The 57,671-nt window shown below is 52.6% G+C and carries 54 protein-coding genes and 1 riboswitch (1 of these 55 running past the window's edge); of the genes, 53 read left to right on the top strand and 1 reads right to left on the bottom strand.

Annotation, left to right across the window (positions count from 1 at the left end):
* The 24 genes from AC3G2T_RS32005 to AC3G2T_RS31890 all read left to right on the top strand — a co-directional run.
* Window positions 1-992, top strand: the 3' portion of a protein-coding gene (locus AC3G2T_RS32005) for a Ger(x)C family spore germination protein (protein WP_474686743.1). It extends 136 nt beyond the left edge of the window; 992 of the gene's 1,128 nt are visible here — the last part of the coding sequence; the start codon falls outside the window, past its left edge; the stop codon is at window positions 990-992.
* A gap of 52 nt (window positions 993-1,044) precedes the next feature.
* Window positions 1,045-2,178, top strand: a complete 1,134-nt coding sequence (locus AC3G2T_RS32000; protein WP_474686744.1) for a GerAB/ArcD/ProY family transporter — start codon at window positions 1,045-1,047, stop codon at window positions 2,176-2,178.
* A 442-nt stretch (window positions 2,179-2,620) separates the two neighbouring features.
* Window positions 2,621-3,721 carry a redox-regulated ATPase YchF gene (ychF, locus tag AC3G2T_RS31995; RefSeq protein ID WP_488438041.1) on the top strand — a complete coding sequence of 367 codons (1,101 nt, stop codon included), beginning with the start codon at window positions 2,621-2,623 and terminating at the stop codon, window positions 3,719-3,721.
* A gap of 35 nt (window positions 3,722-3,756) precedes the next feature.
* Window positions 3,757-4,833, top strand: a complete 1,077-nt coding sequence (gene prfA, locus AC3G2T_RS31990) for a peptide chain release factor 1 (protein WP_488438040.1) — start codon at window positions 3,757-3,759, stop codon at window positions 4,831-4,833.
* On the top strand, window positions 4,833-5,720 hold the full coding sequence (prmC, locus tag AC3G2T_RS31985) for a peptide chain release factor N(5)-glutamine methyltransferase (RefSeq protein ID WP_488438039.1): 888 nt from the start codon (window positions 4,833-4,835) through the stop codon (window positions 5,718-5,720). Before prfA ends, prmC begins: the two co-directional genes overlap by 1 nt.
* A 127-nt stretch (window positions 5,721-5,847) precedes the next feature.
* Complete coding sequence (spoIIR, locus tag AC3G2T_RS31980; RefSeq protein WP_488438038.1) at window positions 5,848-6,600, top strand: stage II sporulation protein R; 753 nt, start codon at window positions 5,848-5,850, stop codon at window positions 6,598-6,600.
* 90 nt (window positions 6,601-6,690) lie between these two features.
* Entirely contained in the window at window positions 6,691-7,776 is a 1,086-nt protein-coding gene (locus tag AC3G2T_RS31975) for an L-threonylcarbamoyladenylate synthase (RefSeq protein ID WP_488438037.1), read from the top strand.
* Window positions 7,777-7,840: 64 nt separating this feature from the next.
* Complete coding sequence (locus tag AC3G2T_RS31970; RefSeq protein WP_474686751.1) at window positions 7,841-8,401, top strand: manganese efflux pump MntP; 561 nt, start codon at window positions 7,841-7,843, stop codon at window positions 8,399-8,401.
* Between the two features lie 27 nt (window positions 8,402-8,428).
* The gene (locus AC3G2T_RS31965; RefSeq protein WP_488438036.1) at window positions 8,429-9,034 is read left to right on the top strand and encodes a low molecular weight protein arginine phosphatase; all 606 of its coding nucleotides are present in this window, start codon (window positions 8,429-8,431) and stop codon (window positions 9,032-9,034) included.
* 128 nt (window positions 9,035-9,162) lie between these two features.
* A riboswitch (ZMP/ZTP riboswitch) is annotated at window positions 9,163-9,243 on the top strand.
* 100 nt (window positions 9,244-9,343) lie between these two features.
* Window positions 9,344-9,802: a ribose 5-phosphate isomerase B gene (rpiB, locus tag AC3G2T_RS31960; protein ID WP_488438035.1), complete on the top strand. Its 459-nt coding sequence runs from the start codon at window positions 9,344-9,346 to the stop codon at window positions 9,800-9,802.
* 18 nt (window positions 9,803-9,820) lie between these two features.
* The gene (locus AC3G2T_RS31955; protein ID WP_488438034.1) at window positions 9,821-10,426 is read left to right on the top strand and encodes a TIGR01440 family protein; all 606 of its coding nucleotides are present in this window, start codon (window positions 9,821-9,823) and stop codon (window positions 10,424-10,426) included.
* 53 nt (window positions 10,427-10,479) lie between these two features.
* Window positions 10,480-11,733, top strand: a complete 1,254-nt coding sequence (gene glyA / locus AC3G2T_RS31950; RefSeq protein WP_474686755.1) for a serine hydroxymethyltransferase — start codon at window positions 10,480-10,482, stop codon at window positions 11,731-11,733.
* Between the two features lie 669 nt (window positions 11,734-12,402).
* Window positions 12,403-13,032 (top strand): uracil phosphoribosyltransferase, encoded by a 630-nt coding sequence (gene upp / locus AC3G2T_RS31945; protein WP_474686756.1) that lies wholly within the window; start codon window positions 12,403-12,405, stop codon window positions 13,030-13,032.
* A gap of 21 nt (window positions 13,033-13,053) precedes the next feature.
* Entirely contained in the window at window positions 13,054-14,196 is a 1,143-nt protein-coding gene (gene wecB, locus AC3G2T_RS31940) for a non-hydrolyzing UDP-N-acetylglucosamine 2-epimerase (RefSeq protein WP_474686757.1), read from the top strand.
* 213 nt (window positions 14,197-14,409) lie between these two features.
* Window positions 14,410-14,631, top strand: a complete 222-nt coding sequence (locus AC3G2T_RS31935; protein ID WP_488438033.1) for an AtpZ/AtpI family protein — start codon at window positions 14,410-14,412, stop codon at window positions 14,629-14,631.
* On the top strand, window positions 14,628-15,011 hold the full coding sequence (locus AC3G2T_RS31930; RefSeq protein WP_474686759.1) for an ATP synthase subunit I: 384 nt from the start codon (window positions 14,628-14,630) through the stop codon (window positions 15,009-15,011). The genes AC3G2T_RS31935 and AC3G2T_RS31930 overlap by 4 nt, the downstream gene beginning before the upstream one ends.
* A gap of 33 nt (window positions 15,012-15,044) precedes the next feature.
* Window positions 15,045-15,743, top strand: a complete 699-nt coding sequence (gene atpB, locus AC3G2T_RS31925) for a F0F1 ATP synthase subunit A (protein ID WP_488438032.1) — start codon at window positions 15,045-15,047, stop codon at window positions 15,741-15,743.
* A 74-nt stretch (window positions 15,744-15,817) separates the two neighbouring features.
* A complete protein-coding gene (atpE, locus tag AC3G2T_RS31920) occupies window positions 15,818-16,042 on the top strand; it encodes a F0F1 ATP synthase subunit C (RefSeq protein ID WP_474686761.1) in 225 nt (74 codons plus the stop codon).
* A 77-nt stretch (window positions 16,043-16,119) separates the two neighbouring features.
* Window positions 16,120-16,605 (top strand): F0F1 ATP synthase subunit B, encoded by a 486-nt coding sequence (gene atpF / locus AC3G2T_RS31915; protein ID WP_474686762.1) that lies wholly within the window; start codon window positions 16,120-16,122, stop codon window positions 16,603-16,605.
* Complete coding sequence (locus AC3G2T_RS31910) at window positions 16,602-17,135, top strand: F0F1 ATP synthase subunit delta (protein ID WP_474686763.1); 534 nt, start codon at window positions 16,602-16,604, stop codon at window positions 17,133-17,135. The genes atpF and AC3G2T_RS31910 overlap by 4 nt, the downstream gene beginning before the upstream one ends.
* A 47-nt stretch (window positions 17,136-17,182) precedes the next feature.
* Entirely contained in the window at window positions 17,183-18,697 is a 1,515-nt protein-coding gene (gene atpA, locus AC3G2T_RS31905; RefSeq protein ID WP_474686764.1) for a F0F1 ATP synthase subunit alpha, read from the top strand.
* A 132-nt stretch (window positions 18,698-18,829) separates the two neighbouring features.
* Window positions 18,830-19,687, top strand: a complete 858-nt coding sequence (gene atpG, locus AC3G2T_RS31900; protein ID WP_474686765.1) for an ATP synthase F1 subunit gamma — start codon at window positions 18,830-18,832, stop codon at window positions 19,685-19,687.
* A gap of 127 nt (window positions 19,688-19,814) precedes the next feature.
* Complete coding sequence (atpD, locus tag AC3G2T_RS31895) at window positions 19,815-21,212, top strand: F0F1 ATP synthase subunit beta (protein ID WP_474686766.1); 1,398 nt, start codon at window positions 19,815-19,817, stop codon at window positions 21,210-21,212.
* A gap of 49 nt (window positions 21,213-21,261) precedes the next feature.
* The gene (locus AC3G2T_RS31890) at window positions 21,262-21,669 is read left to right on the top strand and encodes a F0F1 ATP synthase subunit epsilon (RefSeq protein WP_474686767.1); all 408 of its coding nucleotides are present in this window, start codon (window positions 21,262-21,264) and stop codon (window positions 21,667-21,669) included.
* A gap of 898 nt (window positions 21,670-22,567) precedes the next feature.
* Here the strand turns inward: AC3G2T_RS31890 and AC3G2T_RS31885 are convergent.
* Window positions 22,568-23,245 carry a stalk domain-containing protein gene (locus AC3G2T_RS31885; RefSeq protein ID WP_474686768.1) on the bottom strand — a complete coding sequence of 226 codons (678 nt, stop codon included), beginning with the start codon at window positions 23,243-23,245 and terminating at the stop codon, window positions 22,568-22,570.
* A 316-nt stretch (window positions 23,246-23,561) separates the two neighbouring features.
* Between AC3G2T_RS31885 and AC3G2T_RS31880 the strand changes: the two genes are divergently transcribed.
* The 29 genes from AC3G2T_RS31880 (at window position 23,562) to AC3G2T_RS31740 (ending at window position 57,384) form a co-directional block, all read left to right on the top strand.
* Complete coding sequence (locus tag AC3G2T_RS31880; RefSeq protein WP_474686771.1) at window positions 23,562-23,927, top strand: NADH-quinone oxidoreductase subunit A; 366 nt, start codon at window positions 23,562-23,564, stop codon at window positions 23,925-23,927.
* Window positions 23,912-24,430 (top strand): NuoB/complex I 20 kDa subunit family protein, encoded by a 519-nt coding sequence (locus AC3G2T_RS31875; RefSeq protein ID WP_474686769.1) that lies wholly within the window; start codon window positions 23,912-23,914, stop codon window positions 24,428-24,430. Before AC3G2T_RS31880 ends, AC3G2T_RS31875 begins: the two co-directional genes overlap by 16 nt.
* Window positions 24,427-25,383, top strand: a complete 957-nt coding sequence (locus tag AC3G2T_RS31870) for an NADH-quinone oxidoreductase subunit C (RefSeq protein WP_488438031.1) — start codon at window positions 24,427-24,429, stop codon at window positions 25,381-25,383. Before AC3G2T_RS31875 ends, AC3G2T_RS31870 begins: the two co-directional genes overlap by 4 nt.
* A 3-nt stretch (window positions 25,384-25,386) precedes the next feature.
* On the top strand, window positions 25,387-26,487 hold the full coding sequence (locus AC3G2T_RS31865; protein WP_474684383.1) for an NADH-quinone oxidoreductase subunit D: 1,101 nt from the start codon (window positions 25,387-25,389) through the stop codon (window positions 26,485-26,487).
* A complete protein-coding gene (gene nuoH / locus AC3G2T_RS31860; protein WP_474684382.1) occupies window positions 26,488-27,492 on the top strand; it encodes an NADH-quinone oxidoreductase subunit NuoH in 1,005 nt (334 codons plus the stop codon).
* Between the two features lie 13 nt (window positions 27,493-27,505).
* Window positions 27,506-27,958, top strand: coding sequence for an NADH-quinone oxidoreductase subunit NuoI (nuoI, locus tag AC3G2T_RS31855; protein WP_474684381.1), 453 nt, complete (start codon window positions 27,506-27,508; stop codon window positions 27,956-27,958).
* Complete coding sequence (locus AC3G2T_RS31850) at window positions 27,951-28,481, top strand: NADH-quinone oxidoreductase subunit J (protein ID WP_474684380.1); 531 nt, start codon at window positions 27,951-27,953, stop codon at window positions 28,479-28,481. Before nuoI ends, AC3G2T_RS31850 begins: the two co-directional genes overlap by 8 nt.
* A 3-nt stretch (window positions 28,482-28,484) precedes the next feature.
* Window positions 28,485-28,796 (top strand): NADH-quinone oxidoreductase subunit NuoK, encoded by a 312-nt coding sequence (nuoK, locus tag AC3G2T_RS31845; protein ID WP_474684379.1) that lies wholly within the window; start codon window positions 28,485-28,487, stop codon window positions 28,794-28,796.
* Window positions 28,797-28,811: 15 nt separating this feature from the next.
* On the top strand, window positions 28,812-30,725 hold the full coding sequence (gene nuoL / locus AC3G2T_RS31840) for an NADH-quinone oxidoreductase subunit L (protein ID WP_488438030.1): 1,914 nt from the start codon (window positions 28,812-28,814) through the stop codon (window positions 30,723-30,725).
* Window positions 30,715-32,337, top strand: coding sequence for a complex I subunit 4 family protein (locus AC3G2T_RS31835; protein WP_474684377.1), 1,623 nt, complete (start codon window positions 30,715-30,717; stop codon window positions 32,335-32,337). The genes nuoL and AC3G2T_RS31835 overlap by 11 nt, the downstream gene beginning before the upstream one ends.
* 4 nt (window positions 32,338-32,341) lie before the next feature.
* Window positions 32,342-33,853: an NADH-quinone oxidoreductase subunit N gene (locus AC3G2T_RS31830; protein WP_488438029.1), complete on the top strand. Its 1,512-nt coding sequence runs from the start codon at window positions 32,342-32,344 to the stop codon at window positions 33,851-33,853.
* A 170-nt stretch (window positions 33,854-34,023) separates the two neighbouring features.
* Window positions 34,024-36,540 (top strand): S8 family peptidase, encoded by a 2,517-nt coding sequence (locus AC3G2T_RS31825; RefSeq protein ID WP_488438028.1) that lies wholly within the window; start codon window positions 34,024-34,026, stop codon window positions 36,538-36,540.
* Window positions 36,541-36,560: 20 nt separating this feature from the next.
* Window positions 36,561-36,812, top strand: a complete 252-nt coding sequence (locus tag AC3G2T_RS31820) for a DUF1146 family protein (RefSeq protein ID WP_474684374.1) — start codon at window positions 36,561-36,563, stop codon at window positions 36,810-36,812.
* 244 nt (window positions 36,813-37,056) lie between these two features.
* Window positions 37,057-38,376, top strand: coding sequence for a UDP-N-acetylglucosamine 1-carboxyvinyltransferase (gene murA / locus AC3G2T_RS31815; RefSeq protein WP_474684390.1), 1,320 nt, complete (start codon window positions 37,057-37,059; stop codon window positions 38,374-38,376).
* A 113-nt stretch (window positions 38,377-38,489) separates the two neighbouring features.
* Window positions 38,490-39,542 (top strand): stage II sporulation protein D, encoded by a 1,053-nt coding sequence (spoIID, locus tag AC3G2T_RS31810; protein ID WP_488438027.1) that lies wholly within the window; start codon window positions 38,490-38,492, stop codon window positions 39,540-39,542.
* Window positions 39,543-39,642: 100 nt separating this feature from the next.
* Complete coding sequence (locus tag AC3G2T_RS31805) at window positions 39,643-40,383, top strand: peptidoglycan DD-metalloendopeptidase family protein (protein WP_488438026.1); 741 nt, start codon at window positions 39,643-39,645, stop codon at window positions 40,381-40,383.
* A gap of 249 nt (window positions 40,384-40,632) precedes the next feature.
* Window positions 40,633-40,923, top strand: coding sequence for a sporulation transcriptional regulator SpoIIID (spoIIID, locus tag AC3G2T_RS31800; RefSeq protein WP_474684371.1), 291 nt, complete (start codon window positions 40,633-40,635; stop codon window positions 40,921-40,923).
* Between the two features lie 180 nt (window positions 40,924-41,103).
* Window positions 41,104-42,102, top strand: a complete 999-nt coding sequence (gene mreB, locus AC3G2T_RS31795; RefSeq protein ID WP_474684370.1) for a rod shape-determining protein — start codon at window positions 41,104-41,106, stop codon at window positions 42,100-42,102.
* 35 nt (window positions 42,103-42,137) lie between these two features.
* Window positions 42,138-43,034: a flagellar hook-basal body protein gene (locus tag AC3G2T_RS31790; RefSeq protein ID WP_474684369.1), complete on the top strand. Its 897-nt coding sequence runs from the start codon at window positions 42,138-42,140 to the stop codon at window positions 43,032-43,034.
* A 55-nt stretch (window positions 43,035-43,089) separates the two neighbouring features.
* Window positions 43,090-43,953 carry a flagellar hook-basal body protein gene (locus tag AC3G2T_RS31785; RefSeq protein WP_488438025.1) on the top strand — a complete coding sequence of 288 codons (864 nt, stop codon included), beginning with the start codon at window positions 43,090-43,092 and terminating at the stop codon, window positions 43,951-43,953.
* A gap of 26 nt (window positions 43,954-43,979) precedes the next feature.
* Window positions 43,980-44,222 (top strand): DNA-directed RNA polymerase subunit beta, encoded by a 243-nt coding sequence (locus AC3G2T_RS31780; protein ID WP_474684367.1) that lies wholly within the window; start codon window positions 43,980-43,982, stop codon window positions 44,220-44,222.
* A 111-nt stretch (window positions 44,223-44,333) separates the two neighbouring features.
* Window positions 44,334-44,855 (top strand): CDP-alcohol phosphatidyltransferase family protein, encoded by a 522-nt coding sequence (locus tag AC3G2T_RS31775; RefSeq protein WP_474684366.1) that lies wholly within the window; start codon window positions 44,334-44,336, stop codon window positions 44,853-44,855.
* A gap of 149 nt (window positions 44,856-45,004) precedes the next feature.
* Complete coding sequence (gene fabZ / locus AC3G2T_RS31770; RefSeq protein ID WP_474684365.1) at window positions 45,005-45,433, top strand: 3-hydroxyacyl-ACP dehydratase FabZ; 429 nt, start codon at window positions 45,005-45,007, stop codon at window positions 45,431-45,433.
* Window positions 45,434-45,463: 30 nt separating this feature from the next.
* The gene (locus tag AC3G2T_RS31765) at window positions 45,464-47,170 is read left to right on the top strand and encodes a phospho-sugar mutase (RefSeq protein WP_474684364.1); all 1,707 of its coding nucleotides are present in this window, start codon (window positions 45,464-45,466) and stop codon (window positions 47,168-47,170) included.
* A gap of 182 nt (window positions 47,171-47,352) precedes the next feature.
* Window positions 47,353-49,404, top strand: a complete 2,052-nt coding sequence (locus AC3G2T_RS31760) for a DUF5693 family protein (RefSeq protein WP_488438024.1) — start codon at window positions 47,353-47,355, stop codon at window positions 49,402-49,404.
* Window positions 49,380-50,516, top strand: coding sequence for a polysaccharide pyruvyl transferase CsaB (csaB, locus tag AC3G2T_RS31755; protein ID WP_488438023.1), 1,137 nt, complete (start codon window positions 49,380-49,382; stop codon window positions 50,514-50,516). The genes AC3G2T_RS31760 and csaB overlap by 25 nt, the downstream gene beginning before the upstream one ends.
* Window positions 50,517-50,575: 59 nt before the next feature.
* Window positions 50,576-51,367: a WecB/TagA/CpsF family glycosyltransferase gene (locus tag AC3G2T_RS31750; protein WP_488438022.1), complete on the top strand. Its 792-nt coding sequence runs from the start codon at window positions 50,576-50,578 to the stop codon at window positions 51,365-51,367.
* A 137-nt stretch (window positions 51,368-51,504) separates the two neighbouring features.
* The gene (locus AC3G2T_RS31745; RefSeq protein ID WP_474684389.1) at window positions 51,505-52,614 is read left to right on the top strand and encodes an MraY family glycosyltransferase; all 1,110 of its coding nucleotides are present in this window, start codon (window positions 51,505-51,507) and stop codon (window positions 52,612-52,614) included.
* 780 nt (window positions 52,615-53,394) lie between these two features.
* The gene (locus AC3G2T_RS31740; protein WP_488438021.1) at window positions 53,395-57,384 is read left to right on the top strand and encodes an S-layer homology domain-containing protein; all 3,990 of its coding nucleotides are present in this window, start codon (window positions 53,395-53,397) and stop codon (window positions 57,382-57,384) included.
* Window positions 57,385-57,671 lie beyond the last annotated feature (287 nt).

Genomic DNA, 57,671 nt, shown 5'->3' with positions numbered 1-57,671 from the left:
ATAATCCTGTCATGTACTCGACTTTTCCGGTGTTCAGCAAAAATGTCAAGAAGAAGAGCCGGGAAACCAAAGCTAAAGCGCCAACGTTTCGCGAGTCGAGAGCCGGGCAGGACGCCCATTCGTCAGGCGTTTTCACAGGCAAGAACTACCAGGTGTTCGTTGTCGGCAAACGCCTTCTGAAGCATGAGGACTGGTTCACGATGACGGACGTCCTTTTTCGCGATTCGAAAAATACGGTAGCCGACAGGGTCCTTTATTTCGACGGACCTCTTTCCGAGATCATTTATTTGAATCCGAAGGATCAGCCGATGCTGCCTTTACTGCTGCGGGGGATGGTCGACACGAAGGACGCCCGTTCGGAAACAGTGAAGACGACAGTGCAAGAGCTGCACCGGCAAATGTTTGAAAAAGGGATAACTCCTAGCATTGCCAAAATCGAATTGAATAAGAATGAAGTTGCGCTTCGCGGAACGGCGCTTCTGAATCATAAGGGCAAATATGTCGCTTCACTGGACGCTTCGGAAACCGTCTTGCTGCGAATATTGCAAAACCGGGCGAAAAAGGCCGTCAGCTTGACGCTGGCGATTCCCGGAGAAACGTCAACGGATGCGTTCGCGACCGACAAGTTAAGTTTTTCCGCCGATAAAGTAAAGACGAAAACAAAGGTTGCCTACCGTCAGGACAAATTTCAATTCAATTTGAACGTCAACATGTTAATCGGAGTAACGGAGAAATTATTTCCTTACGATATTCAGGAGAAAGGAAAAGAGCTGGAACAAATTGTTTCCAAACAGATACAAAAGCAGCTTGAAACCGTTGTAAAGAAATTCCAAAAGTATGCAATCGATCCGATCGGACTTGGACTCTATGCCCGTGCGTATGAGTATCAGCAGTATAAGAAGGTTCAGGATCATTGGGGCGAAGCGCTGGCCCAGGCGGACATTCATGTTTCGGTAAAAGTAACGTTAAGAGCTATGGGACCTGTGAAATAAACGTTTGGCGAACCCCAATCAGCGCTCAAAACCGTCCGGAGGGTGATGGACATTGAAAAAATATGCGTTTAATGAAATCACGCTCATGCAGTTTATTTGCATCAGTTCCGGCGTTCAAGTGGGCGTGGGTTTGTTGAATTTGCCGCAATTGCTGGCTCAGCGGGCAGGTACGGACGGCTGGATCGGCCTTATTATCGGCTGGATATTCTCGACGTCGGCGAGCCTGGTTATGGTCCGGATCATGAAGAAATACCCTGACGGGACCTTGCTCGATCTGTTGACGCGATACATGGGCAAATGGGCGGGCAACGCGGGGAGCATCTTGTTTGCCTTCTATTTCTTTTTTTATGGATATGTAGGGATTACAAGGCTCGTTCTTTATACGAACCAGTGGCTTTTGCCGCAAACTCCGCCCTTTCTCGTCATGCTTTTGCTGCTCATCCCCACTTATGTTGTTGCGCGCAGCGGACTGCGGATTACGGGGAGATATGCGGAGCTTGTTTTTTTTATTTCCTTGTGGATTCCGTTTGCCTACCTGCCTCCGCTCAAGGACGCCCACTGGATCTATCTTCTGCCGGTTCTTAAGGAAGGCTGGAAACCCGTTTTCTCGGCGTTTCGAGCAACATTCATTTCCTTCGGGGGATTTGGCATAACGATGATGATGTACCCGTTTTTGACGAACAAGCAAAGGGCTTATGTCGGTGTTCTTGCATCCAACACATTGACGATGCTCATATTTTTGTCCGTCACGATCATCTGTTTCGTGTACTACAGTCCTTACGAAATGAAAGAGTACAATGAACCGGTGGTCAACATCCTGAAAGCCATCGAGTTTAAGTTTATCGAACGAATCGAAGTGTTGTTTATCTCGTTTTATTTATTCATGTTTTCATTATCATGGATACCTACTTTTTACTTAAGCGTATTTTGTACAAGCTGGCTGTTTGGGAAGCAGGATCACCGCAGTCATTTTCGCCTGCTCTGGCTGCTTGTTGCCGTCGGGACGTGTTTTTTTATGCCGACCTTCAATCAGAGCCACAAGATGGATCAATTTCTCACTTGGGCTATACTTGGCGTCGAATATGCGCTGCCTGTTTGCCTGCTTGGTTACCTTTGGTTCTACGACCGTTTGCACCGCGGCGGCGATCCGGCCGGAGCTCTTGGACCGCAAGAATCGGACAAATAATTGGCATGGGCGCCGTCTCTCCCAGTGTCGGTCGTGGAACTATACAACTGGACAGGAGACAGTTTGGCTGGGAGAAAACCTGCGAAAGTGCAGGTTTTTTTGAGAAATTGGCCTATTTTGGCGAAAAACCTGCAAAAGCGCAGGAATTTCCGCTGAAAGTAAATCTGAGTCCATATGTTAGGTGAAAAGCCTGCACTTTTGCAGGAATTCTTCATAGCTAGCTATCAAGGACGCAAATTCATGTATTTTTGCAGTTTTTTTATCGTACAGACAGGCAGATTGTGGCTATCGCCTCTGACGCGGGGGTTTTTGGGCAGTTTGAGAGTAATTAAGCGGTTTTTTCGCTTGCGGAAGTCTCTTCAGATAAGTGACATTAGGCGTGGACTAATATATAATGATTTAAGAATTTGACAAAATGACTATCAAGGAGTAGTGAATATAAATGGGTCTCTCTTGCGGAGTGGTCGGTCTGCCGAACGTAGGCAAATCGACTTTGTTTAACGCAATTACACAGGCGGGTGCGGAATCTGCGAATTATCCGTTCTGCACGATCGATCCGAATGTCGGAGTCGTGGAAGTGCCGGACGAAAGAATGCAGCGGCTGGTCGAGATCGTAGAGCCGAAGAACATCGTCCCGACCGCCTTCGAATTCGTCGACATTGCGGGTCTGGTCAAGGGCGCGAGCAAAGGCGAGGGTCTGGGAAATAAATTTTTGGCGCATATCCGCGAAGTCGACGCGATCGTGCATGTCGTGCGCTGCTTTGTGGACGAAAATATTACGCACGTATCCGGAAAAGTCGATCCTATCGGCGATATCGAGACGATTAACCTCGAACTGATTTTGGCCGATCTGGATTCGGTGGAAAAACGCATCGAGCGCTCCCGCAAAAACCTGAAGGGCGGCGACAAGAAATATGTCGCGGAAGTGGAATGCCTGGAGCGCATCAAAGAAGCGCTGTATGCAGATAAGCCGGCGCGCAGCCTGGATCTGAGCGATGAGGAGAAGCTGATTGTGCGCGATCTTCATTTGCTGACGATGAAGCCGGTTCTGTACGCGGCTAACGTGAGCGAGGAAGATGTGGCTTCCGCCGACGACAACCCGTACGTGCAAAAGGTGAAGGAATTTGCCGCTCAGGAAAATGCCGAGGTTGTGCCGATCAGCGCGAAGGTGGAATCGGAAATCGCCGAGCTGGAGGACGAGGAGAAGGCGATGTTCCTCGAAGAGCTGGGACTTAAGGAGTCCGGCTTGAATAGATTGATTAAAGCGGCTTACAAGCTGCTCGGTTTATATACGTATTTTACGGCCGGCGTGCAGGAAGTACGGGCATGGACGATCCGCAAGGGGATGAAAGCCCCGCAGGCGGCCGGCGTGATTCACTCGGATTTCGAACGCGGCTTTATCCGCGCGGAAGTAGTCTCCTACGATGATCTTACCGCGGCGGGTTCGATGAACGGAGCGAAGGAAAAAGGCCAGCTTCGTCTGGAAGGCAAAGAGTACGTCGTGCAGGATGGAGATGTTATGCATTTCCGCTTTAACGTTTAAAATAAAAGAAAATCGATAAAAAGGAGTGATCCGAAATGTTAGATCGACTTCAGGCACTGGCGGATCGCTATGAGAAATTAAGCGAGCTGCTGTGCGATCCTGATGTTACCAGCGATACGAAGAAGCTCAGAGAGTACTCCAAGGAGCAATCCGATCTGCAGGAAGCGTACGACGCTTATATTCAATACAAAAGTGTGACGGAACAGCTCGAAGAAGCCAAAATCATGCAGAACGAGAAACTGGACGACGAGATGCGTGAAATGGTCAAAATGGAGATCGATGAACTTACGGAGCAATCCGCGCAGTTGGAGGAACAGCTCAAAATTCTCATGATGCCGAAGGACCCCAACGACGATAAGAACGTGATCGTGGAAATCCGCGGCGCCGCAGGCGGCGACGAAGCGGCTTTGTTCGCTTCGGATTTGTACCGCATGTACACGCGCTACGCCGATGGGCAAGGATGGAAGACCGAAGTGCTCGACGCCAGCTTGAACGATTTGGGCGGCTTTAAGGAGATCATCTTCATGATCACCGGCAAAGGCGCCTACAGCAAGATGAAGTTCGAGAGCGGCGCGCACCGTGTGCAGCGCATTCCTACAACGGAGTCCGGCGGGCGGATTCACACGTCGACTTCGACGGTGGTCGTGATGCCGGAGGCGGAAGAAGTGGAGATCGACATCAGCGACAACGATATCCGCGTCGATACGTTCTGCTCCAGCGGAGCGGGCGGGCAGTCGGTCAACACGACCAAGTCGGCGGTGCGCGTGACGCACATCCCGACGGGGATTGTGGCGACTTGCCAGGACGGCAAATCGCAGAACTCGAACAAGGAAAAGGCGCTGCAAGTGCTGCGCACCCGGATTTACGACAAGATGCGCGAGGAAGAGGAAGCAAAATACGCCGGCGAGCGAAAAAGCAAAGTCGGCACCGGGGACCGCAGCGAGCGCATCCGGACTTACAACTTCCCGCAAAGCCGGATTACGGATCACCGGATCGGCTTGACGCTGCACCGGCTGGATTCCGTGCTCGGCGGCGACATGGACGAAATCGTGTCGGCGCTCACGATCGCATCCCAGTCCGAGCTGCTGGAAAAAGGGGAGCAGGCGATGTGATGCCGACTGCGAAGACGATTAGAGAAGCCTATGCAGAGGCTTCTTCTTTTTTGGCGGCGCAGGGCGTGGCGGAAGCCGCCGCCTGCGCCGAGCTGCTGCTCCAGCACCTGCTGGGCTGGAGCCGGACCGAGCTGCTCCTGGGCTGGCAGGAGCAGCTGCCGCCGGAGCTGGCGGACCGCTGGAGCCAGCTCGTTGCCAGGAAGGCCACGGGCGAGCCGGTGCAGTATATCACCGGCGAGCAGGAGTTTTTCGGCCTTCCTTTTGCCGTTAGCGGCGCGGTGCTGATTCCGCGGCCGGAGACCGAGCTCCTCGTGGAAGCCGTGCTGCATGAGGGCTCGCGGCTGTTCCCGCAAGGCGCGCCGCTCCTTGCGGACGTAGGCACCGGGAGCGGCGCGATCCCGGTGACGGTCGCCCACGCGCGCCCTGCGTGGCGCGTGGCGGCCAGCGACATCTCCGCGGCGGCGCTGGAGATGGCCTGCGCGAACGCGCGGCGGCACGGCGTGGCCGCGCGCGTGGAGTGGCTCGAGGGCGATCTCCTCGAGCCTTATATCGAGCGCCGTCTGGCGCCGGATATACTGGTGTCGAACCCACCGTATATCCCGGACAGCGACCTTCCGGCGCTGATGCCCGAGGTGCGGCTGTATGAGCCGCACACGGCTTTGTTCGGCGGTCCGGACGGGCTGGACCTGTACCGCCGCATGATCGGGCAGCTGCCGCTGCTGCCGCGAATCCCGGCCGTGGTCGGGTTCGAGGTCGGCATCCGGCAGGCGCAGGACGTGGCGTCTATGCTGCGGGAAGCCGCCGATTGGGACGAGATCCGCATAGTGCCGGATCTCGCGGGCATCGATCGCCACGTTCTGGCGATCCGTGCGCCGGAGCGGGATTGAGGGACTATCCCGTTCCTCTCTCTTTCATCCTATTTTTCTATCGAATTTTAAATAGATTGCTAGGTTTAGCCCCTTTTATTTTTGCCCATACTGTCTGGTAGAAGCGAAGGGAAAGGGGCTTTTCCAGATGGTAAAGAGAGTGAATCGTTCTTATAAATTTTTATGGTATACGGCTTTTGCACTTATCGTTTTGCTTGCAAGCTGGGATGGCAATCGCACGAATGCCGCGGTCGTGGCGTCGGAAATCCCGAAAGAGTCGATCCGGCTGCGCATTCTTGCCAATTCCGACTCTGCGCCGGATCAGGCGCTTAAACGCGAAATTCGCGATGCGATCATCGCCCGCATGCAGGAGTGGGTCGTCGGTCCGCATACGCTGGACGAGGCCAGAGCCGTCGTGAGGGCGCATTTGCCGGAATTCGACGCATTGGTCGGCCGGATGATCCGGGAGCGCGGCTACGATTATTCGCATACGGTAGAGCTGGGCATCGTTCCTTTTCCTACAAAATTGTACGGCAATACGGTTTATCCGGCCGGTGATTACGAAGCGCTGCGCGTGACGATCGGGAGCGGATTGGGACAGAATTGGTGGTGCGTGTTGTTTCCTCCGCTGTGCTTCGTCGACTCGGTGTCCGGAGAAGCGGTGGCGACTACGGCCGAGGTTGTGGCCAAGACGGAGCCGGCGGATGCGAAGGCCGCTTCCGGCAAAGAGGCGCCGTCCGCCAAAGCTGCCGATAAAAGCCAGGCCGCCGGCAAACCGGCGGTAAAGGCCGGTGCGGGCGATACACCTGACGGTAAGTCGGCTTCGGCCGGAGAACAGAAACCGGAAGTTAAATTTTTCTTATGGGAAATGCTCAAAAAAGCGGCATCCTGGTTTGGCTGATCAAGTGATCAAGCTGATCCCGGCTGATCGGAAGTTGCGGCGAAATCTTATGCCGATGCCGGAAAATGGGCGGAACAACACGCAGTAAGGATGGAACTTAATGTGACTATATATTGGAAATTGGATGCGGACGGCGGGCCGCGGGAGGAACAGGCCGCGATTGCCGAAGCCGCACGGCTGCTTAGAGACGGCGACACCGTAGCTTTTCCGACGGAAACGGTGTACGGGCTTGGCGCGGATGCTACGAGCTCGGAAGCGGTGGCGCGTATTTTCCAAGCCAAAGGCCGCCCGTCGGATAATCCGTTGATCGTTCATATTGCAGATATCCGGCAGTTGGATAACCTCGTAGCGGATTCAGCTGTCACCTACGGGCACCGGTTGTTGATGGAGGCATTTTGGCCGGGACCGCTAACGATCGTGCTGCCTGTGGAAGCGGGCGGCATTTCGCCGCTTGTGACGGCGGGACTTGCTACGGTGGGCGTGCGGATTCCCGACCATCCCGTCGCGCTGCGTCTGCTCCGGGAAGCCGGGTGCCCTGTTGCGGCTCCTAGCGCAAACAGCTCGGGCAGACCGAGCCCTACCGCCGCATCCCACGTCAAGGAGGATCTGGACGGCCGGATCGGCGGCTTGCTGGATGGCGGGCCTACGGGAGTCGGGGTGGAATCGACGGTTATCGAGATCGTCGATAACGAGATGTACATTCTTCGTCCGGGGGGCGTGACGGCGGAACAGCTGCGGGCGGTTCTGCCGGATGTGCAAGTGCACGAACCGGCGAAGGAAGCATGGAGCGAAGAAGCGGAAGCGCCGCGTTCGCCGGGGATGAAATACACGCATTACGCTCCGAAGGGCCGTATGCAAATTGTTCAAGGGGCCGCACCGGATGATGTGGCGGCCTGGATTCAGCGCGATATCGATGCTGCCCGGGAGCGGGGAGAGTCGACAGGCGTCCTCACCTATGAGGAAAATGCGGGAAAGTATCGCGCCGATCTCGTAATTGCCTGCGGCAGCTTGTCTCGCCCAGAGACGGTCGCCCGGGAGCTTTACGCCGCTTTGCGGCGTTTTGACGAAGAGGGCATTGGTTATATTAATGCCGAGGCTTGTCCGGAGGACGGCATCGGCCAGGCGATTATGAATCGTCTGCGCAAAGCGGCCGGTCATCGGCTTGTTCGAGTATAGCTGGCATGATTCCCGGTTTGTCCGCATATCTTGGGAAAGAAACCGTGGACAGGGGGACTGCAGCATGCTCGCATCATCCTTTGCACTTGGGCAGCTACTTACCATCATCATTATGGCGATTGCATTAGGACTAGATGCTTTTTCCCTGGGGATAGGGATCGGTATGAGGGGCGTCCGCTTGCTCGACATTCTCAAAATCAGCGTCGTTATCGGCATTTTTCATATTATTATGCCTTTAATGGGGATGTTCATGGGGCACTACGTCAGCTCTCTTCTGGGACATGTCGCTACTGCTGCGGGGGGCTGCCTGCTGGCTTTGCTGGGGTGCCATATGATATACAGCTCGCTTCGCGGCGGGGAAGCCGTCTCTTTCGACCACCGTACTTTGTGGGGGCTTATTATTTTCGCGCTCAGCGTAAGTATAGACTCTTTCTCGGTGGGGGTATCGCTGGGAATGTTCGCTACGGATATCGTGCTGACGGTGCTTGTATTCGGCGCCTTCGGAGCGCTGATGTCGATTGGCGGCCTGCTCGTAGGCAGACGCGTCGGACACTGGGTCGGCGAGTACGGCGAGGCATTTGGCGGGTTGATTTTGCTCGCATTTGGGATCAAATTTTTGCTGTGATACAATAAAGGGGAGGAGGAGGGGATCATGTTGCGAATACTTTTTGTCTGTACGGGAAATACGTGCCGCAGTCCATTGGCCGAGGGCTTGCTGCGGGTCAAGGTGCAAAAAGAAGGGCTAGCGGCCGAGGTCCGTTCCGCCGGCGTATCCGCTGTTACGGGAGGGGCCATTTCTCACAACAGCGACGCGATTTTGAAAGAAGCGGGTTTCCGGGACAAGATCAGCTCTCTTTTTATTGGGCAGGCCGAGGTGCAGTGGGCGGATTTGATTTTGACGATGACGGTCGGCCACAAGCGTTCGGTTGTTCAGCGTTTTCCGGATGCCGTGGATAAAATTTATACGCTCAAGGAGTACGTGGAGGATAATCCGGACGTGCTGCGCGCGATGGAGGAGCGGGAACGGCTTGCAGCCGAGATTCAGCTCAAACAAGCGCTGGCTCAGACGGTTTCATCCGAAGAAAGAAGCCGGTATTTGCAGCTGGAAAGAAGCATTCCCGATTACGATATTTCCGACCCGTTCGGCGGTTCCATAGACATTTACCGGGCAACGGCCGAGGAAATCGGACAATGTCTGGATAAGCTGGTGCAAAAGCTGCGCGAGCGGCAGAACGGATCGAATTTGCTGGGCCCTTAGGACTGATTCCTAGAAAAGCGGGTTTGGAGCGGATCCGGCGGAATCGGCTTGCCTTGCCTGCGCGAACCCGCCCCGCGGATATCACCTTTACAGGCACGCCGGAATGCGATAAAATAGACGTATTGATTGAGACTCGATGTAACTGGCGACGAGTGGGGTTAACCACAATGGAGCATCGGGTTATACGGCCGGTCGCCTGGGCAAAAGAGCAACGCGCGTACTTTCGCGTGTCCTGCTCTTTTTTTCGTTTTCCGGTGGGTAATGGGCTATAATAGGAAGGACAAATGAATTTTAAAGGAGCGTTTACCGATGAAAATTGCATTGGGTGCGGATCATGCAGGGTATCGTTTGAAAGATGTCATCATTCCTTTTATCGAATCATTAGGCCACCAGGTTTTGGATCTCGGCTGCAGCTGCGCGGATTCCGTCGATTACCCGGATTATGCGCTGGAAGTATGCGAGAAAGTAGTTGCCGGGGAAGTGGATAAAGGCATCCTGATTTGCGGGACAGGCATCGGCATGTCGATTGCCGCCAACAAAGTTCCCGGAATCCGCTGCGCGCTCGTTCACGATCTGTTCTCCGCCAAAGCGACCCGCGAGCATAACGATACGAACGTATTGGCTATGGGCGAGCGCGTCATCGGGCCTGGCGTTGCCGAAGAAATCGTGAAAATTTGGCTGGAAACGGAATTTTCGCAAGGCGTTCGCCACCAGAACCGCATCGGTAAAGTTCAAAAGATCGAAGAGCGCTTCGCGCTTCATCCGTAAGCCGCGGGAGGGAATCCGATGACTGATTCCATTCTGCCTACGATTGCTGAAGCCGTTGAAGCCAATCTGCGTGAGCTGGTTCGGGCAGGGGGGTTGAAGCCCGGACAGCTACTTGTCATCGGCACCAGCACGAGCGAAATACTCGGGCATCGCATCGGCACATCCGGGACGCTGGACGCGGCGGAGCCGATCTTTCAAGCGGCCGGGCGCGTGTGCCGGGAATTCGGGCTGCACGCGGCATTTCAATGCTGCGAGCATCTGAACCGCGCGCTCGTGCTGGAGGAAGACGTGCTCGCGCTGTATCCCCGTCTGGAGCCGGTGTCCGTCATTCCGGTGCCGAAAGCCGGGGGCGCGATGGCGTCCTATGCGTACCGCCATTTTGCCCGGCCCGTAGTCGTCGAGACGATTGAGGCTCACGCCGGGATCGATATCGGCAGCACGCTCATCGGTATGCACCTTCGCCGTGTCGCGGTGCCGGTTCGTCCGCCGGTGCGGAATATCGGCCACGCCTATGTGACTATGGCTTACACGCGGCCGAAGTTGATCGGCGGCATGCGGGCTGTGTACTCGGAGGAGACAGCCGAACAGCAGTACGCTGCCGCGTCTCCGAAAGCGGATTGTTAGTTTCGCTGCGTTTGTACGTTTAAATACAAAGAAGACCAGGGAGGAAACTGAACATGTCTACTAACTTTTTAAGCAAGCAAGATCCGAAAATCGCAGAAGCGATGAACTTGGAACTGGGCCGTCAACGCGACAAAATCGAGCTTATCGCATCCGAAAACATCGTCAGCGAAGCCGTTATGGAAGCTATGGGTACGGTTCTGACGAACAAATACGCGGAAGGCTATCCGGGCAAAAGATACTACGGCGGCTGTGAATACGTCGATATCGTGGAAGATATCGCGCGCGACCGCGCCAAAGAGCTGTTTGGCGCCGAGCATGCGAACGTACAGCCTCATTCAGGCGCGCAAGCGAACATGGCCGTTTATTTGGCCGCATTGAGTCATGGAGACACTGTTCTCGGCATGAACCTGGCACATGGCGGTCATTTGACGCACGGCAGCCCGGTGAACGCTTCCGGCATTTTGTACAATTTCGTCGCTTACGGCGTCAGCGAAAAAGACGGCCGCATCGATTACGACGAAGTCCGCAAAGCGGCATTCAAGCATAAGCCACGCATGCTCGTTGCCGGCGCGAGCGCATATTCGCGCATTATCGATTTTGAAGCGCTGGCTTCCATCGCGAACGACGTAGGCGCATTGTTCTTCGTAGACATGGCGCACATCGCCGGTCTGATTGCCGCAGGCTTGCATCCGAATCCGGTGCCGCACGCCCATTTCGTAACGACTACGACGCACAAAACGCTTCGCGGTCCCCGCGGCGGCATGATATTGACCCGCAAGTCGTGGGCGGCCGCCATTGACAAAGCCGTATTCCCGGGCACCCAGGGCGGACCTTTGATGCACACGATCGCGGCAAAAGCCGTATCTTTCGGCGAAGCGCTGCAGCCTGAATTCAAAACTTACGCGCAAAACGTCATCAACAACGCGAAAACGCTGGCCGAAGCTCTGCAAGCGGAAGGCATCGAGCTCGTTTCCGGCGGCACCGACAACCATTTGATGCTGATCGATCTGCGCAGCCTGAACATTACCGGTAAAGACGCGGAGCATGTTTTGGACGAAATCGGCATTACGGCGAACAAAAATGCCATTCCTTTCGATCCGACAAGCCCGTTCATCACAAGCGGCATCCGCGTTGGCACGCCTGCGGCGACTTCCCGCGGCATGGGCGAAGAAGCGATGAAAACGATCGCGAAAGTCATCGCGCTTACGCTTAAAAATCCTAAAGACGAAGCGACGCTCGAACAAGCTCGCGGCATCGTGAAGGATTTGACGGCGCAATATCCGCTTTATCCAGGTTTGAGCTATTAATTGATTTTGATCTGCAACGACCGACTCCGGATGATGCCGGGGTCGGTTTTTTTAAGTTTACGGGGGCGGAGTGCTCCGCAAAACCTGCCCAAACCCTCAGGACGCCGTAGAAGTCACCCTAAAGAATGAAAATAATCGGGTCTACTTGCTCTTTGATGATGCCCGGAAACCTGCACGCCAGAGCCGGTCGCACAATCTGCTTGTTAGTATGAGGAAAACCTGCAAAAGTACAGTTTTTTCCCGGTTGAAACGCCGGTGACGAAAAATTCCTGCAATTGTGCAGGCTTTTCGCCGCGAACAGGGGCTCTGGTTCATTTTTATCGAAAATTCCTGCACTTTCGCAGGCTTTTCGCCAAAACGAACCATTTATGCGGAAAAAACCTGCATTTTTGCAGGCATTTTCTCTGCCAAACCGCCTTGTGGCCTCGACGCCAGTGCCGCAACCGGTGGAAGGAGTAACGCGGCCTCCACTCCAGCACCGCAACCTGAACCGGAAGCTCGGCGGGGGACGAATTGCCTGTTTTCTTTTATTAAATTTGTGAAATGTTCCAATGGTTTTTCAGAAGATAAGTTGGATAACATATGATATAATAGACAAGATTTGCGTAATTGTCGATATACGCGCTTACAAAGCAGGTTTTGCCGTGCAAAACGCTTAGGAGGAAACCCATGGGAAAAGTATTCATCTGCGATCATCCGCTTATTCAGCACAAACTTACCTACATTCGTGATGAAAATACGAAAACAAAAGATTTTCGCGAACTCGTTGATGAAGTGGCCACTTTAATGGCTTATGAGATTACTAGAGATATTCCGCTTGAACATATTCAAGTGAAGACGCCTGTTACGACTGCCGATTGCCGCATCATTTCCGGGAGGATGCTCGGTCTTATTCCGATTTTGCGGGCGGGTCTCGGGATGGTGGACGGCATTCTCAAGCTGATTCCTGCGGCGAAAGTCGGACATATCGGACTTTATCGTGATCCGGATACGCTTCAACCTGTCGAATACTATGTGAAGCTTCCGACGGACGTTCAGGAGCGGGAGCTGATCGTGATCGATCCGATGCTGGCTACTGGCGGGTCGGCCAATGCGGCTATCGACGTGTTGAAGCGCAGAGGCTGCACCCAAATCAAGCTGATGTGCCTGATTGCGGCGCCGGAAGGGATTAAAGCCGTGCAAAACGAACATCCGAACGTCGATATTTATGTGGCCGCCGTCGATGATTATTTGAACGATCACGGCTACATCGTGCCTGGCTTGGGAGACGCAGGCGACCGGTTGTTCGGGACCAAATAAGCAAAAGGGAGACAGAGACCGATGAAACGCTTGAAAGTCATTACGATTTTTGGCACCAGACCTGAGGCTATCAAAATGGCTCCGCTCGTTCTGGAGCTGCAAAAACATCCGGAACATATCGAATCACTCGTGTGCGTAACGGCGCAGCACCGCGAGATTCTGGATCAAGTGCTGGATCTTTTCAAAATCAAGCCCGACTACGATTTGAACGTGATGAAAGACCGGCAAACGTTGAACGAGATTACGATCCGCGTTCTGCAAGGGCTGGAGCCTGTTTTCCGGGAGGCGAAGCCGGATTTGATCCTTGTCCATGGCGACACTCTGACTACGTTCCTCGGCAGCTACGCCGCGTTCCTCCAACAAATTCAGGTGGGCCATGTGGAAGCGGGACTGCGGACGTGGAACAAAATGTCGCCGTATCCGGAAGAAATGAACCGGCAGTTGACCGGCGTTCTCTCCGATCTTCATTTTGCCCCGACGGATTTGTCGGCGAGTAGCCTGCGCAAAGAGAACAAGCCCGAAGAGCGCATCTACATAACGGGGAATACCGTAACGGATGTGTTCCAATACACGGTGCAAAAAGATTTTCAGCATCCGATTCTGGAATGGGCGGCCGGCCGCAAGCTGATTCTGATGACGGCGCACCGCAGGGAGTCCCAGGGGGAACCGCATCGTCAAATTTTCCGCGCCGTGCGGCGGATTGCCGACGAGTTCACGGACATCGCCATCGTGTATCCGGTGCATCCGAGTCCGGCCGTGAAGGAGCCCGCCCACGAAATTTTGGGCGACCATCCGAGAATCAAGCTGATCGAGCCTCTTGACGTGTTTGAATTGCACAATTTTTATCCGCATACGCACATGATCCTTACCGACTCGGGAGGGATTCAGGAAGAAGCGCCGTCATTCGGGGTGCCGGCCCTGGTGCTGCGCGAAACGACGGAGCGTCCGGAAGGCATTGACGCAGGCACTTTGGAGCTTGTCGGCACGGACGAGGAGCAGGTTTACGAGCGTGCCAGAGCCCTGCTCACAGACGCCGCTTTGTACAATAAAATGAGCCAGGCGGCCAATCCTTACGGGGATGGAAAAGCGTCCCAGCGCATCGTTCAGGCCATTCTGCACCATTTTGGCCTAGCTTCCGACCGGCCGGCGCCTTTTCAACCGTGACAAAATGATGACAAACGTTACAGCGTACAGTTGAACTGTTCGGTTTGAAAATCGGCAAACCCTAGAGCCGTAAGGCTCTGGGTCGTTCTGGCGAAAGAAACACAAGAAGTTACTTCAATTGACAAACCTTGCATGGCTTCGATACAATATATGAGGATTCAGCCTAGGCTTACGAGGCAAGCTTTCCGAACGGAAAGCTCCCAGGAGGATGCGATGAATAAGCCAGATCCCAAAGATAATCCGTGGCGGGCAGCCGCCTTAACTACTGCAATCGGTGTCGATCTTGTCGTATGTTTATTGGCCGGGTATTGGTTTGGCGAATGGCTGAGTCACATGCTTGGGGGACAGCTCTGGTTGCTTGCCGGATTTTTGCTTGGACTAGCGGCTGGCGTCGTCAGCATTTACTTCATGATAAAGCAGTACGGAGGGCTATGATGGATGAATTTTCAGCCCATCTGAAAACGGTTCAAAATGTGTTTCTCTTCTTCTTATCCTTTTGCTTGGCTGCTTGGGCCCTTCTCGTGGATTACAGAGCCTACATTGCGGGATTGATGCTCGGCTCCTTGGCCAGCATGATCAATGCAAGATACTTGGCCTGGAAAATCCGCAAGCTGACGGAAACTGTAGTTGAAAAGAAGGGGCGCAAAGGGCCTATCGGCTTTTTGACAAGGGCGGCAATAGCAGCTTTGGCTGGAGTTATCGCAATTCGATATCCGGAACATGTCGCATTACCCACGACGGTGGTCGGATACTTTTTCGCACAATTGGCAACAATCGTATTGGGTATTATTTCTATTAAGAGGTCAGGGAAGTAATTTCAATCGTTGAAAGGGGTGAAAATGGAAAACATGGAACATCATGCACCGGGGTTTGAATGGTTGGGCATTCATTTCGATGCGTCTGCGCTGTTGATGATCGGAGTTACGAGCATTATTGTCTTAATTCTTGCGATTGCCGGAGCCAGCAAAGCATCGGTTGAGAATCCATCGAAATTGCAAAACTTTTTGGAATGGGCCATCGAGTTTGTGGAAGGCATCATCGGAAGCACGATCGGTTCCAAGCACGGCAAGCCGTTTATTGCGCTGGGGCTGTCGCTGATCATGTATATCTTTATCGGCAACATGCTGGGGCTTCCGTTCTCGATTGTTACCGAGGATCACGTCTCCTGGTGGAAGTCTCCGACAGCGGACATCGCGGTTACCGGAGCGCTTACCGTTATCGTTATCTTCTTGAGCCATTACTTAGGGATAACCCGCAACACGAAGCATTATTTCGCGCATTACTTTGAGTACAAAGGGGCTATGCTGATCCTTCATTTGATTGAAGTCGTATCCAAGCCGCTTACGCTTGCATTCCGGCTATACGGTAACATTTATGCGGGTGAAATTATGATATCTGTCATCATCGGGGCAGGCTGGTTTGGAATTGCGCCGCTCTTTGTATGGCAGGGCTTCAGTGTGTTCGTAGGCGCGATTCAAGCATTCGTATTTACGATGCTGACGATGGTTTACATCTCGCAAACGCTCGTTCACGAAGAAGAGCATTAACAGCAAGACTTACCTCGGGAAGTCTCGAGTCATTTTATATAAAAAACTACTCAATTTAAGGGAGGATTTTCTCAATGGGAGCTTTAGCATTAGTCGCAGCAGGTATTGTATTTGGTTTAGGGGCACTTGGTGCAGGTATTGGTAACGGTTTGATCGTAGGTCGTGCACTGGAAGGTATTTCCCGTCAACCGGAACTTCGCGGTACGCTTCAAACTACAATGTTCATCGGGGTCGGTCTGGTAGAGGCAATGCCGGTCGTTGCGCTGGTTCTTGCATTTATCTTCATGGGCCGTGCTTAAGAATTCGTTTGGCGGGGATGGCCATTTAGCCTCCACGCCTTCGTTTTGCCCACGTTATCAGAAGGGAGTGACGTTACTTGCATATTGAATGGTCCACATTTTTTATACAGATCATCGCGTTTTTGATTTTGTATTTGCTGCTCTCCAAATTTGCGTTCGGTCCTCTGTTTGGGATGATGGAAAAACGCAGACAACTGGTGAAAGATCAAATTCAAACGGCCGAAAACAGCCGCAAGCAAGCCGAGCAACTGCTAGAGGAGCAAAAACAAGCCCTTCAGCAAACCCGCAAGGAAGCCTACGACATTATCGAGCAAGCGAAACAAACAGGCTCCAAACAAGCGGATGAGATTATCCACGCTGCACAAGCTGAAGCGAGCCGTCTGAAAGACGAAGCGCTGAAAGATATCGAGAACGAGAAAAACAAAGCGGTTGCGGCTCTTCGCAGCCAAGTGGGTGCGATGTCCGTTCTGATCGCTTCCAAAATTATCGAAAAGCAAATCGACGAAAAGTCACAGGAAGAATTGGTTGAGCATTACCTCAAAGAGGTAGGAGGCAACGTATGAGTGACATCGTCGTAGCGAAGCGTTATGCCAAAGCTCTGTTCGAAGTGGCGAAGGAGAAGAACCTGATCTCCCAAGTGGAAGAAGAGCTGAAATCTGTAGTCAATGCGGTTAAGGACAATGCGGATCTGCAGAAGTTCCTCGGCCATCCGAATATCGGAGCTTCCGTGAAAACGGATTTGCTGAAACAGATTTTCGAAGGCAAAGTTTCCGAACCGGTGTGGAACACGCTGCAAGTCTTGATCGATAAAGGCCGGGCGGCGATTTTGTCTGCTTTGGCGGTCGAATATGTGAAGATTGCTAATGAAGCTCTCGGGCAAGCGAACGCAACCGTGTACTCGGCAGCAAGCTTGACGGACGCCCAACAAGTGGAAATTGCGGCTCAATTCAGCAAGATTACCGGTAAAACGATTCGCGTTGCGAATGTCGTGGAGCCTAAGCTCGTCGGCGGCATCCAAGTGAGAATCGGCGACCGTTTATATGATGGAAGCATCGCAGGAAAGCTTGATCGTCTGGCCAAATCGTTAGTTTAATAAAGGTCTTTAAAGCACAAGCACTGTAAGAATAGGGGTGAAGTTCGTTGAGTATCAAACCTGAAGAAATCAGCACATTGATTAAACAACAGATCGAGAATTATAAATCCGATATGCAAGTGGTTGATGTAGGTACAGTCATTCAAGTAGGTGACGGTATCGCTCGTGCTCACGGATTGGAAAACGTAATGGCAGGCGAGCTGCTTGAGTTTCCAAACGGCGTTCTGGGCTACGCGTTCAACCTTGAGGAAAGCAACGTAGGTATCGTTATTCTCGGACCTTACACGGACATCCGCGAAGGCGACCAAGTGAAACGCACGGGCCGCATCATGGAAGTGCCTGTAGGCGAAGAGCTTCTTGGCCGTGTCGTGAACTCGTTGGGTCAACCGGTGGACGGCAAAGGTCCGGTCAACACAACGGAATTCCGTCCTGTAGAGAATATGGCTCCAGGCGTAATGGCGCGTAAATCCGTTCATGAGCCGATGCAAACGGGTATCAAAGCGATCGACGCGATGGTTCCAGTCGGACGCGGACAGCGCGAATTGATCATCGGCGACCGCCAAACCGGTAAAACGGCAATCGCGATCGACGCGATCATCAACCAAAAAGGCAACGGAGTGAAATGTATCTACGTTGCAATCGGGCAAAAACAATCGACAGTCGTAGGCGTTGTTGAAACCCTTCGCGCTGCCGGCGCATTAGACTACACGATCGTTGTTACCGCTTCGGCTTCCGAGCCGTCCCCAATGCTGTGGCTGGCACCTTATTCTGGCTGCGCAATGGGCGAGTACTTCATGTACAAAGGCGATCACGTACTGATCGTTTATGATGACCTTTCCAAACAAGCGGCTGCATACCGCGAGTTGTCCCTCTTGCTCCGCCGTCCTCCGGGCCGGGAAGCTTACCCAGGTGACGTATTCTACCTGCATTCCCGTCTGCTTGAGCGCGCTGCGAAGCTGAACGATGAACTGGGCGGCGGTTCGATTACCGCATTGCCATTCATCGAGACGCAAGCGGGCGATATCTCCGCTTATATTCCTACGAACGTAATTTCGATTACGGACGGACAAATCTTCCTTGAGTCAGACCTGTTCTACTCCGGTCAGCGTCCAGCGGTTAACGTTGGTAACTCCGTATCCCGGGTAGGGGGCTCCGCTCAAACGAAAGCGATGAAAAAAGTTGCCGGTACACTGCGTGTGGACTTGGCTCAATATCGCGAGCTTGCTGCATTCGCAGCGTTCGGCTCCGATTTGGATAGAGCGACTAAAGCTCGTTTGGACCGCGGTGTTCGGACACTTGAAATCTTGAAGCAAGGCGTGCACCAGCCGCTTTCGCTCGAGAAGCAAGTTGCTTCCCTGTACTCGGTCGTTAAAGGGCACCTGGACGACCTTCCGGTACAAGACGTGACCCGTTTTGAAGCGCAATTCCTGGCTTACCTGGATTCCAACCGTCCGGAAATTCTGCAAAGCATCCGCGATACGAAAGATTTAACTGCGGATAACGACAAAGCTTTGGCAGATGCGATTCAGCAATTCAAAAAGAGCTTCGCGGTTTCTGAATAAATCATGCGTACCTGAGCTTTTCTTTCGCGGGAAGCCCAGGTACTCCATGTTAAGCCTGAAATCGGGCCTTGTCGCCTGAGTCGGGTTTTCGAATGAAGGCTTTTCAAAGCCTCAAAAGAGAGGTGAGCAGGTATGGCAAAAGGAATGCGCGAGATTAAGCGCCAGATCAAATCCACTCAAAACACGAAGCAGATCACCAGAGCGATGGAGATGGTGGCTGCAGCGAATTTGAGAAGAGCTCAGCAAGCGGCGGAAGCGGCTCGCCCTTACTCCGACAAGCTGAAGGAAGTGGTCGGGAGCATCGCCGCAGGGACCAAAGGCGTTAAGCACCCGATGCTTCAAGCGCGTGAAGTGAAGAAAACCGGCTATTTGGTAATCACCTCCGACCGCGGTCTGGCAGGCGGTTACAACGCTAACGTGCTGCGGAAGGTTATGTCGGAGATTCGTGAGCGGCACAAGTCCACGTCCGAATATTCGGTTTTTGTAATCGGCCGTAAAGGCAGCAACTTCTTCTCCAAACGGCAGATTCCGATTGTACAAGAAGTGACGGGTCTTCCCGATTCCCCGACTTTTTCGGATATCAAATCGGTAGCCGCTGCGGCGGTAGCCAACTTTGAGAACGGCTCTTACGATCAACTGTTCCTGGTGTATAACCAGTTTAAAAACGCGATTACTCAAATTCCGACCATGGTCCGCCTTCTTCCGATGGAGGATGTGTCCGGAGTGTCCGCAGCAAGCTACGAGTATGAGCCATCACCGGAAGGCGTACTGGAAGTTCTGCTTCCCAAATACGCGGAAACGCTCATCTACAGCGCGGTCTTGGAAGGAAAAGCGAGTGAGTTCGGGTCGAGAATGACAGCCATGAACAGCGCGACGAAAAATGCAACGAAAATGATCAGTTCCTATACGCTCGCTTACAACCGTGCGCGTCAAGCTTCGATTACGCAAGAAATTTCGGAGATTGTCGCCGGGGCCAATGCGAACGCGTAAAAGTTCATAAAGCTCTGCGCAAGCAGAGTTCGGATAAAATGCTTACGAAGTTAGCTTTGCTAAAGCAAAGCTCAGATTATGCTTACGAAGTCAGTTTTCCTAACGGAAGACTCTTAGGAGGGAAACCATGAGCAAAGGGCGCGTTGTGAATATTACAGGGCCTGTCGTCGATATCGAGTTCGAGCGCGGGCAACTCCCTGAAATTCTAAATGCTATCAAAATTAGTAAAACCGAAGGCGGACAACAAAAGACCATGACGGTTGAAGCGGCTGTTCACCTTGGTGACAACCTGGTTCGCTGCGTAGCGATGTCCTCGACGGACGGTCTTGTTCGTGGAGCTGAAGCTACAGATACAGGTGCAGCTATTACTGTACCGGTAGGCGCAGCTACACTTGGCCGTGTATTCAACGTATTGGGCGATCCGATTGACGGTAATGAAACTGTAGACCGTACATTGACAAGCCCGATTCATAAAGCAGCACCTTCATTTGAAAACTTGTCGACCAAAGCTGAGATCCTGGAAACAGGGATCAAAGTAATCGACTTGATGGCTCCTTACGCAAAAGGTGGTAAAATCGGTCTCTTCGGCGGTGCGGGCGTAGGTAAAACCGTAACGATGCAAGAGCTGATTCACAATATCGCGCAAGAACACGGCGGTATTTCCGTATTCGCCGGTGTAGGCGAAAGAACGCGTGAAGGTAACGACTTGTATCACGAGATGAGCGATTCCGGCGTTATCGCCAAAACGGCGATGGTTTTCGGTCAAATGAACGAGCCGCCAGGCGCGCGTCTTCGCGTAGCATTGTCCGGTCTGACCATGGCCGAATATTTCCGTGACGAAGAAGGAAGAGACGTTCTTCTGTTCATCGACAACATTTTCCGCTTTACCCAAGCAGGTTCCGAGGTTTCCGCCTTGCTCGGACGTATGCCGTCCGCGGTAGGTTACCAGCCTACGCTGGCAACTGAGATGGGTCAATTGCAAGAGCGTATTACATCCACGAAAAAAGGTTCCGTAACTTCGATTCAAGCGATTTACGTTCCTGCGGATGACTATACGGACCCGGCGCCGGCAACTGCGTTCGCCCACTTGGACGCAACGACGAACCTGGAGCGCAGCATCGCGGCAGCGGGTATTTTCCCTGCGGTGGATCCGCTTGCTTCTTCTTCCCGTATTTTGACGCCGGAAACTCTCGGCGAAGAACATTACAAAGTAGCTCAAGGCGTTAAGCAAATTTTGCAGCGCTACAAAGAGCTTTTGGATATCATCGCGATCCTGGGTATGGATGAGCTGTCCGACGAAGACAAGCTGATCGTACTCCGCGCCCGCCGTCTCCGTCTGTTCTTGTCCCAACCGCTTCACGTGGCAGAGCCGTTCAACGGATTCCCGGGCATTTACGTGCCGCTTAAAGAGACAATCCGCAGCTTCAAAGAAATTCTTGAAGGCAAGCACGATGACCTTCCTGAACCGGCGTTCCACAACGTTGGCACAATCGAGGACGCTATCGAGAAAGCGAAAACGCTGTAACGCCTAGCTTTATGCTTTCGAAGCAAAACTCGAAGAAGGGGGAGTCCAAGTGAGCACATTCCTGCTGGAAATCGTAACGCCCGAGCGCAAAGTGTATGCTGAACAAGTGAACATGATTGTCGCAAAAGGCGTTCAAGGGGAGCTTGGAATTCTGCCTAATCACATTCCACTTGTAACTCCGTTGAAGATTGCCTACGTTACTGTGAAAAAACAAGGAGCAAAAGACCAGTTTATCGCAGTAAACGGCGGTTTCATGGAAGTGCGCAAGGATAAGGTGGTTATTTTGGCGGAAAGCGCCGAGCTGCCGGAGCAAATCGATGTAGATCGTGCGAAAGCTGCCAAAGAGCGCGCGCAGCAACGTCTTGCCGACACGAAACAGGCACACGTTGATTTCAAACGCGCGGAAGCGGCTTTACAGCGTGCATTGAATCGGATCGACGTATCCGGAAAAAAATAGATTGGATTCGCAAAATCGCCCTCCACACGGCCAAAACGGCTTGGTGAAGGGCGATTTTTATTTTGGGCGAACGATAGAATTATGGCAACAGTTTGTTCTTGAGCAATGCCAGCCGGCTTTGCCTGTAGCCCCCACCTTAGTAATTAATGAAGGAAAGGCTGTCCCAGGTGCAGAGCAATCTGCTTGCGGAACAGCCTTTTTGTATAAATAGGTGATGAACATCGGCGTCCCGATGTCATGAACAATCCCCTACCGCCGTCAAGGATGTTTTTGCACGGCTCGTTCTTTGGCCGTTCAAAGACGGTGGTGCCGAGATGGGCGCAATGGCTTTCCTAATGGGCGCCTTGGTTGACCACCGTCATACGACGCTTACACCGGCTGGGATGGGAGCTGCGCGTGGTGCGAAATCCCCCTGCACGGGTTGCGGCGCTGCTCGGCGGAGGGCATAAGTCGGCTTGGTAGGCCAAGCCCGGGGAGAAAAACCTGCAAAAGTGCAGGAATTTCCGACGAAATGAGCCTGATCCCACGTGCTCGGTGGAAAAGCCTGCACAAATGCAGGAATTTTCCGCTCCCAACCTCTCAACGCGCAAAAAACTGCACTTTTGCAGGCTTTCTGCGCAATGCCAAGCAGTTGCTGCCTCAAGCGTGCGAGTTCCTGCCTTTTGCAGGCTTTCTGCGAATGCCGAGAGCGTAGCTGGCTCAAGCATATGAACTCTTGCTTTTCGCAGGCTTTCTGCGCAATGCCAAGCAGTTGCTGCCTCAAGCAAGCGAGTTCCTGCCTTTTGCAGGCTTTCTGCATGCGGCAAGATAGCTGGGCAGTCGGGCGGTCCGGCTCCAGAGTGTGGGTTTCTCAACAGCCCTGACTTTCCGTTTGCCGCCCTACATGGTGAATTTGTTCTTACTTATAGTAAGAATCGATCAATGGGACGAAGTAGCCGCCGCCATCTTTGACTTGCATGGAGATGGTCACGGTTTTCACGTTGCCGATATTGACTTCGATGTCTTTCAGTCCGTCATTCGGCGAAATGGTTTCTACTTTTTTGAGGAGCGCATTGCCATCAAGGTCTTTGATCTCGAAATCGGTTAAATCTTTATCGATGGCTGCAATTTTCAGGTGCAAGGTTTGGTACTTTTTGTCCGGGGTGATAATGAGTGTTGGTCCGCCGGACCCTTCATGGTAATAGTAAGCTTCTTTATAGTCTTTATTCTTGTATGTCGTTTGCGCCGGGTCTTTTGTGTAGGTGTAGTCGTTAAACTTCTCCGCATTCAAAGGCGTTCCATTCACTTTTTCCCCCAGAATAACTTCCTGGTTCGCAGCGTCGTAATCTACGGCTACATTTAAAGCGTTGGCAACTCCTCTTACCGGCAAATAGGTGTTCCCATTGTATGTAATGGGCAGTACGGCCAGTCCCTGCGCATCGTTCAGCTGAGCGACTTTGCCGTTGACGCGAACTTTCAAATCTCCATTTAGATAAGCTTGGATTTCTTGCAAGTTGGCGCCGGCGTAAACACCGGAGCTAACCCCGACCAGCAAGGAAATTCCGGCTACGGAAGCTACTAATTTTTTGTTCAGCATGTCTCTGCTCCTTTGAAAATTTTTCGGAAAATGTAAGGAATATACTAAAAAATTCTATTTAATTATAGAATTTATTCAACCAAGTATCAATAAGTCTGAATGTTCATTTTGTAGCATAAATCATACCGCCTATTGGACGCGAAGATGGCTCAGGAATAAATAAGGTGTGAATTGGAAAAAGTACACGTTATGAATGTGCGGAAATAGTCATCGACGCCCAAATTCCTTTTTGTTATAATTGTTAAGGTGATTATTACCATTTTTGATAAGTTGAATGAGAAAAGCAAATAGGAATGGAGGCGGTTACATACGGATGATGTACACAAATAATTACGTGATTGTGGCGATTTTCCTGGGACTTTCGATTTTTCTTCCTATTGCCGCGTTAACGATTGGCAAACTGCTGAGACCGAGCAAGCCTGTCGAGGAGAAGTACACGACGTATGAGAGCGGCAACGAGCCGGTCGGAGAAGGGCAAATTCGTTTTAACATTCGTTATTATCTGTTCGCGTTAATGTTTGTCATTTTTGATGTGGAAACCGTGTTCTTGTACCCATGGGCTGTCGCTTACAAGCAGCTTGGATTGTTTGCTTTGGTGGAAATGTGCATTTTTGTAGCCTTGCTTGCCATAGGATTATTATACGCTTGGAAAAAGAAGGTGCTGCAATGGACTTCAGTCTAGAATCGATCTCGCCCGAGGAACGGGAAGAGCTAAACCGCAACGTATTTATGACCACGCTGGAGCAAGTAAAAGCCTGGGCTCGGAGCAATTCGCTTTGGCCGCTCACGTTTGGCCTCGCCTGTTGTGCCATTGAAATGATGGGAACTGGCGGGTCGCACTATGATTTGGACCGTTTCGGAGTCATCTTCCGTACGTCGCCCCGACAATCCGATGTGATGATTGTCGCAGGGACCGTTACGAAGAAAATGGCTCCTTTGCTGCGCCGTCTTTATGAGCAGATGCCGGAGCCGAAATGGGTCATCGCCATGGGCTCCTGCGCTACGGCGGGCGGACCTTACGTAAAGTCGTATGCCGTTGTCAAAGGCGTCGACCAGGTCGTCCCCGTCGATGTCTATATTCCCGGCTGCCCGCCTAATCCGGCGGCGCTCATCTACGGGATCAACAAGCTTCAGGAGAAGATTCGCTATGAAGCGAAGACCGGGAAGCAGGTGATCCATCGATGAGCGACGAGAAGAAGCCGGAAGAGCAGGCTCCCGCGCCGGAAGCGGCGGAGGAGCGCAAGGCTGACGCCGCCGGCGGAAGCGAGCCCGCGGCGCAGCCGGAGCTGGCCGAAGCCGCCGCCGAGGTCGGCCGGCTGACGCCGGAGGCGCGCGCGAGCAAGACGCCGCTCAGCGCGGAGACGCAGGCCGCGGTGGACGCCGCGGCGGAGAAGCAGGCGGCGGACCCCGCCGCGCAGACGACGAGCGAGCCGAGCGACGCTCCGGCTGCGGAGATCGCGGCCGAGCGCGCGGCGGCGAGAGCGGCCCGCCAGGCTGCGCGGGCCGCTGCCGCAGGCGATGCGCCGGCAGCCGACGCTGCAGCCGGCGACGACGAGAAGGCGGCCAAAGCGAAGGCCGCCGCAGAAGCGCGTGCCGCGCGGGCAAGCAGCCGCGCGGCCAAAGACGGGGACGCGGAGCCTGCCGCGCCGAAGGAGCCGTCGCCGAACCAGCCGCTGCTGGACCGGCTGGTGGCGATCTTGAAAGACAGCGCCGGCGAAGACGCTGTCGTCGAAAGCTTTATCAACGAAAGGGACGGCCACCGTCCTTACGTGGTCATCCAGCGCGAGCGCTGGCCGCAGGCGGCCGAAGCGCTCAAAAATCACGAAGAGCTGAAGTGCGACTACCTTCGCAATCTGGCAGGTGTCGATCAGGAGACGCATCTGGAAGTTGTGTACCATCTGCTTTCCATCCCGTATAACCGCGAGTACTGCGTGAAGGTCAAGACGGACCGCGATCAGCCAAGCATTCCGTCCGTGACGCCGGTCTGGCCGACGGCGAACTGGAACGAGCGGGAAGTTTACGATTTGCTGGGCGTCGATTTTCCGGGACACCCCGATTTGCGCCGAATTATGATGCCTGACGATTGGGTCGGATATCCGCTCCGCAAAGATTACGAACCGCTGGACCCGGAGGTGTAGCATTTGTTACGGACAGAAGAACTGCTGTTGAACGTAGGCCCTCAGCATCCCAGTACGCACGGAGTATTCCGTGTAATCGTCAAGCTGGACGGGGAGATCATCCGGGAAGCAATTCCGGTCATGGGCTACCTGCATAGAGGAACCGAGAAATTGGCGGAGAATTTAAGTTATACGCAAATTATTCCATATACGGACCGGATGGATTACGTGTCGGCTATGACCAACAATTACGTGCTCGTCCACGCCGTAGAGAAGCTGATGCAGCTGGAAGTCCCCGAGCGGGCGGAGTTTCTCCGTCTGATCGTTATGGAGCTTCAACGTGTCGCCAGCCATCTGGTGTGGTGGGGAACTTATTTGCTGGACATCGGGGCGATGAGCCCTTTCCTGTACGCGTTCCGCGACCGGGAGATCATTATCAATCTGTTCAATGAGCTGTGCGGCGCCCGGCTTACATACAATTACATGCGGGTAGGTGGCGTGAAATGGGATGCGCCGGAAGGCTGGATCGACAAAGTGCGTGAGTTCGTCCCTTACATGCGGGGCAAGCTGGACGAGTACGATAATCTCGTCAGCGGCAATGAAATTTTCCTGTCCCGGATCAAAGGAATAGGGAAATACGACGCCGAGACGGCTATCGCTTACGGGCTCAGCGGCGCGAATTTGAGATGTACCGGCGTAAATTGGGACATCCGCAAAACGCAGCCTTACAGCTTGTACAACCGCTTTGAATTCGATGTGCCGGTTAGGGACGGCGGCGACTGCTACGACCGCTATGTCATCCGGCTGGAAGAAATTCGCCAATCCTTGCGCATTCTGGAGCAAGCGGTGGAGCAGTTCCCGGCCGAAGGCGAAACGATGGGCAAGGTGCCCAGAGTGCTCCGCCCGGCGGAGGGCGAAGTGTATGCCGCCATCGAGTCGCCGCGCGGCGAAATCGGCTGCTACATCATTTCCCGCGGCAAGCAGGAGCCGTACCGCTTGAAATTCCGCAGGCCTTCCTTTGTGAATCTGCAAATTTTGCCTAAACTGCTCGTAGGCGAAACGATGACGAACCTCATTACCATTCTTGGCGGAATTGACATTGTCGTCGGGGAGGTCGATGCGTAAATGATGGATTTGCTGAATCAAAATCTGACTTGGACGAACTTTTTCATCTTCCTGTTTTGGGGCGTCGTCATGCTGATGCTCGTTCTTGGCTTCGTCACCTATGCGATCTACTTCGAGCGCAAGGTGCTGGGCTGGATGCAGCTTCGCATCGGTCCGAACCGGACCGGTCCGCTCGGACTGCTGCAGACCGTAGCTGACGTTTTGAAGCTGCTGATCAAGGAAGATACGATTCCGAAAAAAGCGGAGCGCGAGCTTTTCATACTGGCGCCGGTCATTACGTTCATCCCTTCGTTCACGATCGTCGCGGCGATACCTTTTTCCGACAAGCTGTTCAACGCCAATCTCAACATCGGGCTGCTCTATTATGTGGCGCTGACGGGAATTTCCACGATCGGCATCATCCTGGGCGGGTGGGCGTCGAACAACAAGTACGCACTGCTCGGCGGCATGCGCTCGGCTGCGCAAATGATCAGCTATGAGGTGCCGCTGGTCGTATCCGTGATCGGCGTCATCATGATGACGGGCTCGCTCAACCTTCATACTATTGTGGATCAGCAGGCCGGGGGCTTCTGGCATTGGAACTTCCTGCCGCAAATTATCGGCTTTATCGTGTTCGTCATTGCCGGCATTTCCGAGCTGAACCGGACGCCGTTCGACCTTCCGGAAGCGGAGTCGGAACTGGTCGCCGGTTACCACGTCGAATACAGCGGCTTCCGCTTCGCTTTCTTCATGCTGTCGGAGTATGTGTACGTATTCGTCATCGCATCGCTGACGGCGCTGCTATTCCTGGGCGGCTGGCAGTCGCCGCTGCCGTTCCTTGATTTTGTGCCGGGCATTATCTGGTTTTTGCTGAAGTTCACCTTCATCGTGTTCGTTCTGATCTGGATTCGCGGCACGCTGCCTCGGGTGCGCATCGATCAACTGATGGGTTTCGGCTGGAAAGTGCTGCTCCCGCTGGCTTTGGCGAACATTTTCGTCACGGCGATCTATATGAGCATTTTTTAAGGAGGGCTGACAAGTGAAGGGCTTAATGAAAGGCTTGGGCGTAACGTTCAAAAGCATGACCCAGAAAAAAATCACCTACGCATACCCTGACGTCCCGCTCGAAATGCCGGATCGCTTCCGTGGCATTCAACATTTTGATCCGGAAAAATGCATTGTCTGCAATCAGTGCGCGCGAATATGCCCGACGGAGTGCATCACTTTGACGGGCAAAGCGAATCCGGACCCGGAGAAAAAAGGGAAAGTTATCGATACGTACGACATTAACTTTGAAATCTGCATCCTGTGCGATCTGTGCACGGAGGTTTGTCCGACCGAAGCGATCGTGATGACGAACAATTTTGAGCTCAGCACGTACAGCCGGGACGATTTGTTCAAAAACTTGCAATGGCTGAACGACAACAACACCAACATTCGCAAGGAGAACAACTCGGCCATGCCGAAAGGAGGCGCCAAAAAGGATGTTTAGCGGAATTGGCGATTTTCTATCGAGCGGATCCAGTTGGGCCTTCTTCATCTTCGCACTGCTGGCGATCGGCGGCGCTATCTTCATGATCAGCTTTACCAAGGTCATTCACATGGTCATCTCGCTAGCCCTTGCGTTTATAAGTCTTGGCGGGCTTTACGTCATTCTGGAGGCGGAGTTCGTCGCTTTCGTACAGGTGCTGATCTATGCGGGCGCGATCTCGATTCTGATGATTTTCGGCATCATGATGACCAAGCACAGGCATGGCGAAGAGGAGGAGCCGCGCCGTCCGTGGCATGAAGGGCTGTCTATTCTGGGCGCAGTCGGTTTGTTCGGGATTTTGTTCTATGCGATTCAAAAAACGACGTTCATCGCGAACGGCACACTGGACGCGGGCAAAGACAACACGCTCGAAATCGGCAAACTGCTCTATAACGAGCATGTCATTCCTTTTGAAATCATGTCCGTGCTGTTGACGGTGGCCTTTATCGGTGCAATCGTCATCGCCAAAAGAGAGGAGGACTAGCGGATGGGAACTGTAATCACTCCCTACCTGACTCTGGCAGCGATTTTGTTCTGCATCGGTTTGTACGGGGCCTTGACCAAGAGAAACGGGGTTATCGTGCTGTTATCCATCGAATTGATGCTGAATGCGGTTAACCTGAACCTGGTGGCATTCTCCAAGCTTGGCGACCATCCGGCACTTACCGGACAAATTTTTTCGCTCTTTAATATTACGATCGCTGCGGCGGAAGCTGCCGTCGGCATCGCGATACTCATTTCTCTATACCGGAATAAGGGAACATCGGACGTTACCGAAATGGATTCTATGAAGCGCTAGGAGGCTGAAAAGGACATGGTATCGGATTATTCACAATACGCATGGCTCATTCCGCTGTTTCCGCTGCTGGCTTTTCTAGCGCTTACGGCTATGGGACGACAGTTGAAAGACTTGGGCATTTATCTCAGCATTGCCGCGATGGCCGCGTCATTTATCGTGGCGCTGTTTATTTTCCTGGAGCGTCTCGGGGGCAATGTCGAAGGGTATACGTGGGATAAGCTGGATTGGCTCAGCGTGGGCGATGTCACGATCAAAATGGGATTCGAAGTTACGAATTTGAACTCTCTCATGCTCGTTATCGTTACGCTCGTCAGCCTGCTGGTCAATATTTACTCCAAAGGCTACATGAAAGACGATGAACGGATTCATGTGTTCTACAGCTACATCGCCCTGTTCTCGTTCTCGATGCTGGGCCTTGTTATTTCCGAAAATATGCTGGAGCTCTACATTTTCTGGGAGCTTGTGGGCGTCTGCTCCTTCCTGCTGGTCGGATTCTGGTATTTCAAGCCGGAAGCGAAAGCGGCCGCCAAAAAGGCTTTTATCGTAACCCGTATCGGGGACGTCGGTTTATTTCTCGCCATTTTGCTGCTGTTCTGGTATATGCCCGGACATTCGCTGGATTTCAGCTCCATACATAACGCATTTACGACGGGGAAAATCGATCCGGCGATCGTCACCTTGATCGCGGTTCTCATTTTTGTCGGGGCCATCGGCAAATCGGGCCAATTCCCGCTGCATACGTGGCTGCCCGATGCGATGGAAGGCCCGACGCCGATCAGTGCGCTCATTCACGCCGCAACGATGGTTGCCGCAGGGGTGTACCTGGTGGCGCGCACGTTCGATATTTTCCACGCTTCGCCGGATGCGCTGCTTGTCGTCGCCTACGTCGGCGGCTTCACCGCGATTTTCGCTGCGACGATCGGCGTCGCGCAGAACGACATCAAGCGCATTCTCGCGTATTCGACCGTCAGTCAGCTTGGCTACATGATGATGGGGCTGGGCATCGGCGTTTCTTACGCTTCGGGAATGTTCCATTTGTTCACGCACGCCTTCTTCAAAGCGCTGCTGTTCCTGGGGGCGGGAAGCGTGATTCATGCCGTACATACGCAGGACATTCATGAAATGGGCGGGCTGTCCCGCAAAATGAAGATCACGACATGGACGTTTGCCGTCGGCTCGCTCGCGCTCGCCGGAATCCCGCCATTCTCCGGGTTCTGGTCCAAAGATCTCATTTTAACCGAGGCTTTCGAACACAATCAACTGCTGTTCTGGGTCGGGATAGCAGCTGCGTTCTTTACCGCATTTTATATGTCACGGCTGTTCTTCCTTGTCTTCATGGGCACTTCTCGCGCCAAGGGCCATGCGGCTGACGATCGTGGCCGTCATGATGCTCACGAGCCGCATGAGTCGCCGTCTTCGATGACGATGCCGCTGATCGTCCTTGCCGTGTTGGCTGTCGTCGCCGGCTTTGTCAACACGCCGGCCAATGAATGGCTGAGCCATTGGCTGACAGGCGATAAACACGCGGCGTCCGCGAACTGGACGGTCATGGCGCTGTCGACGCTTGCCGGCCTGCTCGGAATCGGCCTGGGCTACTTGATGTATTTGAAACGTTCGCTGCCCGAAGATTTCTTTTCCGCCAAAGTTCCGGGTCTGCATAAGCTGCTGTACCGGAAATATTTTGTGGATGAGGCTTACGACGGGGTGTTTGTCAGACCGCTTCGCGGCCTGGGCTTTATCCTCGAATGGATAGATGTATATATCATCGACGGCATCGTGCGTCTGAGCGCTTTTGCGGTAGTCGGTCTCGGCCGCTTGGGCGCCCGCCTGCAAAACGGGCAGCTGCAAACCTACGGACTGATCACCGTTCTGGGTATGCTGATTCTGGCGCTCGCCATAGCGGGAAGGAGATTCATCCATGCTGGTTAATTTGCCGATCTTAAGCTTAATCGCTTTTTCACCGCTGCTGGGGGTTCTGGTTCTGCTCTTTGTCCGTCAGGAAAAAGGCAATTTGATCAAAACGATTTCCATAGCGGCCACATTGATTCCGCTCATTTTGGCGGCATGGCTGTACGTAGATTACAACTATCAGGGCGAGCCCCTGCAATATCAGGAGCAGCACAGTTGGATTACAGTGCCGCTTAATCATGAGGGCATTCAGCAATTAACCCAATATTTCTTCGAATTCAAATATTCGATGGCCGTGGACGGCGTGTCGCTGCCGCTTGTCTTTTTGACGGCGCTGATCTCTTCGATGGCGGCTCTGGCATCCGTACACATCAAGAAGCGCTGGAAGACGTTCTACATCCTGTTCCTGCTGCTGGAAACCGGGATGTTCGGCGTGTTCATGGCGCAGGATCTGTTTCTCTTCTTCCTCTTCTTCGAAACTACGCTCGTACCGATGTTCTTCCTGATCGGAATCTGGGGCTATATCAAGCGGGAAGAAGCCGCCAACCGCTTTTTGATCTATAACGGTCTTGGTTCGGCCATTATGCTGATCGCCTTCCTGATTCTGGTCAGCACGGCCGGTTTCAGCCAGGTGCAGTCGCAGACGGAAGCGATCGTGTATTACAGCGGGGACATTCATACGATTGCCCATAATTTGCTGCAGGACCCGGCGGCGCTGGTAAATCAGCCGAATACGCCGTTTTACCTGAGCAGCGGCATGAAATGGACGCTGTTCATCATGCTCCTCGTAGCGTTCGGCATCAAGCTGCCGATTTTTCCGTTCCATACGTGGATGCTTAAGGTGCATACGGAAGCGCCGCCGTCGGTCGTTATGATCCACTCCGGCATTTTGCTGAAAATGGGCGCTTACGGCCTGATCCGGTTCGGCATCCTGTTTTTCCCGGCGGAAGCGAAGCAATGGGCCTGGATGCTGGCGCTGCTTGGCGTCATCAATATTGTGTACGGAGCCATACTGGCCATCGTGCAAAAAGACTTCAAACTCGTGTTGGCTTACTCAAGTATCAGCCATATGGGCATCGTCCTGCTCGGCCTCGCCGCTTTTAATGTGAGCGGGCTGCAGGGGGCCGTGTTCCAGCTCGTCTCGCACGGACTGATCTCTGCGCTTATGTTCCTGATGGTCGGAAGCATCTTCGAGCGAACCGAGACGACGCAGCTCAACAGGCTGGGCGGCCTTGCCGGCTCGGTGCCTTTCATGAGCGGCATCCTGCTGGTAGCCGGCATGGCCTCGCTCGGGCTGCCGGGATTGTCCGGTTTTATCAGCGAGTTCCTGGCCTTTCTGGGGCTCTTCCAAACGCATCCCGTCTATACGGTTGTCGGTGCGCTCGGCATTATTTTAGCGGCGGTGTATGTGCTTCGAGGGGTGTTGAACATCACGTACGGACCTCCCAACGAAGGGCTGCGCGTACAGGGAATGAGGGATGCGCGGCTGATCGAGGCCGTGCCGATGATCGCCCTGGTAGCTTTCATTCTGCTGCTGGGCATATTCCCCAGCGTGCTTAGCCAGCTTTTGCAACAAACCTTGGGCAGCTTTGATCAGGTGATCCAAAGCGCAGCCGGGAAGATAGGAGGTTAGTCCGGTGGAACAGCTACGACTCCATGTCGCCGATTTATCGCATCTTCTTCCAGAGCTCTCGCTCGTTGCCGCCGCGATCGTCCTGTCGCTCTTGGATTTGATCCTGCCCAGAACGGTCGGCCGCTCTGTAATCGGATGGCTGTCGCTTGTCGGCATTGCCGTCTCGGCGTTGTTCGTCATTCTTCAATTGAATCCGGCAGAGCCGGTTCAACTTCTCAATATGAGTTATCGGGTGGACGATTTCTCTAATTTGTTCAAGCTCGTTTTGCTGGCGGGAACCGGCTTTGTCATCCTGATGAGCCTGGGCTCCGTGAAGGAAGACGACATCCCGCATGTCGGCGAATACTATTATTTTCTGCTTCCTGCCGTATTGGGCGCGATGGTTATGTCTTCTTCCGGCGATTTAATTACCCTGTTTGTCGGGCTGGAGCTGCTCAGCATTACGTCTTACCTGCTCGTGGCCATGAAGAAAAAGAACAACCAGTCGAACGAAGGAGCCTTCAAGTACATCGTAATGGGAGGCGTCTCCTCGGCCATTATTTTGTACGGCATGTCGTTCCTGTACGGCATGAGCGGCTCTACGAATTTGTCGCAGATCGGGGCGGCGCTGCCTCAGCTGCTGCCGGGATACGAGCCGCTGCTGTACGTGTCCTTCTTCCTGCTGCTTGCGGGCTTCGGCTTCAAAATCGCCGCCGCTCCGTTCCACAGCTGGGCCCCGGATGTGTACCAGGGCGCGCCGACGCCGGTCGCGGCATTCCTGGCCGTCGTATCCAAAACGGCGGGCTTCGCGATTTTGTTCCGGATCGTCTACCTGCTGTTCGGCTTCAACAGCTTCGGGCAAAGCCAGATTCAGGCGGACGTATTCCTGGCCTTGTCCGTTACGGCGGCCATCGCCATGGTGGCCGGGAACTTCATTGCGCTTAAACAGACGAATATCAAGCGGCTTTTGGCCTATTCGGGGATTGCGAATGCGGGCTACCTGCTCGTTCCGATCAGCGCGTATTTCTCGGCTGCGCATTTCGCCAACTTTTCCGAATTTATGTTTTACCTGATCGCTTACCTGTTCATGAACATCGGGGCTTTCGCCGTACTGATGATCGTTGAGCAAACCGAGGGGCACACCGAGCTTAAAGGTTTTGCAGGGTTGTATTACCGTGCGCCCTGGACGGCTCTGGCCATGGTGCTGATCGTGCTTTCCTTGACAGGCATCCCGGTTTCGGGAGGGTTTTTCGGGAAGCTGTACATTATTTTGGGCACAATGCAGACGCAGCATTACTGGCTTGGCGCGCTTATGATTGCCACCAGCGTCGTATCGTTCTATTATTACTTCGGCGTCGTGAGACAAATGTTCATGCGCACCGATTACGAGTCTACCGAGGTAAAAGTGCCGCTGCCGCTCGGCATTACGGTATGGATATGCGCGCTGGCCGGCGTTGCGCTCGGCTTTGTCCCGCACCTTGTCCTGAAAGGGATTGAATCGATTTTCAGCCTGACCAAGGATTTTATAATGATGTAAACGGCATTCTATTTGAGCCTTTTCCCGCGTAAATGTGGGAGAAGGCTGTTTTTTTGCCTGGCAGGCAGGGAAATCGGGTTTGAATGCAGAATATAAAAAGTTTATTATGAACTGTAGCTTAAAAAATGACTATATTAAAATTACTATGAATAAGAGGGACCTGTGATTTCATGAAAATGACCCGGCACCTGCTGCTTATTACATCAATGATACTGGTTATGGAACTTGCAGGAACGGCAATGAAAGCAGAAGCGGCATATCCGGAATCTACCGACCCGATGCGGGTCAAGCAAGTATATCTGGATACGATTCATATCAATGAAGCGTGGGCTGCGGCGGGCGATCCCAAGACGCCTATCGTGGTGGCCGTTGTCGACACCGGCGTTGACCTTGCGCATCCTGATTTAGCCGGGAATCTGGTTGATGGGACGAACCTGCTCCAGCCCGGACAAAAGCCGTTCGACGACAACGGACACGGAACGAATGTGGCCGGAATCATTGCGGCTGTCCGCAATAATGATAAAGGAATCGCGGGAATTGCCCCGAACGCCAAGGTGATGCCGATCAAAGCGCTGGAATCCGACGGTACGGGCGGCGAGGCCAAGCTTGGCGAAGGGATTCGCTACGCAGTGGATCACGGCGCCAAGATCGTCGTGCTTTCCCTCGGACTGAACAAATATTCGGATTACTTGGCGGATATCGTGCAATATGCGGAGGACCATAACGTGCTGCTTGTAGCGGCCGCCGGCAATGAGGGAAACAGCGTCAAATACCCGGCAGCCTATCCGACCGTGCTGGCCGTTGGCGGTGTGACGGCGGACCTGCATGCGGACTACCGCTCGAATTTCGGGCCGGAGCTTGACCTTGTGGCTCCCTGGGACGTGTACACGACCGCGCTCGGAGGCGGCTACCAGTACCAGGACGGCACCTCGATGGCGGCTCCGCAGGTCGCTGCAGCGGCAGCGCTGGTCTGGGGCAAGTATCCGGGCCTGCAGGCTTACCAGGTTCGCAGTCTTTTGGAACAGACGGCGGAGGATTTGGAAGGCACAGGCTGGGACGCCCATACGGGGTACGGGATGCTGCGGGTGGACCGCGCGCTGACGCAGCCGTATAAGGAAAACCGGTTCGAACCGAATGACCGGATGGATATGGCGGCCACGATCTCCGTTCATACGGACGTCCACTCATCGTTAAGCTCCGCTCAGGATCAAGACTGGTTCGCTATCGATGCTCCTTACGACGGAACTTTGCTGCTGACGATCCGGACAGGAGACGGCTCGGGCGTTCGCGTGCGAACGGGAGCGGGCGGGATGTACACAACCGACACCGCCGGACCGATTTCCATTCCGGTAAGCAAAGGGCGGAACTACGTGCAACTGCAGACGGTGGACCGCACGCGCAGTACAGCGCTGGACTACTCGCTGCGCACGGATTTCCACATTTACCGCGATCCGTATGAAGATAACGATAAGCAGTATAAAGCGTATGTGCTTCCGGCCAGAAGCCAGACCATTCGCGGAACGTTTCATCAAAAAGGCGACGTCGACTGGTTTATGATCCCGCTTGAGCAATCGGGCACGATGCGTTTGAAGGTGTCCGTCGATACGGCCCGGATCGACCCGGCCATCCTGTTTCAAAAAGAGGGAGAAAAGTCGATCACGATCGATCAAGGGGGCGACGGCGCTACGGAGATCAGTCCTCCGATGGAGCTTCTCCCCGGCCAGTATTACATCCGTATCAGCAACGTCAAAGATTATATAGAGCCGATTATGGGCGAGTATACGCTCAGCATTGAATTCACGCCCAAACTGATCGATCCGAACGAGCCGAACGATAAGCCGTATCAGGCTACTCATGTCAGCATGTTTACCGATTACGAGGGATTGTTTCATAAGGATGACGATGTCGACTGGTTCGAGTTCCGGCTCAGCCAGGACAGTTTGGCGCAGCTCAGCTTAATGAATATTCCGACAAGCAGGACGATCTATGCTTCTCTGTACGACAGCAGTCTGGAAGAACTGTCTTCCTACAAAAACGATTACGGAGCAAGCTCTCTATACTTCGAGCAAAAGCTTGCGGCCGGCACTTACTACGTGAAACTTCAATCGGACCAAGCGTTTCTCAGCCAGCTGTACCATTTGAACATAGGCAGCTACCCATTGATTAGCGGCTTTATCGATATCGCCGGCCATTGGGCGCAGAATGCCATTGCCCAGATGGCCGGTCAGGATGTGATCAGCGGCTACGGCAACTACCGGTTCGGCCCTGACCGCCCGATCACCCGGGCTGAAGCCGCCGCAGTGCTGGCGCGCGCGCTCCGATTGACTAAGCAGGCGGAGCTCAGCTATAAGGACATGGACTCTTCGAACTGGGCGTATGAGTACGTGGCCAAAACCGTGCTGGCCGGACTTGTCGACGGCTATCCGAACGGCACGTTTGGACCGAATCGGACGCTGACGCGCATGGAAATGACGCAGATGATGGCCCGCAGTATGAACATGACCGGCAAGCGGAGAGGAAATTCACCGTTTACCGATGTGAACGAATCGTACTGGGGAACCGGAATTCTCAAGCAAATGTGGGCGGACGGCTGGATTACCGGCTATCCGGACGGTACGTTCCGGCCTGAGGAGCAGGCTACGCGCGCAGAATTCGTCACCATGCTGGCGAAAGTATTGAACCGATAACCGAAATAGGGGGCGTCTATATGGCGGATGGCAGTACGTTAAGCTCGTTTGCGTCCTTTTCGTCAATTTTGAACATTCTGGTCTATTTAGTATGCATAGCCGCTTCATGGTGGGCGCTACAGGAGTTCCGGTTCGACGTTCTGCTCAAACGGCCCAGGAGCGCACAGGCCATCATGCTGCAAATTTTGCTGTCTATCGCATTAGGCCAGCTTGTAGCCAGCTTTTTCATGCAATACCTGGGGTTGTCAATCGGTTTTGGCCGGATGTTTTAAACTCCGATTTTTCGTCGTTTTTTCGAATAATGAGCAGTTTTCTTGTCAACAATGGTAGTAGAACGGACCTAAAAAGAACTTTCATCCGAATGCTATGGGTAGCCCAAAAAATTCCACAAGAACACAGTTGTCCAATATAGGGTGAGATGATAAACTTAGGAAATGTGAAAAGTGAGCGTTTCAGCTTGCTGTATCGATGAAAAGAACATATAGTCAATCAAAATAAGTTCGCGGAGGGACCATGATGAGCAAAATTATCGTCCGCGGTGGCCGAAAATTAGCCGGCAAGGTGAAGATAAACGGAGCGAAAAATGCGGTATTGCCGATTATCGCAGCCTCCATATTGGGGGCGGAAGGCGAAAGCGTCATTCACGACGCTCCTCCCCTTGACGATGTAATGGTTATCAATAAAGTGTTGGAAAGTCTCGGAATTGAAGTGGAGTACAGAGGGCAGACGATTCGGGTTCGCGCCCAGCAGATCACGACCTGCGAAGCTTCTTACGATCTCGTCCGCAAAATGAGAGCTTCCTTTTTGGTCATGGGGCCTCTCTTGGCGAGGCTAGGGCTGGCCCGCATTTCGCTTCCCGGCGGCTGCGCAATCGGCACAAGGCCGATTGATCAGCATCTCAAAGGGTTCGAGGCGATGGGGGCGGAAATTGAGCTCGGCCAGGGCTACATCGAAGCCAAGATCAAGGGCAGGCTCAAAGGCGCCAAAATCTACCTGGACGTCGCGAGCGTCGGCGCCACCGAAAATATTATGATGGCGGCTACGCTGGCCGAAGGCACGACGATTATCGAGAATGCCGCCAAGGAGCCGGAAATCGTAGATTTGGCGAACTATCTGAATGCGATGGGTGCTGTGATTCGCGGCGCGGGAACGGGTGTTATACGCATAGAAGGCGTGGAGAGGCTCAGAGGAGCTGTACATACGGTAATTCCGGATCGAATCGAAGCAGGAACTTATATGATCGCCGCCGCGATAACGGGAAGCGATCTTTACATGGAAGGCGCGATCGGCGATCACCTCCGTCCTGTCATTTCCAAATTGCAGGAAATGGGCGTAATCGTCGAAGAGGATGAGAACGGCATCCGAGTTCGCACGAACGGACCGCTTCGCGCGGTAGACGTGAAGACGCTGCCGTATCCCGGCTTCCCGACCGATATGCAGTCGCAGATGATGGCGCTGCTGATGGTGGCGGACGGCACCAGTCTCGTGACCGAGACCGTGTTTGAGAACCGGTTCATGCATGTGGAAGAATTCACGAATATGAACGCGCAAATCAAAGTGGACGGCAGAACGGCCTTTGTCAGCGGCAATGCGAAGCTTCAGGGCGCCAAAGTGTGCGCCACGGACTTGCGCGCAGGCGCCGCCCTCATCCTCGCCGCGCTCGCAGCGGACGGGGAAACGGAGATCACCGGCGTCCACCACATCGACCGCGGCTACGTGGACATTACCTCGGCGCTTCGCGGCCTCGGCGCGGACATTCACAGGGTTGTGCCGCAGCCCGCTCAACAGGAAGAGCCGGAAGTGGGCTTTTTCAACATCCAGCCATCCATGGCTTAATACACGCAAAGTTCGACAAGCCGGCTCTTCGGGGCCGGCTTTTCCGTGTTCTATTCTAGTAATTCCTCTCATAAGATGGGGTATACCAAATGCCGCACTCATGGAGGCACTAGATGATGTACAAGAAGAAAAGGGCCCTTATGTACAGGGCCGTCCTCTGGTTCGCAGTTTGCTTGTCCAGTATGCTTGCCGTCACTATCATCGTCCCCGGAATACTAGTTAAAAAGATTCCTCCGCACACCGCCACGCCCACTGTCGTCAATGACTCGCGAAACGGCCCTGAAGGACAAGAACAGGGGCCGATGATTCCCGTCTATTTGACGAAGAAAGACATGATTGAGACGGTGCCGCTGGAACAGTATGTCAAAGGCGTGCTCGCGGCGGAAATGCCGGTCGAGTTCGAGCTGGAAGCGTTGAAGGCCCAGGCGATGGCCGCCAGAACCTATGTCGTGCGCAGAATTTTGGAAAAAGACTACAGCAACGTACCGGTCAGCGACGCGCTGGTTACTGACACCACTTCGCATCAGGCTTACTTGAACGAACAAGAGCTGCGGGATAAGTGGGACCCTGCAACTTACGAAGCCAATATGGCCAAAATCGATAAAGCCGTCAGCGAAACGAAAGATTTGATTCTCACTTACGAGCATAAGCCGATTAACGCCACTTTCTTTTCAACGAGCAACGGATACACTGAGAATTCGGAAGATTACTGGCCTGGCGTCGCCACCCCTTATTTGCGCAGCAAGCCGAGCCCGTGGGATGTAAATCTTTCGCCGCGCTACCGGGAGACGGTGACGCTCAGCTATAAGACGGTACAGCAAAAACTGGGCGTCTCCGGCATATCGGCGGCAAGCGCCCGCGCGAACGGAATGAAGGTGCTGGAATGGTCGGCCGGCCACCGCATCAAGAAGATCGCCATCGGCGGCAAGACGTTCTCCGGCCGCGAAGCGAGAGAGAAGTTGGGACTGGCATCCTCGCAATTCGAATGGAAGTGGAAAGGCACGCAGCTTGAATTCACGACTTACGGGTACGGCCACGGCGTGGGCTTAAGCCAATGGGGGGCTAACGGCATGGCCAAAGAGGGGAAGAGTGCCTCGGACATCGTAACCTATTATTACACGGGCATCTCTATTGAGAAAGCCTCCGCTTTTATGAAAACTTCCTAAAAAATGCAGATTAATCCAATCCGGCGTCTCTATAAAAATATCTTTTCCGGAAAGTATAAAACCTTTAAATGTGTCAAGAATGGTTGATGAGGTGATAACCATGAATGAACAAAACAAAGGTTTTCAAAAGGAAGAGGCTCCTAAAAATGATCAAGGAGCGCAAGGCGTCCCATCCACATGGAAGAGGTTGCTAGCTAAAAAGTGGGTATTCCCAGCAGCGTATATGGCAGCAGCGGCAATTATCTTAACCTTAATGTGGGTGTACCAGGATGTCGGAAGAAAAACAGTCAGCCAAGAAGATCTGGGCATTAAGGTTAGCAGCAGCGACAAAACGGCGCAAAGCTCCAGCTCGCCGGACGGGGCACTTGCGGTTTCGGCTCAGCCGGAAACGATGCAATGGCCTGTGAAAGACAAAAATCAAGTCAGCATTTCAATGCCATTCTACGATGCAAAGGCGTCCAATGAGGTTAAGCAAGCGGCCATGATTCAATACAATGACCAGCTCATTCCTCATACCGCGATCAACCTGAAAGCGAAAGACGAGGCGGCCTTCGACGTGCTCGCTGCGATGAGCGGCAAAGTAACGGCCGTTGAGCAAAATCCGGTCGTCGGCAGTCTGGTTGAAATTACGCACAGCAATGGCCTGGTGACCGTTTATCAGAGCTTGGCCGATGTGAAAGTAACGAAAGGCGCCGACGTGAAAAAAGGCGACGTGCTGGCCAAAGCCGGACGCAACGAATTGGAAAAAGAAGACGGCGTCCATCTTCACTTCGAAGTTCGCCAAGGCGCGGGTGGCGCAGCGCTGAATCCGGAAACGCTTTTGAACGACAAACAGCAATAAAAGCTTATATGATCAAGCAGTCAGGTCAACTGGCTGCTTTTTTTTGCGCGTTTGCGTGCGACTTCGGGCGATCGTTGCGGCTGATTTTTCATCGTCAGGGAGGCAGCATTTTGGAACATTTAACCTGGCTTAGCCGGGATTTTCATAAATAAATGCGCGAATTGGGCTTGTCAGGCTTGGTTACGTAGAATATCTAGTCATGCCCCTCATATAATGTACCAAACTATCTCGAGTAGGGAGGCGAGGGGAGTGCACGATTACATCAAAGAGCGGACTATTAAAATCGGTACCTGTATCGTTGAAACCAAGAACACGGTCCGCACCATTGCGAAGGAATTCGGCGTTTCCAAAAGCACGGTGCACAAAGATTTGACGGAAAGACTGCCGGAAATCAACCCGGACCTGGCCAATCAGGTCAAGCACATTCTGGAGTACCACAAATCCATCAGGCACCTTAGGGGAGGAGAAGCGACGAAAATCAAATACCGCAAAACGAGAAGTCCGAAGCCTTCCGAAACTTTAGTGACCGTCAAGTCCTAGCTATCCGTTCACCCCCCCGGACGCTTCCTATAAATGGTTTTTGTCGATTATCATAAAAAAAAGAGGAAATTATGCATTTGCAGCGAATTTAGCTTATAATTAGCTTATAGATCAGAACTATATATATGAGCGCCGATTCTTCACGGGATGGACGGTTGGTTTAGGGAGGATTAACAGGAAATGTTCAGCAAGGATATTGGGATAGATCTCGGCACGGCGAATGTGCTCATCCACGTCAAAGGACGAGGCGTCGTGCTCGACGAGCCTTCCGTTGTTGCGATTGAAAGCGATACGAAGCGCGTGCTGGCCGTCGGCGAGGAAGCTTTCCGGATGGTAGGCCGTACGCCGGGCAACATTATCGCGATTCGTCCGTTGAAGGACGGCGTTATTGCGGACTTTGAGATCACGGAAATGATGTTGAAGCATTTTATCGCCAAAGTGGGGGGCAAACAATGGTATTCTCATCCGAGAATTCTCATTTGCGCTCCCACCAATATTACCTCGGTCGAGCAAAAGGCGATCCGCGAAGCGGCTGAGCGCAGCGGTGCCCGGGAAGTATTCATGGAAGAAGAGCCGAAGGCGGCGGCGATTGGCGCCGGAATGGACATTTTCCAGCCTAGCGGCAACATGGTTGTAGATATCGGCGGAGGAACGACGGATGTGGCCGTGCTGTCAATGGGCGACATCGTCACCTCCTCTTCCATTAAGATTGCGGGGGACAAGTTCGATACGTCCATTACGAAGTATATCAAAAATAAGTACAAGCTCCTTATCGGGGAACGGACGAGCGAAGATATTAAAATCAGAATCGGAACGGTGTATCCGGACGGCCGCGACGAAGAGATGGACATTCGCGGAAGAGACATGGTATCGGGCTTGCCGCTGACCATTACGATTCATTCGAGCGAAGTGCAGGAAGCGCTATGGGATCCGGTGTCATCCATCGTGACGGCGGCCAAGAGCGTACTGGAGCGGACTCCGCCAGAGCTTTCGGCGGACATTATCGACAGAGGCGTTATTTTGACCGGCGGCGGAGCGATGCTGCACGGTTTGGACCAATTGCTGGCGGACGAGCTCAAGGTGCCCGTCTTGATTGCCGAGGACCCGATGTCCTGCGTCGTCAAAGGAACGGGCATCATGCTGGACAACCTGGATAAAGTGACCAAACGCAAATTCTAATTAGGCTTAGCGATTCCAAACAGGGGTGAAGATGCATGCTGAGAGGACTATACACCGCGGCCTCCGGAATGATTTCCGAGCAGCGGAGACACGATACCATTACGAATAACATTGCGAATATCAATTCGCCGGGATTCAAGCAAGGCAACTCGCTCTCCCGTTCGTTTCCGGAAATGCTGATCTCCACGATTCGGGGAGGCCAAGGCGCCTCGACGGCTCCGCTCGGAAGGCTGAACACAGGCGTGTTCGCCGAAGAGAATATCTCGCTCCATGCGCAAGGCGACTTGCAGGAGACGCAAAATCCTTTTGACTTCGCGCTGGTTTCCAACATTCAGGTTCCCGGGGCAACGTTTGACGCTTCGGGCAAATATGTGAATGCGGACGGCACGCTTACGTTCCAACCGCAAGCGCTGTTTACGGTGCAGAACGCGAACGGCGAGCAGCGCTATTCGTTGAACGGGAAATTCACGGTCGACCCGACCGGACAGCTTGTGAACGGCAACGGCAACCGGGTGCTCGGACGGGACGGCCAGCCGATCGTGCTGGTTGATCCTGCAACCAATTTGCCGATCCGCACTTTTAAGGTAACCGACAAAGGGGAGCTTCTGAACAGCGATGGCCAGCCGATGCTGAACGCCGCAAACCAGCCGATCGGATTGATGCTGTCCCGCGCGGAGAACCCGAACCTGCTGCTTCGCGAAGGCAACGGCTTGTACCGCATCAATCCCGGCGATGAAGCCACGGTAACGCAGGTTGCGCCAGGCGACCAGGTTGAGGTGCGCCAAGGCTTTATCGAGCGCTCCAACGTAGATTCGGCTCAATCGATGGTCGACATGATGTCTGCCTTGCGCGCGTATGAAGCGAACCAAAAAGTGATTCAGTTTTACGACAAAAGCATGGATAAAGCAGCTAATGAAGTCGGTCGCGTATAGGGCGACGGATTCGAAGCCGGTTTTGCTGAAGCAGATCTCTTAGGGGGAACTATCCGTGAACAACTCAATGATCAACTCGTCGGTATCTATGCATGGCTTGCAACAGAAGCTGGATATTTTGGCGAACAATATTGCGAATGTGAACACCAACGGATTCAAAAAGAAAGAGGCCTCCTTCGAGGATGTCTTGACGAATATCAAAAACCAGCCTGAAGGCTTTCGCCAGCAGGGTCGGTTCTCACCGCTCGGTTTTAACCAAGGCTGGGGCGCAAGGCTCGTGCAAATTCAGACGAACATGGCTCAAGGACCGATTCAGCCTACGGGGAATTCGACGGACTTTGCGATTCAAGGCGACGGGCTTTTTGAAGTAACGGTCTACAAGGCCGATCAGAACGGGGTTCAAGTTCCTCAGACCGCGTGGACGCGCAATGGCGGATTTAGCTTGACCCCGGACGGCAGCGGCGGCTCGGTGCTGACGACCAAGGAAGGCTATTTTGTGAACGGCACTGACGGCCAGCCGATCCGTATCCAGGCTAACTCCCGTCCTGTCGTGGAACCGGACGGCAGAATCAGAGTGTACAACGAGCTTGCGCCAGGCTCGGCTCCCGTTGATACAGGGCAGCAGATCAAGCTTGTTCGCGTCGTGCGTCCGCAGCTTCTGCAGGATATGGGAGAGAACCTGTACACGCTGCAGGCCGGCGTGGCGAATACCCAGAATGTTCTTCAAAACGTCAACGGAGCTCAAGCCGACCCTACAGACCGGGTAACGCTGATGCAGGGTTTCCTGGAGCAATCCAACGTTAACCTATCCGATGAAATGACGGATTTGGTCATGGTGCAAAGAGCGCTTCAGCTGAATTCCCGGGCGATCACTTCTTCCGATCAGATGATGAACATCGCGAATAACTTGCGTGCCTGATGGAGATAGGGAGGGAACCGGGTTCGATGTCTGAAACGTCAGCTCCTGCGAAAGATAAGCAGAAGCCAAAACCTAAAAAAAAGCAAAAGCCTAAATGGTTGAAAATCGTCCTGCTAATTATAAAGATAATACGTATTCCTGTCCTGGCGCTTTTGGCCATTTATGCCGGTCTTTGGCTCGGCTACAGCAAATTCGGCGGCCAGCCGGCTTCGGAAATTTTTCATATGAGCACTTGGAAACACTTGTACGATCTGGTGTTTGCAAATTAACAGAACTCCCTCGTGGGAGTTTTATTTTTTGGTAAGGAAAGGTATAATGGATGAAGGTTTAGGATAAGGGTATAGAAATATATAAGGCGTGGCAGCAAGGGGAGGGGTACCTTGAATCTACCGAACATCCTGACGATAAGCAGATTTGGCCTGATCCCTGTTTATTTGATCTTATTTTTTGACGGATACGTCCGGACCGCATTCCTCATCCTGCTCCTTGCCGGACTCACCGATATTTTGGACGGATATATAGCCAGAACCCGGGGGCTCGTCACGCAGGTCGGCGTTATGCTGGACCCGCTCGCCGACAAATGCATGATGATCGCCGTCATTCTCTCGCTGCTTATTTCCGGGATGATCCCTTGGCAGGCGGCGGCAGCGATGTTTATCCGGGATCTTGGCATGATTATAGGCTCGGCATTGGTTCACTTTCGGGGCAAGCTGACCGTTCCCGCTAACGCAATGGGGAAGCTGACGACCGTATTGTATTATTTGGCCATATTATTTATCGTCTTTCAGTTAGACTTCGCTACGGTCTATCTGTGGTTCGTCATCATCGTCTCCTTTGCAACTTCCATTATCTATATCATTCAATTCCTCTTATTAAACCGCAGAGCAAATATGAAATCGTGAAAAAAGAACCTATGTATGGACCTGCCTAACGGGTCTACACATAAGCTCCCTTATATCAACCCTCACTGCTGCAGATCGCGAGGGGACACCATTATTGTAAGTTATTGCCTTGTGTTTTATGCAAACATCGAAAGGAGAGCATCAACGGCATGCTAGATATCAATCAAATTCAGGAGATTATCCCTCACAGGCCCCCCTTTTTGCTGGTGGACCGCATTTTGGAATTAGAAGAAGGGGTCAGAGCTGTAGGCATCAAAAACGTAACGATGAATGAACCGTTTTTTGCCGGACATTTCCCGGGATACCCGGTGATGCCGGGAGTGCTTATTATAGAAGCGCTGGCACAGGTAGGTGCTGTGGCGATTCTTTCCATGCCTCAATATAAAGGAAAGATCGGTTTATTTGCCGGCGCAGACGGTATTCGCTGGCGCGAGCAAGTCGTGCCCGGCGATACGTTGACACTTGAACTTACGGTAACCAGAATGAAAGGCACGATTGTAAAAGGACAGGCCGTAGCGAAAGTAGGCGACAAAGTGGTAGTCGAAGGCGAGCTTATGTTCGCCCTTGCTAATAAATAAGACAGATAAAAGGAGATGAACCTGACAACTATGACGCGTGTACAAACACAATACCAATTATGGATGGAGGACCCGGCTGTTGATGCCTTAACTAAGGAAGAACTGCGCGCTATCAGCGGGGATGCTAAGGAAATCGAGGATCGTTTTTATAAGGATCTGGAATTTGGTACAGGAGGATTGCGAGGGGTAATCGGCGCAGGCACGAACAGGATTAATATTTACACTGTAGGACGCGCTTCGCAAGGGTTAGCGCAATACGTGCTGCAAACGAAAACGCCAAGCCCTTCTATTGTCATCGCCTATGATTCGCGTCATATGTCGCCTGAGTTTGCGCTGGAATCCGCTTTGGTATTTGCAGGAAACGGAGTGAAAGCTTACGTATTCAAAACGCTTCGCCCGACGCCGGAGCTTTCGTTCGCAGTGCGTTACCTCGGAGCGACGGCGGGTGTCGTAATCACGGCCAGCCACAATCCTCCGGAGTACAACGGCTACAAAGTATACGGCTCGGACGGCGGCCAGCTTGTTCCCGAGTTTGCAGAACAGGTCATCGCGCAAGTGAACGGCGTGGATGCTTTTGATAAAGTGAAGAAGCTGACGCAAGCGGAAGCGGAGTCGCAAGGGCTTCTGCAATGGCTGGGCGAAGAAGTAGACGCCAAATATATTCAGGCTGTGTCGGGAATAAGTCAGAATCCCGAAGTTATCAAGGAAATCAACGACGATTTCCGCGTTGTGTTTACACCGCTTCACGGTTCGGGAAATGTGCCGGTGCGCGAGGTGCTGAAAGCGGTCGGCTTCAAACAGGTGCGCGTAGTGGCGGAGCAAGAACAGCCGGACTCGCAGTTCTCGACCGTCAAATCCCCGAACCCGGAGGAGAAGGACGCCTTCGCGATTGCCATCGAGCAAGCGAAAGCCTGGAATGCCGATATCATCATCGGAACCGATCCGGATGCGGACCGCATGGGGGCCGTAGTGAAAGATTCGAATGGCGAATATTTCGTGCTGACCGGCAACCAGTCCGGGGCGATAATGGTCAACTACCTGTTGTCCAGCCTGAAAGAGCGCGGCGCCCTGCCTGCGGGTGGCGTCGTAGTGAAAACGATCGTAACCAGCGAAATGGGAGCGGTTATCGCCAATCATTATGGAGTGCCTACATTAAATACGCTGACCGGTTTCAAATATATCGGCGAGAAAATGACCGGATTCGAAAAATCCGGCGAGCATACCTTCTTGTTCGGGTATGAGGAGAGCTACGGCTATTTGGCCGGCGACTACGCCAGGGACAAGGACGCGGTCATCGCCGCCATGCTCATTTGCGAAGCGGCCGCTTATTACAAGAAGCAGGGCAAAACCTTGTACGAGGTATTGCAGGAGCTGTACGCATCTTTCGGCTACTTTTTGGAAAAGCTGGAATCAAGAACGCTCAAAGGCAAGGACGGCGTCGAGCAAATCGGACGGATCATGCAGGATTGGAGAACGAATCCCCCTGCGGATATTCACGGCCTGCGCGTAGCCGAAGTGGAAGATTACGAAAAAGGCATTCACGGATTGCCGAAGGAAAACGTCTTGAAATTCATCCTGGAGGACGGTTCCTGGTTCTGCCTTCGTCCATCCGGCACAGAGCCCAAGATCAAGTTCTATTTTGCGGTGAAGGGAAATTCCGGCGCTCAAGCATCCGAACAGTTGAACGGCATTATCCGCTACGTGCTTAGCCGTGTAGACGCGCAGCCGCAGAACTGATAAAATTTTCAATAGAATGGAATGAACCTCTTCAGAACCTGAGTCGGGGATAGGTCGTCTAATGAATGATAACTGGAATGCAAATCCGTATTCATTTGACCTTCTCCCGCGGCTTCAGGGAATGGAGAGGTTTTCGAATGTATAAGTGAAATGCGCCGAACAGACAGACAGGAGTGAATGACTTGATACAGCGGTATCAAATGTGGAATCGTCCCTTCAGAAAAATTTTGTGGTGGCTCGTCATCATAGGCATGCTCGGCTCGCTTCCGCTCGTATACGCCCGTCAGCAGACGGAAACGTCCGAGAAGCAGGTGGAGTTCGTCTTCAATTACCGGAATTTGCTGGATATTGCAGATGTCCAGACGAATCCGCGAAGCTTTGTTGCGGATCATCTCAAACGCATGAAAGAGGCGGGAATCACCTCCATATCCGTCTTCGAATCGACCCTCTCCGAGCTGAGGGAGAGCCGCAGAATCGAGATGTACAACTCCCGGGACGCGATGTCGTTGACACAAACTTTCGGCGATCCGAACGAGAACTTCACTTATATTTTGTTTGCCGATAACGCCACACAGCAAGCGCTGCAGCCGATGATCCAGAAGGCGTTCGGCGACTTGAAAGTAGCGACGAGGCCGTGGAGCTTCAAAAATAAAAACGGGCTTGTGATTGAAATGAGCTCGGACGAAGCATCGATCAAGTCGATGGATCCGGATCCGCTGACGTTGAAGATGCTTAAAGAACAGGGCTTCAACATTGTAGTGCGGCTTTCGAACCGCCGGCCGTTCGTAACGAATGATATGGATCGGCTGCTCAAGCAGTTGTATGACCTCGGAGTCAGGCGCATGATTGTGGACGGCAGTGAAGTTCCCGGCTACACGGAAGAAAATACCGAAGTCAATCTGAATAAAATGGCCGAACTTCTTCATAAGAACGGAATCGGTCTGGCGGCAATCGAAATGCTCAAGGAGCCTCAAAAAGGGTTCAATACATTAGCCAAGCAAACGAATTACGATGTCGTCCGGCTGCATTCGTTTACGGAAAAAGACGGCGAGAAGCTGATGGAGCCGCTGACCAAACCGGAGCTGGAGGACCGGATACAAGGGGTCGCCGACCGGTTCGTGCTTGCCGTGAAGGACCGCGACATCCGCATGGTGTATTTGAACGCCAAGCCGCTTAAAAATCCGGACAAAGCGAAGCTGGTCGATCCGTTGAACGCCCTGTACGAGAGCTTGAACGGAAAGGACGGGGCCATACCGCGCATTGAAAAAGCCGGCTTTACTTTGGGGCAAGCCAAAGCTTTCCAAGTAACGACAACCTCCTGGCAGAAGGCGGCGAGTGCATTAATACTAATTGGCGGTGTCAGCTTGATCGCCCTTGCCGTATCCTTTTTCGTGCCTGAAGCCGCACTGTTCTTATTTGTGGTCGGCATCCTTGGAGCCGCGGCGCTGCATATACTTTCAGCAAATCTGTATGCACAGGGGCTGGCGCTGGGTACGGCGATTTGCGCGCCGAGCGTGGCTATGATGCTGGCGATCCATTCGGTTCGGTCAGGGCAAGCGGCCAAGTGGAAATCCGGCCTCGCTTACGGACTATGGCAGCTGATAAAAACCTCGGCGATCTCCTTCATCGGAGTCTTATATGAAGTCGCTTTGCTGAATCACATCACATATATGCTCGTGCTGCAGCAGTTCCGCGGCGTGGGAGTGCTGCATTTGATTCCAATCGGGATCGTGGGTCTCTATTTGCTGCTTTTCAGCGAAAACAACACGTACGCGGACAAGCTGGCGCAAATTCGAAAAATTCTTTCTTCCTATATAAGTGTGCTTTGGGTCGTCACGGCGGCTGTTGCTCTTGCGGCAATTTACTATTACTTAACGAGAACAGGTAACGAAGGACAAGCGTCCGCGTTTGAAAAATTGTTCCGTTCTTTCCTGGAAAATACGCTGGGCGTACGTCCCCGGACGAAGGAGTTCCTGATCGCGCATCCGCTCTTCCTGTTAGGGGCCTACCTGTCCGTTCGGTATAGACAAGCTGTGTATTTGCTCTTTATCGGCGTTATCGGCCAACTGTCGATCGTCGATACGTTCGCACATTTGCATACACCGCTTCACATTTCGTTGATCCGCATTTCGTACGGAATCGGGTTCGGCGTATTGATTGGCCTCGTACTGATTGCAGCATGGGAGATTGTCGCAAGGAGTTGGAAACGATGGGTGCCCCGAGCTGTAAAATAGTGCTTTCCGGTTACTATGGCTTCGATAACAGCGGCGACGAAGCCGTCCTGCAGTCAATTCTGCTCGCTCTGCAGGAGCAGGGAGAGGCGCAGGGCGTGAAGATTGAACCGATCGTGCTGTCAGCGAGTCCCGATCAAACCGCCCGGATGTACGGTGTCCGGGCCTACCACCGGATGAAGCCGGGAGCCGTGCTGCAAGCGCTGCGGGAAGCCGACGGATTGATCAGCGGCGGCGGCAGCCTGCTGCAGGACGTCACGAGCGCCAAGTCGATGGTCTACTACTTGGCGATTCTCAAGCTGGCGCAGTGGCTGGGCAAGCCCGCGTTCGTGTACTCGCAGGGCATCGGCCCGGTCAACCGCCGGATGTTCGACGGCTGGATCCGCGGCGCGTTCCGTCGCTGCCCGTATGTCTCGGTCCGCGACACGGAGTCCGCGGACCTGCTGGCTTCGATGCGCCTCCCGCGGGAGCGCATCGAGGTCGTGCCCGACCCGGTCATGGGCCTGCCGCTGCGCGGCGCGTCCGGGTCGGGCGGTCCGGACGCGGCCGACGGCGCGCCCGCGGGGGTGCGGACGGTCGGCGTGTCCGTCCGCTTCTGGAACGAGGACCGCTCGGAGCTGGAAGCTCTCTCGCGGTCCTTGGCGCAGCTGCTCGCAGCCCGCTCGGACGTGCGGCTGCGGTTCCTGCCCTTCCACCTCCCTTCGGACGAGGTGGCCTCGCAGTTCGTGATCGACCGCATGGGCGGCGATCACGGGGGGCGTGTGGAGCTGGCGCGGGGCATCGCCCATCCGCAGGACATGCTGGAGCAGGTTGCCAGCTGCGACCTGCTCATCGGGATGAGGCTGCATTCCCTGATCTATGCAGCCTCGCAGTTTGTGCCGATGGTCGGCATCTCGTACGATCCGAAGATCGACCAGTTCCTCCATCGGCTCGGCATGAAAGCCGCGGCATCGACCGCAAGCTTCGATGCCGACGCTTTGACCGCCGAGGCGCAGCGGCTTCTCGGCGGGCGGGAGCAGTGGGCGGCGGATAAGCGCGCCGCCATCGCAGAGCTGAAAGCGCAGGCGCAGCGTCCTGCGCAGCGGATCGCCGCTTTTTACAGCTCCAAAAGCTAATTTTTTTGTCTTGACTGAACTAAAGTCCTGATTTCAACGTCATAAAGGGTGAGATTTCCATGAGTGTGCAGACATCGACCGCTTCGCAAGCAGCTTCCGTTTCGGCTGCAGCTGTTCCAAAAGTCCGGATCTACGGGGTTCCCATATCCAAAATGGATATGAAGCAGACGGTCGCTTATTTGACCGATACCATCGAGCGCAGACGGCCGCATCAAATTATTACGGCCAATCCGATTATGGTAATGTCCGCGCTTGACGATCCGGCTTATCTTCGCATGATGCAGGAAGCCGAGCTGATCGTCCCCGACGGAACGGGTGTAGTCTGGGCCTCGGGATATGTGGGCGAGCCCGTGGCGGAGCGGGTAGCAGGCTACGACCTGTTGCACGAGCTGATGAAAATCGGAGAGCCGCGCGGGTGGAAGGTTTATTTGCTCGGCGCATCTCCCGATGTGATTGAAGCGGCGGCGAATCGGCTTAGAGCCATGTACCCCGACATCCGGCTTGTCGGAGTCCGTGACGGATATTTCGGCGCCGAACAGGATGCCGAAGTCATCCGGGATATCGTGAACGCTTCGCCGGATTTGCTTTTCGTGGGACGATCCGCGGCCAATCAGGAGCCCTGGATTGCCAAATATAAACAACAGCTTGGCATCCCGGTAATGATGGGGGTGGGGGGAAGTTTTGACGTACTTTCGGGCAAGTTAAAAAGGGCCCCCATTTTGTTTCAAAAACTTCGCTTGGAGTGGTTTTACCGGCTTTTGCAAGAGCCGTGGCGCTACAAAAGAATGCTTATACTTCCGAAATTCGCAGTGAAAGTGATCCGCGAAAAAGATAAAGTCACAAAAGTTTGAAAATAATTATGAAAATAAGCTGAAAACAGCGATTTCAGACAAATTTAACAGTGGTATTCGCGGACAATTCGGAGTATAATTCATTTCGGCGGGCGGATAACCTGCCACCCAAGACAAGAGGAGCTGTGAAGAAGAAGATGTATGGATTATATGCGATTGGGTTTATCGCTTCATGCCTGCTGGCGTTGCTGCTGACACCCTTGGTCAAAAAATTTGCCTTCTGGGTAGGAGCCGTCGACGCGCCGAACCATCGTAAGGTACATACTCGAATTATGCCGCGTCTGGGAGGACTGGCTATTTTCCTTGCTTTCGTCGGCGCTTATTTCGTTATCTCTCCAGCACTCAAAGTTTTCAACTCGGATGCGGCATTCGGTCTGCTTATCGGAGGCGCTATTATCGTTATTACAGGCGCATTGGACGACCGGTTCCAGCTTTCGCCGAAATGGAAACTGCTTGGGCAGCTTATTGCCGCATGCGTTGTCGTTTCTTTCGGTCTTACGATCGATCTCGTGAACATTCCTTTTGGAGAAACGAACCTTCCTATCGGTTGGTTGAGCATTCCGATTACGATATTGTGGATTGTCGGCGTTTCGAACGCAATTAACTTGATTGACGGATTGGACGGCCTGTCGGCCGGCGTTTCCGGTATCGCGACGCTTACTATTCTGGTGCTCGCCTTGATGATGCCGAACGCTACCGTTGTGCTGCTGAGCATCATTTTGCTTGGAAGCATCGTTGGTTTCATGTTCTACAATTTCCATCCGGCCAAAATTTTTATGGGCGACTCCGGGGCGCTGTTCCTCGGCTTCGCGCTTGCGACGCTTTCGATTCTCGGTTTTAAACAAGCTGCCGTAGTGTCGTTGCTGCTGCCGATCATGATTTTGGGCGTACCGTTATCCGATACGTTCTTCGCAATCATACGCCGTTATGTCAACAAGCTGCCGATTTCAGCGCCTGACAAAAGCCATCTGCATCATTGCTTGCTGCAAATGGGCTTCAGCCACCGTACGAGCGTGCTGATTATTTATGGAATCGCCTTGATTTTCGGCGGCAGTGCAGTGGTGTGCTCGGTATTGATGTCTCAGCAAATTTTGTGGGGCTGGGTAGTGATTGTCGTCGCGCTTTTCTTGATCATGCTCGTCGGAGCCGAAGCCATCGGCATCATCAGCAAGAGCCGCAAGCCGATCCTGAATTTCCTGCAAAAGCTCATGCGCAAGCAGGTTCAGACCGACCGGGTCGGAAAATAGTTTTTTTGAAAATAATACAAGCCCAGTCCTTAGCGGACCGGGCTTTTTTTGATTTGGGTAAGCTGCCCGAGAAAGTCAGGACACTTTGTTATAGTTGGGGGAACCAAAGGGCCCTAATTCGGGGGGATAGGCTGATTTATCCCAACGCGCCCTCTCTTTGCGTAGGTCGTGAACCGCGCAACTTGGCAGGAAGCAGCTTGATAGAAAGAAAACCTGCGAAAGTGCAGGTTTTTCTTTGGGAATTGGTTTATTTTAGCGGGAAACCTGCAAAAGTGCAGGAATTTTCGCTGAAAACGAATCGGAGTCCATGTTTTTGCTGGAAAGCCTGCACTATTGCAGGAATTCTTCGTTGCCGGCGATCACGGACGCAAATTCATGTATTTTTGCAGGTTTTTCGTACAACCAGGCGAGTTGTATCTGTCGCCTCTGACGCGGGGGGTTCTGGGCAGCCAGGCTTTCCCGGCCCGGCTAGGTCTGACCTACCGCTCATACGACGCCACACAAACCGCGCGCAGATCATCATGGTCTCTCCGGCAAGCTTAACCGAAAACCGCAACTCGTTCATTCTTGAATCCTCCTTGGCAGGGGGTAATCTCATTTTTTTCTAGCTCTAAACATTTCAGCGTATTTTACCGATAAGAATGATACAACAACTTTTGGTTTATTGCGACGTCTAATTTTGTAGAATGATAGAAGTATTTGGGAGGGATTGTCGAATAAGGAAGGATAGCTTGAAATTTTAAAGAATAGATGAATGACACAATTAAGGAGGAGCCAGTTTTGAAACTACTTAAGAAAAAGTGGACAAGTTTAGCTTTAATTTTTGCGATGCTGGTCAGTTTGCTGCCCTCGATGACGGCGTATGCTGCTGCTACGCTTACGATCACCAATCTTTACACGGACACGGCCAACTCAGGAACCTCAACCGAAGCGCCAGCCGACGATAGCAAAGTTACCCGTATTACTTCTTTGCCTTTTACACTTTATGTGAACATAACGGGTGTAACTGATTCCCAGATTAGTTCCTTGTATTACGTTGTTACGAATGTGAACTCGGGAACCGTAACGACTGAGAAAAACAACAAGGCGCAGACATCTTCCGCCAATCAGGTATATTTTCGAAATGTCGCTCTTAAAGAGGGCTTAAACAAAATCGTCGTTATGCTCGGCGATTCGGATTCTTATGCATCCGCACCTGGGTGGGTTTATTATGCTCCTACGACTACTTTGTCCGGTTTCACGGTCAATACGGCCAATTGGGTGGACGGTACGATGTATCCGGTTAACCGCGGTCCGCTGAAAGCGGGCACTACCGGCATTCAAATTAAAGCCAATGCGCCTAACTCAACGAAAGTTGAAGGTATGATGCTGGGCGATACTGTAACCAAAGACGGTTTCTTAAGCAGCGACGGATCCGTTTATTTTACCGGGGACGATAAAACGAAATCGACAACGACTTGTTCATCGACCACCAACTTTTGCTTTACGCCCGGTGACAACCAAATCACGTTTGTCGCCAGCAACGATACGAACAAATATTCCGTAACCAAGAAAATATGGTACGACAATGGCGGCCCGTTCGCTTTTAACGGTCAGATCGCCGCAACTGCGGCAACTCCTGCTTATCAAGATTTAATTACGGTTCCTACTTTCGGGAGCACTGCCGTAACGATTAAAGCCAGCATCAAGAGCGATTACTTTAGCGGTACATCCGTTACGAAGTATACATATGCGGATATCGCGATTAATGGGACAACCATTGCCAGCAATGTCGATTTTACATCGAATGATGCAACGAAAGTTGTCGCCAATAGTGCAACCTCCACGACAGTTACTTTGAGCAAGAACTCGGCGCTAACAAGGTCCGGCGAGTACGCGGTCAGCGATGTTACTGTCAATACTAACATTGCTTCCATTAGCACGGCCAATCCGCAGTTGCTTACATTTACATTCAAGGATAGCACGGGCACCCTTTCCGATGTGACGACGACTTACAATTTTAAATATGTGGATCCTGCAAAACCTTACATTAATAAAGTTACTCTGAAAACCGGCGTAGAAAGCCAATTGAGCTTGTCAGATACGAACGTAATCAGCGAATTGCCAGCGACATTGATGATTTATGCGAATACGTATACATCGACGCTTCGTGTCGATTTGGACGGAACGACATATATGGCCGATTATGTAAGCGGCGGTACGGCGCCGAATGTCGACAATACGACCGGTATCCGCAAACCCGACAATTTAGGTGCAGCGTCTCCTACAGAGTACTTGTACACAGTTAAGCTTCAAGGATTGACTGACGGGGCTAAAAAAATGGTCATTTACCCGTTTGACGCTGCAGGCAATCCATATAATGCTGCTATAACAACATATTCGTTGAATATCAGCAACGCACCGTATGTTACCGTCAACAATATTTCGAACAACATGTCGATCAAAAATATTAATAATCTGCAGTGCGGGCTCGCTTCATCAGCACCTTGTATTTCGGGTCGGGTTGTGAACTTCTTCCAAGATACCGCGAATACGAATAAAGTTGAAGTTTATGTTAACAACAATGTGTTTACATTAAACAGCAGCACTGACGATGCCATTTTCTCTCCTAGTACAGCTGCAGATCCGAATGTGTTCAAAATTCCTTTGAGTTCGTTCGGAACTTTGTCAAGCGTGCTTGTAGAAGGTCTGAATACGTTGAAATTCAGAGTGTATGTCAGTGGTACCTTTATTATTGAGCAATCCTACAACATTTATTTGTACAGCACGGAGGCTCCGTCATTTACCAGCATCAAGCCGGTCGAGACCGGAACAGCGGGCACACAGTTTATTGCTGCGGCTCAAGCGGGAACGTACACCACTACAGAACGAACTGTTTCGTTTAAAGGTATTTTCTCAAGTTTGTTGTCGGACGGTACAACTCCTACAATCAAAACGATGAGTCTGACTGTCCATACGAAGGACTCAAACGGCAATGCTTTGGTTCTGCACCAAACTGTCGACGCCAACAACGTGACCAAAGATGCCAGCGCGAACTATCAGAGCGTCATCTCTACCGGAACGGGCAATTATTTTACGGCGATCAATAACACATCAAGCCCGCAATCGTTCACGACAAACTCATTCAACCTGCTGAACAATAGCGATGTCGTATTTGAATTCAGCATTACTAACAATTCAAATATTACAGCAACCAAGTCGATTACGATTTCAAGGTCGGACGTCTCTTATACAGTGGTTCAGCCTGTTCTGATAAAGAACAGCAGCGGTACTTTGCAAGCCAATATCAACAGCAACTTCTATACGGTTAAAATTAACGCCGAAAATGCGGATAGTGTTGTTTTCGGCAAAAGCCAAGCTACCAAACAAACTGTTTCCGATACTACAGGCAACTACGACCAGTATGTGTACACGATTCAAAATTTGAAGCCAGGCGCCAATACGGTCAAGTTCACTGTAAACCGCGGCACTAGTAAAGCAAACGGGAGCTTTATTCTTTATTACGCCAACACGGATATTCAAGGCGCTGAATACATGACGGGCATGAATGCGAACTTGAAAATATTCAACGGCAAAATTCAATTGAAATTTCCTAAGGATACAAAGATGAGACGCTACTCGCCCGACTCGAACAATAACCAATACTTGACTAATGATCGTCAACTCTTGTTTGGATTGGCTGATGTTAACGACGGACGTATAGACAAAGCGACTTATCCGACGAACAGCTATTACAAATCGCTAATTACTCAGAAGGTAACTGAGAATTCGTTCGGTACGGCCAGCGATTTATATTACCTGGATGCGGGATTTATTATTGACCCTAGCTCGACGACAACGTCCAATGGGGAGCTGGCGGCCGGTCTGACAGGTACTGGTTTGGATCCATACGATTCAAGCATTTCAGGCAGATCATACTTTAGCAGAAATTACCCTGAGCTTGTCGTTCCGACCAATCCTGGTACTTTGACGTTGAAATATAATTCGTCTATCAGACTGGATTCAGGTAAATATGTAACGGTGTTCTTCTATGACATTTATCCGAACTATTCCAATCAAACCGACCGTGGGTGGAAAAATCTCGGAGGCGTCGTTGACACAGGAACGAATACCATCACGGTACCGTTCCAAAAGTTCGGCTACTATCAAGTCATGTATATGGACAAATCTTTTGACGATATTACCGGACATGCTTATGCGAAGAACGAATTGGAAACTTTGTATTCCAAAGGGGTTATGAAGGCAAGAACTACGTATTCCTTTAGTCCTGACGATGCGATTACACGCGGAGAGTTCGCTCAGATGTTAGTGAAGATGTTTAAAGTTCCACTCGACTACGAGGGCGATGCCACGTTCTCCGACGTGCTGAAAATGGATTACGGCTTATACGAGTACAAATTTGTCGAGACGGCTGCGAGAGCGGGTATTATCCGCGGCCAAGCCAGCAATCGGTTCAATCCGGGGGGTTCGATTACGCGCCAGGATGCGGCGATTATGATCGCTCGGGCAGCGAACATGAAGCTGGGTACGGATACGACAAAATCGCTCGCAAGCTTGCAGAAATCATTTACGGATGCCAATTCGATTGACTTCTATGCAAGAACAGCTGTAGAAGGTATCGTGAAGGCAGGCTATATGCAAGGCATTGCAAATACGGTAGCGACCGGAGCGAAACAAACATACCGTTTTGATCCGACAGAGCTCATGACGCGCGCACAAGCTTCCGTCATTGCATATCGAGTAATGAAACAGCAAAAGATGGTTCCATAAACAACGATTCACAACGCAGATGACCTCATTAAAGAGGCGTCTGCGTTTTTTTATTTTGGAAAATACTTATCAATGACTGAGTGTATAGCAAATAGTATACTGTTTTTGTAGACGAGGTGATATACAAAAAGTTGCAAGAAAGTGATGCAAAGATCGCTGCACACTCCCATCGGTTATAAGATTTTATAACAAAAAACTTCAAATACTTAGGAGGAAAGAAACTCTATGAAGAAAAGTCTAACCGTCGTTCTTTCAACAGCAATGGCTTTATCCGTATTTTCTTCAGT

This window comes from Paenibacillus sp. sgz302191 (assembly GCF_057749925.1).
The sequence above is the reverse complement of the archived record's forward strand: the minus strand, read 5'-3'. Positions and strand labels throughout refer to the sequence as shown.

Excerpts from the sequence above, each read along its gene's own strand:
- ychF (WP_488438041.1), top strand. The coding sequence starts at position 2,621 with ATGGGTCTCTCTTGCGGAGTGGTCGGTCTGCCGAACGTAGGCAAATCG.
- prfA (WP_488438040.1), top strand. The coding sequence starts at position 3,757 with ATGTTAGATCGACTTCAGGCACTGGCGGATCGCTATGAGAAATTAAGC.
- prmC (WP_488438039.1), top strand. The coding sequence starts at position 4,833 with ATGCCGACTGCGAAGACGATTAGAGAAGCCTATGCAGAGGCTTCTTCT.
- spoIIR (WP_488438038.1), top strand. The coding sequence starts at position 5,848 with ATGGTAAAGAGAGTGAATCGTTCTTATAAATTTTTATGGTATACGGCT.
- AC3G2T_RS31975 (WP_488438037.1), top strand. The coding sequence starts at position 6,691 with ATGGAACTTAATGTGACTATATATTGGAAATTGGATGCGGACGGCGGG.
- AC3G2T_RS31970 (WP_474686751.1), top strand. The coding sequence starts at position 7,841 with ATGCTCGCATCATCCTTTGCACTTGGGCAGCTACTTACCATCATCATT.
- AC3G2T_RS31965 (WP_488438036.1), top strand. The coding sequence starts at position 8,429 with ATGTTGCGAATACTTTTTGTCTGTACGGGAAATACGTGCCGCAGTCCA.
- rpiB (WP_488438035.1), top strand. The coding sequence starts at position 9,344 with ATGAAAATTGCATTGGGTGCGGATCATGCAGGGTATCGTTTGAAAGAT.
- AC3G2T_RS31955 (WP_488438034.1), top strand. The coding sequence starts at position 9,821 with ATGACTGATTCCATTCTGCCTACGATTGCTGAAGCCGTTGAAGCCAAT.
- glyA (WP_474686755.1), top strand. The coding sequence starts at position 10,480 with ATGTCTACTAACTTTTTAAGCAAGCAAGATCCGAAAATCGCAGAAGCG.
- upp (WP_474686756.1), top strand. The coding sequence starts at position 12,403 with ATGGGAAAAGTATTCATCTGCGATCATCCGCTTATTCAGCACAAACTT.
- wecB (WP_474686757.1), top strand. The coding sequence starts at position 13,054 with ATGAAACGCTTGAAAGTCATTACGATTTTTGGCACCAGACCTGAGGCT.
- AC3G2T_RS31935 (WP_488438033.1), top strand. The coding sequence starts at position 14,410 with ATGAATAAGCCAGATCCCAAAGATAATCCGTGGCGGGCAGCCGCCTTA.
- AC3G2T_RS31930 (WP_474686759.1), top strand. The coding sequence starts at position 14,628 with ATGATGGATGAATTTTCAGCCCATCTGAAAACGGTTCAAAATGTGTTT.
- atpB (WP_488438032.1), top strand. The coding sequence starts at position 15,045 with ATGGAACATCATGCACCGGGGTTTGAATGGTTGGGCATTCATTTCGAT.
- atpE (WP_474686761.1), top strand. The coding sequence starts at position 15,818 with ATGGGAGCTTTAGCATTAGTCGCAGCAGGTATTGTATTTGGTTTAGGG.
- AC3G2T_RS31910 (WP_474686763.1), top strand. The coding sequence starts at position 16,602 with ATGAGTGACATCGTCGTAGCGAAGCGTTATGCCAAAGCTCTGTTCGAA.
- atpG (WP_474686765.1), top strand. The coding sequence starts at position 18,830 with ATGGCAAAAGGAATGCGCGAGATTAAGCGCCAGATCAAATCCACTCAA.
- atpD (WP_474686766.1), top strand. The coding sequence starts at position 19,815 with ATGAGCAAAGGGCGCGTTGTGAATATTACAGGGCCTGTCGTCGATATC.
- AC3G2T_RS31885 (WP_474686768.1), bottom strand. The coding sequence starts at position 23,245 with ATGCTGAACAAAAAATTAGTAGCTTCCGTAGCCGGAATTTCCTTGCTG.
- AC3G2T_RS31880 (WP_474686771.1), top strand. The coding sequence starts at position 23,562 with ATGTACACAAATAATTACGTGATTGTGGCGATTTTCCTGGGACTTTCG.
- AC3G2T_RS31875 (WP_474686769.1), top strand. The coding sequence starts at position 23,912 with ATGGACTTCAGTCTAGAATCGATCTCGCCCGAGGAACGGGAAGAGCTA.
- AC3G2T_RS31870 (WP_488438031.1), top strand. The coding sequence starts at position 24,427 with ATGAGCGACGAGAAGAAGCCGGAAGAGCAGGCTCCCGCGCCGGAAGCG.
- nuoH (WP_474684382.1), top strand. The coding sequence starts at position 26,488 with ATGATGGATTTGCTGAATCAAAATCTGACTTGGACGAACTTTTTCATC.
- AC3G2T_RS31850 (WP_474684380.1), top strand. The coding sequence starts at position 27,951 with ATGTTTAGCGGAATTGGCGATTTTCTATCGAGCGGATCCAGTTGGGCC.
- nuoK (WP_474684379.1), top strand. The coding sequence starts at position 28,485 with ATGGGAACTGTAATCACTCCCTACCTGACTCTGGCAGCGATTTTGTTC.
- nuoL (WP_488438030.1), top strand. The coding sequence starts at position 28,812 with ATGGTATCGGATTATTCACAATACGCATGGCTCATTCCGCTGTTTCCG.
- AC3G2T_RS31835 (WP_474684377.1), top strand. The coding sequence starts at position 30,715 with ATGCTGGTTAATTTGCCGATCTTAAGCTTAATCGCTTTTTCACCGCTG.
- AC3G2T_RS31825 (WP_488438028.1), top strand. The coding sequence starts at position 34,024 with ATGAAAATGACCCGGCACCTGCTGCTTATTACATCAATGATACTGGTT.
- AC3G2T_RS31820 (WP_474684374.1), top strand. The coding sequence starts at position 36,561 with ATGGCGGATGGCAGTACGTTAAGCTCGTTTGCGTCCTTTTCGTCAATT.
- murA (WP_474684390.1), top strand. The coding sequence starts at position 37,057 with ATGAGCAAAATTATCGTCCGCGGTGGCCGAAAATTAGCCGGCAAGGTG.
- spoIID (WP_488438027.1), top strand. The coding sequence starts at position 38,490 with ATGATGTACAAGAAGAAAAGGGCCCTTATGTACAGGGCCGTCCTCTGG.
- AC3G2T_RS31805 (WP_488438026.1), top strand. The coding sequence starts at position 39,643 with ATGAATGAACAAAACAAAGGTTTTCAAAAGGAAGAGGCTCCTAAAAAT.
- mreB (WP_474684370.1), top strand. The coding sequence starts at position 41,104 with ATGTTCAGCAAGGATATTGGGATAGATCTCGGCACGGCGAATGTGCTC.
- AC3G2T_RS31790 (WP_474684369.1), top strand. The coding sequence starts at position 42,138 with ATGCTGAGAGGACTATACACCGCGGCCTCCGGAATGATTTCCGAGCAG.
- AC3G2T_RS31780 (WP_474684367.1), top strand. The coding sequence starts at position 43,980 with ATGTCTGAAACGTCAGCTCCTGCGAAAGATAAGCAGAAGCCAAAACCT.
- fabZ (WP_474684365.1), top strand. The coding sequence starts at position 45,005 with ATGCTAGATATCAATCAAATTCAGGAGATTATCCCTCACAGGCCCCCC.
- AC3G2T_RS31765 (WP_474684364.1), top strand. The coding sequence starts at position 45,464 with ATGACGCGTGTACAAACACAATACCAATTATGGATGGAGGACCCGGCT.
- csaB (WP_488438023.1), top strand. The coding sequence starts at position 49,380 with ATGGGTGCCCCGAGCTGTAAAATAGTGCTTTCCGGTTACTATGGCTTC.
- AC3G2T_RS31750 (WP_488438022.1), top strand. The coding sequence starts at position 50,576 with ATGAGTGTGCAGACATCGACCGCTTCGCAAGCAGCTTCCGTTTCGGCT.
- AC3G2T_RS31745 (WP_474684389.1), top strand. The coding sequence starts at position 51,505 with ATGTATGGATTATATGCGATTGGGTTTATCGCTTCATGCCTGCTGGCG.